This window comes from Mesorhizobium sp. M0140, assembly GCF_040322475.1.
Lineage (GTDB): Bacteria > Pseudomonadota > Alphaproteobacteria > Rhizobiales > Rhizobiaceae > Mesorhizobium.
Genome location: NZ_JAMYTM010000002.1, coordinates 225,074 through 281,312, shown reverse-complemented (window position 1 = coordinate 281,312; position 56,239 = coordinate 225,074). Strand labels below are relative to the sequence as shown.

Genomic DNA, 56,239 nt, shown 5'->3' with positions numbered 1-56,239 from the left:
TCGTCGTCGACCGGCTTGTTGGCCATGTCCGTCAGTGCCGCGTCGAGCGATGCATCATCGGTGCCGACCTCTGCCGCGGCAGCCGCCTCATTGGCGGCGGTGACCTCTGCCTCCTGGGCAGTGATTTCGGCCTGCAGATCCGTTATCTTCCCAGGCAAGGCCGCCTGATCCTCGGGCGTCATGGCGGCAATCTGCTCGGGCGTCAGCGACGTCAGCGCGGTCAACTGAGAATTCAGCGCATCCAGCTTCTCCTGGGCCGCCTCAGCGGCGGCCTCGGCGACCTTGGCTTTCGCGGACTGCGTCACGAAAGCCTGGATGGCGGCGAACTTCTTGCTCTTCGAGTTCATATAGGCGTTGATGTTGCGCTGAAGCGAGTTCAGCCGGCCGAGCTTGGCGTGGATGTTCTTCTCCTTGGGAACCGACGAGACCTTTGTGGTCTTGTCGACCGTGGTGTCATCCGTTTTGGCCTTTGCCACCTGCCCCCGAGCCGAGGAAGACTTGCCGTGCGAAGCGCCGCTCTTGCCATTGCTATTGCCGCCGTTACCGCCGGCATTTCCCCCGCCGTTGCCGTTGCCGCCGGCATTGCCACCGCCATTGCCGCCGCCGTGGCCGTTGCCGCCGGCTATCGCCGGAGATGCCAGAAGCGCCAATGCGGCAAGCGCCGCGAACAGAGTTTTTCGGTTTGTCATGGTAATCTCCTCGGGGAATCGCCGCCCTTCGCCCAACCGCTAGGCGACCGTCGTATGAGGAATTACTAATTGTACAGAGTAAACTTTAGACAAATGTTGTCTCAATACGCGATCTGACAACCCGCCGGCACCATAACCATTTGATATTAAACACAAATCAACGCTCTTGATCGGCCATGGCACTGAAGTCCCATGCCGGCCGGACCATAGTCCTATCAGCCGACCAGCGGCACCAGGAAGGTCGTAGAGCAGTGTATTGGAAAGGCGCTGAAATAAAGGAGGTTGGTGACGAAAGCACAAGTCTCAGCCGATACTTTCACCGCCGTCGATCACCAGCGCCTGGCCGGTCATGAAGGATGAGCGGTCGGAGACGAGGAACAGGATCGCTTCCGCGATCTCATCGGCGCTGGCCCAGCGTCCCATCGGAATCTTGGTGCGGACATAGGTTTCGATCGCCTGGCGTCCGCCCATCTGGGCGATGAACGGTTCGTTGAACGGCGTGTCGACCCAGCCCGGACAGAGCGCGTTGACGCGGACATTGTGCCGGGCATAGTCGAGCGACATCTGCCGCGTCATTGCCACCACCGCGTGTTTGGAGGTGGCGTAGGCGATCATCTCGCGGTCGTAGAACACACCCGAATTGGAGGCGGTGTTCAGGATGACGCCGTTGCCTCGTGCGATCATCGACGGCATGACCATCCTGGCCGCCAGGAACTGCGCCCGCACATTGACCCGCCATGACGCGTCCATGCCGCCGACCTCGACCTCGGTCAGCGTTCCCCCGACCTGGATGCCGGCGTGATTGTGCAGGATGTCGATGCGCCCGTGCCTCTCGATCGTGCCGGCAATGAGCTTTTCCAGCGCCCCATCGTCCGCGACATCGGTCGCGATCGCCTCGGCCTGCCCGCCCATTGCCCGCATCTCCGAAGCCGTTGCTTCGCCAGCGGCCTGATCCCTGTCGGCGATGACGACCACCGCGCCTTCCCTGCCCATGATCATGGCGCCGGCGCGCCCGATGCCGGAGCCGGCGCCTGTCACCACGGCGATGCGGTCTTTGAGGATCATGATGCGACTTTCAGTTCGACGGCTTGCGCTGGCGCAATTGCCATTGGGCAAGCACCACGAGCAGCACGGAGGCGACGAGCACGATCGTCGCGATGGCATTGATCTCCGGCGTCACGCCGCGCCGGATCGACGCGAAGACATAGATCGGCAGCGTCGTCTGCGCCCCGGCGACGAAGAAGGCGATGATGAAATCGTCGAAGGAAAACGTGAAGGCGAGCAGGAAGCCGGCAACGATGGCCGGCATGATCTGCGGCAGCACGATCGAGCGGAACGTCGTCAACGGCGTGGCGTAGAGATCGCTCGACGCCTCGACCAGATTGCGGTCGAGGCTGCCGAGCCGCGTGCCGACGATCATCGTCACCAGCGCCATGGAGAACAGGCCGTGCGCTGCGATGATCGAGCCGTAACCGAGCGCGAGGCGCGGCGGCTGGTCGTCGGGCCAGATCGAGGCGAGGAACGGATTGACGACCGTGAACAGCTGGACGAGCGCGACCAGCGTCGAAATGCCGATGACGACGCCCGGAACGACGATCGCGGCGCCCAGAAGCGCATCGAAGACCGCGCGTGTTCTGATGCCGACACGCGCCAGGCCGAGTGCCGCCGCAGTGCCGCACAACGCCGCCAGCAAGGCGCTGGTGGTAGCGATGAACAGGCTGTTCTTCAGCGCTTCGACCAGGAACGGGTTCGCCAGCGCCGTACCGTACCACTGAACCGAAAAGCCGGTGAACTCGCTGGCATGGCGGCCGGCATTGAAGGAGAACAGCACGACCAGGGCGATCGGCAGATAGAGGAAAGCGAAGACGGCAATGACGAAGGTGCGCATCAGATCAAATCCACCCGGCGAGCGCCCGAAACCCGGGTCGAAATGCGGTTGGCGGCAATCAGCACCACCACCGAGACCAGCACCAGCGTGATCGCGATGGCCGATCCGAACGGCCAGTTGCGCGATTGCAGGAACAGGTCGACCAGTGCGTTGCCGATGAAGAACACCTTGCCGCCGCCAAGCAGCGTCGGGATCAGATATTCGCCGAGCAGCAGGATCATGACCAGCGAGAAGCCGGTCATCACGCCCGGCAGCGACAGTTTCAGGGTCACGCCGAGGAAGGTCGAGAGCGGCGTCGCGCCGAGATCGGCGGAGGCTTCCAGCAGCCTGCGGTCGAGCCGCTCAAGGCTGACATAGATCGGCAGGATCATCAGCGGCAGGTAGCCATAGACGATGCCGAGCAGCACCGCGCCCGGCGTGTTGATCAGCCTGATATCCTCGAAACCGATATAGGACAGCAGAGCCGGGATGCCGCGCCCGCCCAGCACATACATCCAGGCATAGGTCCGCATCAGGAGGCTGGTCCAGAACGGGATGACGACCAGCGCCAGCAGGATCAGCCGCCAGCGCTGCGGTGCGCGCAAGGCGAGATAATAGGCAACGGGATAAGCGACGAGCAGACAGGCGAGCGCCCCTATCGGCGCCAGCACCATCGTGTTCCAGAAGGCGGTCGCCCGCGCTGGAAGATTGGCATATTGCGCGAAGGTAAAAGCCGCCTGATAGCCGCCTTCCGGCGCCCGCTCCCCGACGCTGAACACGGCGATGGCGATGAACGGCAGCACCAGAAACACCACCAGCCACGCAGTCGCCGGACCGAGCAGCATGGCGGTCAGAAAATTCCTGCGAAGACGGCTGCCGTGCATGGAGAGATTTGCCCCGTGCCGGCGGGTATGAACCCGCCGGTCAAATTATCCGAATCGAATTCGAGGCCGTCGCTCAGGCCGACTTGAAGCGCGCCATCAGCTCGGCGCGGCCGGGATCCGTCAGCGTTGCCGCCGCGCCGAATTCCAGCGGCGTCAACAGGTCGGCCGCCGGATAGAGGATCGGATTGTCGAGCACTTCCTTCGGCAGCAGCTTGTTGACCCGCGCATCGGTCGAGGGCGCACCATTGGCCAGGTGCTCCTTCACCGCCACCTGCGGATTCATCAGATAGTTGAGCAGGGCGTAGCCGGCCGGCTTGTTCGGCGCATCCTTCGGAATGGCGTAGAAATCGGTCCAGATCTCGCCGCCTTCCTTGCCCAGCACATAGGCGATCTCCGGAATGTCGCGATGCAGCTGCGCGCCATCGTTCGTCCAGCACATCGTCATCCAGGCGTCGCCGGCGCGCATGCCCGGCTGGTAGTCGGAGGAGACCGCGAACAGATGCGGCTTGACCTTCAGCAGCAGTTCCTCCGCCTTGGCCAGTTCGTCCTGCTTGAGCGAGTTGAACGAGTAGCCGTAATATTTCAGCGCATTGCCGATCGTGGTCAGCTGGTAGTCGTGCACCATGGTGCGGCTGTCGCCTTCGGCCATGGCGGTGTCCCAGAACTCCTTCCAGCTCGTCATCGGCTTGGTCAGCTTCTTGGTGTTGACGGCAAAGCCGGTGGTGCCCCAGTTCTTCGGCACCGCGTAGGTCACCCCTTCGATCGTGCCTTCCCCAGTGAAGCGCGGATCCTCCTGCGAGCCATCGAAATTCGGCAGCTTCGCCATCTCCAGCGGCTCGATGATGCCGAGTTTCTTGTAAGTCGAGATCGTGTAGTTGGTCGGTACGAACAGGCTCCAGCCCGAAGCGCCGGCCTGCAATTTGGCCAGCATCTCCTCGTTGGAGCCGAAGACATTGACCTCGACGGCGACGCCGGTGTCCTTCTTGAAATTCTCGAAGGTCGCCGGGTCATGATAGTTCGGCCAGGTGGCGATCGACATGCGGTCGCCAAGGCTCTCGGCGGCAAAGGCCGGTGTCGGCATGATGCCGATCTCGCGCGCCATCACCGCCGTCGCAATCCCAAGGCCGGTGAGGCCAAGAAAGTCGCGGCGGCCGATCGAGCCGCGCTTGAGGCGCATCAGCTGGTCGACGAAGTTTTCAGGGCTTATCGGCAGTCCGTCACGATATGATTTCGACATGTTTATCTACCCTCTGGTTGGCCCCGTTGTTCTTGGTCTCCGCAAACGCCAGCGGCGTTCCGGAGGCAAAGCCGATGGCGACGGGTTCACCCGGCTTGAAGAGATTGCCGTGGCCGATCAGGTGATCGGCCTTGGCCAGCAGCGTTCCGATGCCCTGGACCTCGATCGCGTATTCCGCCGTCGAGCCCAGGAAGATCCGGTTGCGGACGACGCCTTTGAATGGGCCGCCTGTCTGAGCGCCGAGACTGAGCGATTCAGGACGCAGGCTGACCGAAACGGCCTCGCCTTGCTGCAGGGCGGTTCGTTTGCGCGCTGCAATGACGGTGCCGTCTGCAAGCGCCACCTCCACCAGATCGCCCGAATGTCCGGCGACGGTACCGCTCAAGAGATTGGTCTTGCCGACGAAATCGGCGACGAACAAATCGGCCGGTTCGTCATAGATCTCGCTTGGCTGTCCGAGCTGGACGATGCGGCCGCCATTCATGACGCAGACGAAATCGCTCATCGACAGCGCTTCCTCCTGGTCGTGCGTGACCAGCACGAAGGTGATGCCGATCTCGCGCTGCAGGTTCTGCAGCTCGATCTGCATATCGGTGCGGAGCTTCTTGTCTAGCGCCGCCAGTGGCTCGTCGAGCAACAGCACGGCCGGCTTGTTGACCAGCGCACGGGCAAGCGCCACACGCTGCTGCTGGCCGCCGGACAGCTCGTGGATCTTGCGGCGGCCATAGCCGGCGAGCCGCACCATTTCGAGCGCTTCGCCCGCCCTTGAGGCGATCTCGCGTGACGATAGCCTTGGCCGCGCCTGGCGTAGCCCGTAGGCGACATTGTCCTCGACATCGAGATGCGGAAACAGCGCGTATTGCTGGAACACCATGTTGACCGGCCGCCGGTAGGGCGGCGTGCCGGCCATGTCCTGGCCGCGAATGAACACCCGGCCTTCGCTCGGCTGTTCGAAGCCGCCGATCATGCGCAGGCAGGTGGTCTTGCCGCAGCCGGACGGCCCGAGCAACGCGACAAAGGCGGAGGGCGGGACAGCGAGATCGATGCCGCTGACCGCGGTCACCGCGCCATAGCGCTTGGTGACGCCGCGAAACTCGATGTCGGGCACTGCGGTCAAGGCTGATGGCTCCAGCAACAGGGCAATATCGGGACGCTACCAGAGCCAATGGCGGCTAGTATATACCTCTGAGGTGGTATATCTGATCTATTTTCTCGTTTAAGGGGGTATGGATTGTCCCGCAGCGACGAATACAGCCAGCTCGCCACGCTCGTCGCGGCGACGCGGGAGACCAGCGGCGACCTGTTCGGCAATGCGCTGGTCGATTGGCTGCGGCTCCATGTCAGCTTCGACCACTGCGTGGTGTTCGGCTATCGCGGCGCGGCGCGCCCGCCGCTGCTGTTCGAAACCTTCTCGCCGGCCGAAAGCCACGTCTTCGTCGCGCTCTATCAGGAGGGGCCGTATCTGCTCGACCCGTTCCACCACGCTGCGGTCGAGCGCAAGGAAGGGTTCTGGCGCATGCGCGAACTGGCGCCGGACCGTTTCTATGCCAGCGAGTATTTCCGCTCCTACTACAGCCAGACCAGGCTGGCCGAGGAGGTCGGCTTCTTCGTGCCGTTGCCGGGCAAGGATGCGCTGGTGCTGTCGCTGATGCGGCTGCGCGCCTCGGGCCCGTTCGGCACCGCCGATGCCAGGTTGCTGCGCGACATGGCGCCGGCGGTGATCAGCTTCGCCAGGCTGCGCTGGCCTATCCTTCCGACCGACGAACCGGCAGAGGCGCAGCAGGACGAGACGACCGCTCCAGTCAACGAGTTCGACCGCGCCCATATCTGGCAAAGCCTGTCGCTGACGCCACGCGAAAAGCATGTCGTTGACCTGGTGCTGCAAGGGCATTCGACGGAATCGATCGCCAGGGCCATGCGCATCGTGCCGGGCACCGTGAAGGTCCATCGGCGCAACATCTATCGCAAGCTCAAGATCAAGTCGCAGGCCGGCCTGTTCGCACGTTTCGTCGAGATCATCGACGCGCGGATACGATAATTCCTACCACCCCCTCAGTCCGCCGTTTGATCAGGCTGTTGCGCCGGCTTCCCACGATCCGGTCTCGGCCATCCGCTTCAGCAACGGCGCTGGCTTGAACACATCCTTGCCCGTCCGCTGATGCCAGTACTCGAGCCGCTCGATAATCTTGCCCGGGCCTTCAAGGCCAGCCCAGAACAGCGGTCCGCCCTTGCCCATGGGAAAGCCGTAGCCATTGACCCAGACGACATCGATGTCGGACGCACGGGCCGCTATGCCTTCCTCCAGGATCTTGGCGCCCTCGTTGATCAGGGGGTAAAGCGTGCGCTCGATGATTTCTTCCGCACTGATCGCGCGCGGCGCGATGCCCCTCTCGGCGGCCTTGTCGCGGATCAGCACCTCGACCTCCGGATCCGGGGCCGGGGTACGCGAACCGTTCTCGTAGAGATAGAACCCCCGGCCGGTCTTCTGGCCGAAACGTCCTTGTTCGCACAGCGTGTCGGCGATCACGGCCGACAGGCCACGCGCCTTGCGGTTGCGCCAGCCAATGTCGAGACCGGCGAGATCGCCCATCTGGAAAGGCCCCATCGGCCAGCCGAAATCGGTGAAGACCTGGTCGATCTGGCTGGGCGTCGCGCCTTCCAGAAGAAGCGCTTCCGATTCCGAGCCGCGCGCGGCCAGCATGCGGTTGCCGACGAAGCCGTGGCAGACGCCAACCACAACGGCCACCTTGCCGATCCGCCGCGCTAGGTCGACGACGGTCGCAAGCGCATCGGGCGCGGTCTTGTCGGCGCGCACGATCTCCAAGAGCTTCATGACATTGGCCGGCGAGAAGAAATGCAGGCCGAGCACATCCTGCGGCCGCGAGGTCGAGGCGGCGATTTCGTTGATGTCGAGATAGGAGGTATTGGTGGCGAGGATCGCGCCTGGCTTGGCCACGGCTTCCAGCTTGCCGAAAACCTCCTTCTTGACCGCCATGTCCTCGAACACCGCCTCGACGATCAGGTCGCAATCGGCGAGATCGGCATAGTCGGTGGAGCCCTTGAACAGGGCGAGGCGCTCGCGCTTGGCATCTGCCGTCAGCGAGCCGCGCGTGACGGACACCGAGTAGTTCTTGTCGATGGTCGCCAGCCCGCGCTGCAGCGCCTCATGGCTGGTTTCCAGCATGGTGACCGGGTAGCCGCCATTGGCGAAGGCCATGGCGATGCCGCCGCCCATCGTACCGGCGCCGATGACGCCGACGCGGGCGATCCTGCGCTTGACGATGTCTTTTCCGGGAAGCTTTGCCGCCTCACGTTCGGCGAAGAACACATGGCGCTGCGCCCGCGACCGGTCGCTGGCGACCAGCTTGACGAACAGCGCACGCTCCGCCGCCAGCGCCGCATCGAAGGGCAGCATGACGGCATTGCGCACCGACAGCGCACAGGCGATCGGCGCCTCGAGCCCGCGCGCTTTCCTGGCAAGATCCGCAGCCTCGGCGTCGAAAGCCGCGAGGTCGGTCTCCTTGAGCCCCTCATTGCGATCGCGCACCGACGTGAAGGGACCACCCTTGCGGGCTATTTCCCTGGCAAAGTTCACGGCATGGGTGGCCAGATCGCCTTCAAAGACGGCGTCGACGAGACCGGCGGCATGCGCCTCGGTCGCACCGACCGGTAAACCGGAAACGACCATCTTCAAGGCCTTCAGCGCGCCGACCAGGCGCGGCAGCCGCACCGTGCCGCCGCCCCCCGGCAACAGGCCGAGCTTCACCTCCGGCAGGCCGAGCTTGGCGCCGGCATCGGCGACGCGGAAATGGCAGCCCAGCGCCAGCTCCAGCCCGCCGCCGAGCGCGGTGCCATGGATGGCGGCGACCGTCGGCTTGGCGATGGTCTCCAGCACAGCCACAATGGCGCGTAGCTCGGGCTGTTCCATCGGCTTGCCGAATTCGGTGATGTCGGCGCCGGCGACAAAGGTCCGGCCGGCGCATGCAATGACGATGGCGGCAACCGAAGCATCATCCCGCAGCTCAACCAGCGCCTGCATCAGCGGTTCGCGGACATGAAAGCTCAGCGCGTTGACCGGCGGGTTGTCGATAGTGACGACGGCGACGTCGCCGTCGCGGCTGACCTTCACAAAATCGGACACGCAAACCTCCGGACAATGGTGAACGGCCTGCAGCCGCGCGATTGGATTTACAGCGCTATGACGTGGATGGAAACCAGAGGGAGGCCTGGCACAATGATTAGCGGCTCGAGGTGCCCGGCTGCCATCATCGCCGAAGTAGCGATCCTTCACACCCCCCTCTGCCCTGCCGGGCATCTCCCCCGCAAGGGGGGAGATCGGACGTCACGACGGCCTTCCCAATTTTCAACGTTGAAAGGCGGACGAAACGGCGAAGCTGCCGATCTCCCTCCTTGCGGGGGAGATGGCCGGCAGGCCAGAGGGGGGTGCTGTCCCGCCAGCGTCGGCGTCCTGCTCCCGCTACCGCGGCGCCTTCTGCCCGCCCGCCGCCGTGATCACCCCGACAATGATCAGCCCCGTGAGCAGCAATCGCACCCCGGCACTCACCCCAAACGTGTTGAGCATGGTCAAAAGCAGCACCAGGAACAGCGCCGCGCCCCACACGCCAGGCACATTGGCCTTGCCGCCGGCTACCGACGTGCCGCCGATGACGACGACGGCGATCGAGGCCAGCAGATATTCATTGCCGATGTCGACATTGGCGCCGCGGAAATAACCGGCGAGCAGCGCCCCGTCGATGCCGCCGAGCGCGCCCGACAGCGTGTAGGTGAGGAAACGGATGCGGCCGACATTGACGCCGGCGAGCCAGGCGGCGCGGATATTCTGGCCGATCGCCAGCACCGAGCGGCCATAGATCATACGCTGCAGGGCGATGGCCGCACCGATGGTGAACAGCACGGTGAGGATCGCCAGCACCGGAATGCCTGAAATCTGCCAGTTGGCGAAATCGGCGAAGCCGGGCGGCGGCTTGATCTGCAGCCCGCGGCCGTAGCTGATGTCGATCGACTGGATGATGAAGCTGGCCGACAAAGTGGCGATGATCGGCGGGATGCGCAGCGCCCAGATCAGCAGATAGTTGGCGGCGCCGATCGCCGCCCCGCAGGCAAGCGCCGCCAGCAGCCCGACCGCGATCATGGAATCGTTGCCGTCCATCACTTTCATCGCGACGGCGCTGGCAAGGCCGATATTGGCCGGCAGCGACAGGTCGACATTGCCCGGACCCAGCGTGATGACGAACATCTGGCCGACGCCGACAATGACGGTGAACACCGCAAGCGACAGGGCCGCAGTGACCATGCCGCCGGCGCCATAACCGCCGGTGAAGGCGATCGTCGCCAGCCACACCAGAAGCGCGCCAATGAACGACCAGATCCAGGGTTTGGTGAGCAGCGATTTCACCGATGTCATCGCTCACCTCTCCTTGCGGCTGATCAGCACCCGCGCCGCCAGCACGATGATCAGGATGGCGCCGTTGGCGGCCACCTGCCAGTCGGGCGGGATGTGCATGAAGGTGAGCAATGGCGATGCGGCCAGCGCCAGCGTCAGCGCGCCGATCACAGCACCTATCGGCGATACCCGGCCGCCGACGAATTCGCCGCCGCCGAGGATGACGCCGGCGATCGCCAGCAGCGTGTAGCCATTGCCGATATTGGCATCGGCCGAGGTGGTGATGCCGATCAGCGCCATGCCGGAAAGCACGCCGAACAGACCCGCGAGCGCAAACAGCACGATCTTGGTCTTGAGCAGCGACCAGCCGGCGCGCCCGAGTGCCGCCGGATTGCCGCCGGACCCGCGCAGGATCACGCCGTAGGAGGTGCGCATCAGGCCAAAATGAACGATGAGGCCGATCAGCAGCGCGGCGATGATCGGGAACGGCACGAAAGGCGGCTTGAACGCCATCAGCCCGAGCAGCCAGTCCGGCGCCTTGCCGCCGGGTTTGGGCAAAACGAGAATGGCGAGGCCCTGCCAGACGAAGCTCATGCCGAGCGTCACCACGATGGAAGGCAAATTGCGCAGATGGATCAGCGCGCCGAGCAGCGCATAGACACCGATCGATCCGAGCAGGATGGCGGCACCGATGAGCGGCGCGTCCTTCAGCCAGGTCGCCGTGACGCAGCCGACGAAGCCGACGAAGGTGCCGATCGACAGGTCGAGCTCGTTGCCGGCAATGACGAACATCTGCGCGATCGTCGCCAGGGCGATCGGGATTGCCAGGTTCAGCATCAGGCTGAAGCCGAAATAGCTGATGGCGCGCGGGTTGAGCCAGGCGATGGCGAGCAGCACCAGCGCCAGCGACAGCGCCGGCAGCAGCCCGCGCAGCAGGCGCGCGCGGGCAAGCGCGCCACGTTCGGCGGATGTCCTGGCGGCGGTGTCGAGGCTGGCGGCCGTCATCTCAGGCCGCATCGCCGAAGGAGGACTGGATGATCTTCTCTTCGGTCAACTCGTCGCGGCGCAGATTGGCGACGATGCGGCCGTTCTTGAAGACATAGATGTGGTCGCAATTGTCGAGCTCTTCGGTTTCCGTGGTGTACCAGAGGAAGGTGCGGCCTCGGGCGGCCTCTTCGCGCACGAGGTCGTAGACCTCCAGCTTGGTGCCGATGTCGACGCCGCGCATCGGGTCGTCCATCAGCACGATCTGCGCGTCCGAGCCGAGCGCACGCGCAAACAGCGCCTTCTGCTGGTTGCCGCCCGACAGTGAAAAGATGTTGTTGTTCATATCCGGCGTGCGGATGCCGATCTTCTTTTGCCAGAATGCAGCAAGCTCCGCCTCGCGCTGCGGCGAGATCAACAGCCCGCTGCGCAGCCGCGCCAGCGAGCGGATGCCGATATTCTCAGCAATCGACCATTGCGGGAAAATGCCGTCCGACTGACGGTCGCCGGCGACCAGCGCCACAGGTGCCGTCACCTCGATGCCGGTTCGGGCCCGCGACGCCGCAGCGAAGATCGCCAGCAGCAGGTCAGTCTGGCCGTGGCCAGCCAGCCCGGCAAGGCCGATGATCTCCCCGGCACAGGCGACAAGGTCGGTGCCGTCCTTCTGCGCAGCGGGCCGCGCCCGAACCCGCAGCGGACTGGCGGCGGGCTTGGCAGCCGCGATTTGCGCCGCAATCTTCTGGCGCGCTTCCGCGCCGCCCATCGCCGTCACCAGCCGGTCGCGGTTGAAGGCGCTGGCGGCGTCGGCGACAACCACCTTGCCGTCGCGCATCACCACGATGCGGTCGGCGTTGCGCAGCACCTCGCCCAGCACATGCGAGATCAGGATGCAGCTTTTACCGCCGGCAACGAAGCGGCGCACGAAGGCCAGCAATTGGCCCGCCGTATGCGCGTCGAGCGACGAGGTCGGCTCGTCGAGGATGACGAGGTCGAGCCGGTCCTGAGTGGCGGTGAAGGCGCGCGCCACCTCGACCATCTGGCGCCGGCCGATCGACAGGTCGCCGACGATGTCCGCCGCCGAAATGCTGTGGCCCGGAAAGATCTCGTCGAGCTTGGCGGCGATCAACTCGGCCGCCTTGCGCCGCCAGCCAAATCCGCGCAGCGAAGCGTGGTTGATGCGCGTGTTCTCGGCGACGCTGAGATTGGGGCACAGCGACAGTTCCTGGAACACGCAGCGTATGCCGAGCTGCTGCGCGCGCGACACCGAGTAGTTGTCCTCGGTGTCGCCATGCACGCCGATCTGCCCGCTGTCGGGCACCAGCGTGCCCGCCACCATGTGCATCAGCGTCGATTTGCCGGCGCCATTATGGCCGACGAGACCAACGCACTCGCCGGGGCCGACGTGAAAATCGACGCCGCCCAGTGCGCGAACGGCGCCGAAATGCTTTTCGGCGCCGTTCAGTCTGATGATGTCAGCGTTCCCTTCAGGCATGCTCAACGATATCCGCTCGATGATCCGGAGGGCAACGCTTGTTCAAGGCTCACTTGATGTTGGCTTTGATGGCCGCGATCGCGTCTTCCTGCGTGTATTCGTGGCTGGCGACGCCGCCCTTGGGGATCTTCGGCAGCTCGGCCTCGAAATCGTCCTGTGTGAAGGCCAGGTACGGCACCAGCAGATCGTGCGGAATGTCGGTGCGGCCGTCGAGCACCTGCTGCGCCACCCAGAAGGCCAGGGACGACACGCCGGGCGCGATCGAGGCCGACCAGGTCTGGTAGCCGTCCTTGTCCTTCTGTTCCTTCCACCACTGCAGCTCGTCCTGGCGGTTGCCCATGATGATGGTCGGACGCGGCTTGCCGGCGGCGGCGAAGGCCTGGGCCGCACCGTAACCGTCACCGCCCTGGTCGACGACGCCGACGATGTCGGGCAGCGACGGCAGGATGGTCGCCACCGCCTTTTGCGCCGTCGTCTGGTCCCAGTCGCCGGTCACCGAACCGACGATCTTGAACTCGGGATGGGCGGCGACGCCTTCGAGGATGCCGGCATGGATGGCATCGTCGATCGAGGTCCCGGCAAGCCCACGGATTTCCAGAAGATTGCCGCCCTTGGGCTGGAACTTGGCCATCTGCTCGATTTCCTGCTTGCCCATGTCCTTGAAGTCGACGACGACACGGTAGGCGCAAGGTTCGGTCACGGTGCCGTCGAAGGAGACGACGACGATGCCGGCATCGCAAGCCTGTTTGATGGCGCCGTTGAGCGCATCCGGCGAGGCGGCGTTGATGACGATCGCGTCATAGCCCTGCAGGATCAGGTTCTGCACCTGTGCTGCCTGCGTCGGCACCTCCTTGTCGGCGGTGGTGAAGATGTCGGCCGCGCCGACGATCTTGTCGCCGACCGCCTTCTTGGTGACGATGCCATAGCTGTCGAGCATCGCCTGCCGCCAGGAATTGCCGGCATAATTGTTGGAAAAAGCGATCTTCTTGCCACTGGTGTCGGCCAGCGCCGTGCCCGAGGCGAGCATTGCGGCCAGAGCGCCCAGAACGAACAGTTTCTTCATGTCGTTATCCTCCCAGATGTGTTGACTGCTGCATTCCCACCGGCTTTGACCCCGGCCTCAACTCTGATTTGAGCACGGATTGTCGCGAGCTCAAAACAGTCTCAATCCCGGCACGCGCACCCTGAGCCGGTACAGCGACGTCGACGCGGTGATGTAGAGGCTTTGCAAATCGTCGTCGCCGAAGGTGAAATTCGCGCAATCTTCGGGCGTCCGGATGACGCCAAGAATGGCGCCCGACGCGTCGAAAATGTGGATGCCGCCGGGACCGGTGCAGTAAAGGTTGCCGCGGCTGTCGATCTTCATGCCGTCGGGCGCTCCCGGCCCCTCGCCCTCGGTCACTGCCCACACCGCGCCGCCATTGAGGTCGCCATTGGCTTCGACGCCGAACACCCTGATGTGCCCGCGTTCGGTGTCGTTGATGAACAGCCGCGACTCGTCGAGCGAAAAGCACAGCCCGTTTGGCTGCCCGAAATCGTCGGCCAGCAATGTCAGCCGGGCGCCGTCGCCATCGATGCGGTAGACGCCCTGGAACGGCAGGTCCTGTGGCCGTGGCACGCCATAGAATTCCCTCCGGCCATAGCCCGGATCGGTGAAGTAGATCGATCCGCCGGTGGCAACGACGATGTCGTTCGGGCTGTTGAGCTGCTTGCCCTGATGATGCGTGGCAAGCACGGTCACGCTGCCGTTGGGCTCGGAGCGGGTCACGCGGCTCGTCGCATGCTCGCAGGTGACCAGCCGCCCCTGGCGGTCCAGCGTGTTGCCATTGGCCTTGTGGCTCGGCGCGCGGAACAGCTCGATCTCGCCCTCGGCATTGCGGCGATACATCCGGCTTTCCGGAATGTCGGAGAAGACGAGCCATTTTTCGTAAGGGTGCCAGACCGGCCCTTCGAGGAAGCCGAAGCCGCTCGCCAGCGTCTCAATGGTCGCATCGCCGACGACGTCGTCGAAACCGGAATGGCGCGCACGCGCCGACACCGACATCATCGGCTCCCGGCGCGAACAGCCGTGCTACTCCGCATGGTGACGAATGGCATGAGCGCTTCCCGATACAGTCTTCTTGTTGGAGTAGAGCGTAGGCGCGGTACCGACGAGTCGATACGGGTCAAAGCGCACGGCCGCCTGTTGCTTTTGCCACTCCGCCGGGGCGATAGACGCTAAGGTAGACGGCCCGTCAGATCAGGGCCGGCGAACACGCCGCAAAAGCGCGGTCAGGGTTGCGCTCGCGCAAGCTACGGCCACAAGCACGACCACGCCGGCAGCGTTGGATTTTTGCCCTGCGCGAAATGGGTCTTGCTGCGTGGGTTGAGGGCTGTGAACCAAGGTGTTCAGATCGGACCGGCTGCCGTGCCGAACGGAATAGGCCCGCGTGAACTCGGCACCGAGAAGGAAAATTTCCGACGAGTAGTAAACCCAGAGCAGTATGACGAGCAGTCCGCCGGCGGCGCCATACGAAGACGCAATCGCGCTGGTGCCGATATACCAGCCGATAAGCGATTTCCCCAGTGTGAACAGGGCCGCGGTCCCGACAGCGCCAATTGCCACATCGCGCCATTCCAGGGTTCGATCGGGTAAAACCTTGTAGATGGCGGCAAACATCACGGAGATAAGCGCAAACGAAACGACGCCATTGATCCCGCTGAGTATGATCGTTCCGAACGGCAGATGGGCGTTGATGAAAGCGCCCAGTGCCGAAATCGCGGCGCTTGCGATGAGAGAGACCAGCAACAGGAACCCGAGCGCGGCCACCAACCCCAGACTGGCGGCCCGTGCCCGCACCAGACGCGACAGGGAATTGCCTTGCGGTTCGATCTTCCAGATTGTGTTCAACGACTGCTGCATTTCGCCGAAGACACCAGACGCGGCCACCAGCAAGGTGACCAGCCCTATGATCGCGGCCCAGGTGCCGTATAGGCTGCCGGATGCACTTTCCAAGGCAGTCTTGAGGAGATCGGCGCTTTCCGGTCCCATCAGCCCTGATATCTGCGCGGACAAGGCCAATTGTGCGGCATCGTGACCGAAGACGAGACCAGCGATCGCAACCACGATCAGCAAGATCGGCGCCAGCGAGGTGGTGGCATAGAAAGCCATCGCCGCACCATGACTAAGCGCATTATCGTTGATGAAGCCGACTATGCTTTCACGCACCAGGTGCCATGAATCTGTGATTGAGGGTCGCACTTCGGGTCCGCAGGCATCGAGTTGGCGTTCACTAGCAATGCGCCGGACCTTCGGAAGTTCCGGGGCGTGGCCGCCGCTGTTTCAGTGCTCCGCCAGCCAGGCATCGAGCCGGTCCTGTTCGCGGCGCAGTGCGTCGATGTTGATCAGGCCACGCGCCATGGCGAGATAGATCGCCCGCGTCCGCGAGTTGAACACGGAAGCATCGCCGGCGCCGTCCTCCGCCGGCACGATGCCGAGCTTGTCGTAGCAGTGCTTGATGCGGCTCTGCGCACCACGGATCGACAGGCCGCGCCGCGCCGCGATCGCCCGGTCGGTCAGGCCGAGCGCGATGTCGATAAGGCTCTCATATTCGCCGTCGGTGATGCCCTCGAACTTGTCCTGCACGCGGTGCTGGATGCCGCGGATCTCGCGGTCGATGATGCAGTGGCCTTCGCGGAAAACCCCGCGCAGGGCGGACCGCATGCCCTCCTCCGTCGCCGATTTGAGCACATAGCCGTAGACCGAGCCGGGCGGCACGATGCGCGCCACGCCGCGCACATAGGCTTCGTCGGCGAAATTCGACCAGAACAGGATGTGCGTGCCGGCGCGGCGGTTCCAGATCGCCTTGGCAACTTCGATTCCCGTCGCCTTCGGCATCTGCAAATCGAGCACGACATGCAGTGGCTCGCGTTCGGCCGCCAGGTTGATGGCGTCCTCGCCGTCACTCGCTTCGATGACCTCGACGTCGCCGGGCCACAACTGCTCCACCGTTCGCCGCGCGAAGCTACGGTGCAGCCCGTCATTCTCGGCTATCATCACAAGCATCACATGGCCTCCGATACGGCGAGCTCGCCAGGAACCGCTGCAGCCGCCGCCAGGTCTCGCGACGGCTGGCGGTCGATCTCGACGACGACACGGGTGCCGCCGTTCTTGCGGCCGGCCTGGCCGATACGCAGCCGCGCCCCGATAAGGGCTGCCCGCGTGTGCATATGGCCGATGCCGCCATACGCGGCCGGATCAACAGCGCCGCAGCCCTGGCCGTCATCCGTCACGATCACCCGCAGCACGCTCGCGGTCGACGCCAGCAGCACGTCGATGCGGTGCGGCGCGGCATGGCGCACGGCATTGTTGATCGCTTCCTGCACGATCCGGTAGAGCGCGGTCCGCACTGGCTCGGACAGGCTGTCGGCGCCACCGTCGCTGGTGTCGGCGATGCGCACGGCGATCGGCGGCTTGGCCCTGGCGACGCTGCGGTTGAGATGCGCCTCGACCGCGTCGCGCAGGCCGAACAGTTCGAGCACACTCGGCCGCATGTCGTCGACGATGTGGCGCAGTTCCGTCAGGCAGCCGGCGACCTCCTTTTCGAGATCGGCAAGCTGTGCCGCCCGCGCCACGCCCTGGCCGCGAAGCGCCGAAAGCTGGCGCGCGATGCGGGCGAGATCGGCAAGCGTCTGGTCATGCAGGTCCATGGCCATGCGCCGGCGTTCGCGCTCCATGCCTTCGGTCAATTGCGAGGCGCCGACGCGCAGCAGCTCGACGCGGTTGCGCGCCTCGCTCTCGGCCAGCATGGCGCGGCGCGCCTCCTCAGTCTGGATCAGCGCGAAGATGTAGGGCGCGATCAGGTCGGCGCATTGCTGGGCGACCGCGACATCGGCAAGCGTGTAGCAGTCGACCTCGTGCCGGCTGATGTTGAGCGCGCCGATGATGCCGCCCCGCGCCCTGAGCGGCACGACGATGCGGCTGCGCAGCCTGGCGGCGAAGATCGGGCCGTCGATAGCGGTGGCGAAATGGAACCGCTCGTCGCTCAACGCGTCGTCGGCGAGCAGATAGGGGACTTCGCCCCACAGCACCGAGCGGATCGGGCTGACTTCGGTCGGCAGCGGATGCTGGGCAAGCTCGCTCCAGCTGGTGTGGAAGCCGGCTTCGTAACAGGCGTGCCGGCGCCCGTCATGCGACAGCACCGCCAGATCCATGTGGTCGTGCGGAATGAGCGAGCCGATCTCGATGGCGGTCGCGCGGAACGCCGTGCCGGGATCGATATGGCCGGCAAGCGCCCGCGATATCGCCAGCAGCCGGTCGATCAGGACCAGGGACACTTCCGCCATTGTTTTCACGATCCTCCCGTGCCGCGAAATAGTGGACGCATGCCGCCGCCGCTGTCAACGACGGCGCCGTTGGCCATAGGGCCCCGCACTCAGCTTGACAAAAGAGCTGACGACAGCTCGGCGGTGTCGGCAGCCTTGTGGCGGTATAGGAATTTTTTCTTGACTGCGTGCCCTCAGCTATGGTACATTTTTGTCCATGGTGCTGATTTGCGCCAGTGACCCGCCGCACAGGCGGGTTTTTCGTTTGATGCTTCGTCAGCTACGCGCGGGCGAAGGCTCCGAAGAAACCCGTCAGCCCGAGTTCGTTGCCCTGCCTTTGGCCCGCCCGATCAACTTGCGGTGCAATGATTGTAAAGGGTTCGCGTCCTGGTCTAGGGAGGAGGCCAGGAGACCGAAACAGAATGCCAGTGACGCAAAACGTTGCTCCGGGCGCCCCGGGAATCCCGGCGCGCTGGACATCAAGCGCCAAGAGTGGCGTCGGAACGTCGCTTTCGCCGGCCGGCCGGATCTGGTTCACGATCAGCCACGGCATCCTCAACGAAGTCTACTATCCGCGCGTCGACAGCGCCTGCACCCGCGACCTCGGCTTGATCGTCACCGGCCCCGGCGGCTATTTTTCGGAAGAGAAACGCGATGCCGTGCATACGATCGAACCGTTCGAGGACGGCGTGCCCGCCTACCGGCTGGTCAACACGGCGAATGACGGCGCCTGGCGGATCGAAAAGCGCATCCTCGCCGACCCGGAGCGCCCGGCGCTGCTGCAGGAAATCACCTTCACGGCGCTGAAAGGGATGCCCGGTGACTACCGCGTCTACGCGCTTCTGGCGCCGCATCTGGTCAATGCCGGCATGGGCAACACCGCCTGGGTCGGCGAGCACGAAGGAAAGCCCGTGCTGTTCGCCTCGGGGCGCGGCTCTTGCCTGGCGCTGGCCTCGTCGCTGCCCTGGAAGACCGGTTCGGCCGGCTATGTCGGCTTTTCCGACGGCTGGCAGCAACTCCACAACATCGGAGAACTCGATCCGGCTTGCCAGCGGGCCGAGGACGGCAATGTCGCGCTGACGGGCGAGATCGGCTTTTCCGCCACAGAGACCAAGGCCTTGCTGGCGCTTGGGTTTGGCGCGACATCAGACGAGGCCGCGGAACATGCTTTCGCCAGCCTGAAGCAGGGTTTTGAACCCGCGGCGAAATCCTACCTCCAGAACTGGCGCCAATGGCAGACTGGCCTGCTGCCGCTAGATCGACACACGGCATCATCGGGTATCAACAGCTATCGCACCAGCACCGCGGTACTGGCGATGCACCGGTCGATCGCGACACCGGGCGCCGCGGTCGCCAGCCTGTCGATCCCGTGGGGCTTCAACAAGGGTGACGACGACCTCGGCGGCTACCATCTGGTCTGGCCACGCGATCTGGTCGAGACGGCGGGCGGCTTTCTTGCTGCCGGCGATGCTGCCTCGGCCCTGCAAATCCTCGATTACCTCAGCTCCATCCAGCAGCCGGACGGCCATTGGCCGCAGAACGCCTGGCTCGACGGATCGGCCTATTGGCCCGGCATCCAGATGGACGAATGCGCCTTTCCGCTGCTGCTGGCCGATGCTTTGCGCCGCGCCGGCCATTTGCCGCGCGCCAGGCTCATGACCTTCCTGCCAATGATCGAGCGCGCCGCCGGCTATGTCGTGCGCAACGGACCCGTCACCGGCGAGGACCGCTGGGAAGAGGATGCCGGCTACAGCCCGTTCACGCTCGCCGTCGAAATCGCCGCACTGCTTGCCGCGGCAGACCTGCTCGACGCCTGCGGCAAGACAGACGCCGCGACCTATCTGCGCGAGACATCAGACGTCTGGAACGACCAGGTCGAGCGCTGGACCTACGTCACCGGCACGGCGATCTGCAGTCAAGTCGGCGTCGAAGGCTACTATGTCCGCATAGCACCACCCGACAGTGCCGAGGCCGGTTCGCCGAAGGACGGCTATGTCCCGATCAAGAACCGGCCGCCCGGCGACACGGATCGGCCCGCCAAGGAGATCGTCAGCCCGGATGCACTGGCACTTGTCCGTTTCGGTCTGCGGCGGCCGACGATCCGCGCATGACAGACACGGTTAAGGTCATCGACGCGCAATTGCGCTGCGATCTGCCGCAAGGGCCGCTCTGGTACCGCTACAACGGCGATGGCTATGGCGAGCACGAAGACGGCGCACCCTTCGATGGCACCGGCCAGGGTCGCCCCTGGCCGCTGCTGGCCGGCGAACGCGCCCACTATGAGCTGGCGGCTGGACACGAGGAAAAGGCAGCCAGCCTGCTGGCAGCGCTGGAAGGCTCGGCCGGACCGGGCGGCCTGTTGCCGGAGCAGGTCTGGGACGGCGCCGATCTGCCGGAACGCGAACTGCTGCATGGCCGCCCCTCGGGCAGCGCCATGCCGCTGGTCTGGGCGCATTCGGAGCATATCAAGCTGCTGCGCTCGCTGCGCGACGGCGCGGTCTTCGACATGCCGCCGCAAGGCGTCAAGCGCTATATCGAGGACAAGACCGTATCCCCGTTCAGAACCTGGCGGTTCAACAACAAGATCCGCACGGTCCCAGCCGGCAAGACGTTGCGCGTCGAAGTGTTGGACCCGGCTACAGTCCACTGGAGCACCGACAACTGGGCGACCGCCCATGACAGCCAGACGGTAGAGAACGCCTTCGGCATCCATCTTGCCGATCTGCCCGCGGCAAGCCTCCCCGAGGGAAGCACGCTGACCTTCACTTTTCTCTGGCCCGGGACCGGCGATTGGGAGAATGTCGACTTCTCCGTCATATCGGGCGACCAAGATGGCCAGTAGATCATAGCCAGTAGACCTTCCCCCGATAAACCCCGCAAATCTCCAAGCAAACAGGGACGAAACCATGCAGATCGGAATGATGGGACTGGGCCGGATGGGCGCCAACATGGTCCGCCGCCTGATGCGCGACGGCCACGAATGCGTCGTCTACGACATCAACCCGGCCAGCGTCGCGGCTCTGGTGACCGACGGCGCGCTGGGGGCGGCTTCAATGGAAGAATTCGTCGGCAAGCTCGCCAAGCCGCGCTGCGTGTGGCTGATGCTGCCGGCAGCCATCACCGGCAGGATCATCGACCAGGTGGCGGCCCTGATGGAGCCCGGCGACATCGTTATCGACGGCGGCAATTCCTACTATCACGACGCCGTCGACCAGGCCGCGAAACTGGCCGGCAAGGGTATCCATCTTGTCGATGTCGGCACCAGCGGCGGGGTCTGGGGCCTGGAGCGCGGCTATTGCCTGATGATCGGCGGTCCCGATGTGGCGGTGCAATACCTCGATTCGGTCTTCGCCACGCTGGCGCCGGGCGCCGATGCCGGCTCCAATCCGCCTGCGGATGCCGGCACCGCGCCCTTCGGCTATCTGCATTGCGGACCGAGCGGCGCCGGCCACTTCGTCAAGATGGTGCACAACGGCATCGAATATGGCGTCATGGCCGCCTATGCCGAAGGCATGAACATCCTGAAGTCGGCCAATGCCGGCAAGCGGCAACGGACGGCGGACGCCGAGACCAGTCCGCTGGAAAACCCGCAATACTACCAGTTCGACATCGACCTTCCCCAGGTGGCCGAGGTCTGGCGGCATGGCAGCGTTATCGGCTCCTGGCTGCTCGACCTGACGGCCGGCGCCTTGAAAAGCGATCCGGGCCTGGTGAATTTCGGCGGCCGCGTCTCGGATTCCGGCGAAGGCCGCTGGACCCTGAAGGCGGCTATCGACACCGGCGTGCCGGCTCCGGTGCTGTCCTCGGCGCTGTTCGACCGCTTCTCCTCGCAGGGCGAATCCGAATTCGCCGACAAGCTGCTCTCCGCCATGCGCTATGCCTTTGGCGGCCATGTCGAGAAGCCGAAGGCCGGCAAGTGACGACACGGGGAAAGACACGCGCATGAGCCAGGAACGATCCGACACGCTGGTGCTCTTCGGGGCAACCGGCGACCTCGCCCACAAGAAGATATTTCCAGCCCTTTACCAGATGGTCGCCAAGGGCACGCTCACCGAACCGGTGATCGGCGTCGCCTTCGATGCCTGGGACCTCAAGCAGTTGCAGGCGCGCGCCCGTGACGGCATCGTCAATGCGCTCGGCAAGATCGACGAGAAAGCGTTCGCCAAATTCGCCTCGCTGCTGCGCTACGTCAGCGGTGACTACCGCGATGGAGCGACGTTCGAGAAACTGAAGAGCGCGCTCGGCACCGCACAGCGGCCGCTGCACTACATGGCGGTGCCGCCGACCATGTTCGAGACCGTCGTCCAGGGGCTGGAGCAATCAGGCACGGCGCATGGCGCGCGGCTGATGGTGGAAAAGCCCTTCGGTCACGATCTGCAATCGGCGCGCTGGCTGAACCGGGTCCTGCATCTGGTGTTCGACGAACAGTCGATCTTCCGCATCGACCATTACCTGGGCAAGGAAGCGATCCAGAACCTGCTCTATTTCCGCTTCGCCAATTCGCTGCTCGAGCCGATCTGGAACCGCAACTACGTCGAGAGCGTGCAGATCACCATGGCCGAGGATTTCGGCGTCGAGGGACGTGGCCGTTTCTATGACGATGTAGGCTGCATCAGGGACGTCATCGAGAACCATCTGCTCAACATCCTGTTGCTGCTTGCCATGGAGCCGCCTGTCGGCCGCTCCGCCGACGACCTGATCGATGAGAAGGTGCAAGTGCTGCGCGCGATCAGGACGCTGACCAAAGACGATGTCGTGCGTGGCCAGTTCACCGGCTATCTCGCCGAACCGGGCGTGGCGCCGAACTCGCCGGTCGAGACCTTCGCGGCGGTGCGTTTCTTCGTCGACACCTGGCGCTGGCAGGACGTGCCGTTCTTCATCCGCGCCGGCAAGAACATGCCGGTGCATGTCACCGAAGTGGTGGTGCGGCTGAAGCGGCCGCCGCTCGATGTCTTCGACCCGATCAAGCCCGCCGACCAGAACTACGTCCGCTTCCGCATCGACCCACAGGTGGTGATCGCCATCGGCGCACAGCGCAAGGCGCCGGGCGACGACATGATCGGCGAGCAGGTCGAACTGACGGCGCTCGACGATTCGAAGGGCGACATGCCGCCCTATGAGCGCTTGATCGGCGACGCCATGAACGGCAACGGGCAGTTGTTCACCCGCCAGGACGCCAGCGAACTGGCCTGGCGCATCGTCGGCCCGGTGCTTGGCGACACCACGCCGCCGCACCTCTACGAGCCGCTCACATGGGGACCCGCGGACGTCATGGCCGGGTTCGGGCCGCCCAATGGCTGGATCGATCCGGTGAAGTGAGAGGACCACACGATGGCCAAGGCGGTGAAGCAACCAGCATCGGGCACCGGAAAGCCGGACACTGAAAAAATCGTGCTCACGATCGACATCGGCGGCTCGCACGTCAAGATCCTCACCAGCGCCGGCGGCGAGGAGCGCCGCGCCGACTCCGGACCGGACCTGACGCCGCAGCAGATGATCGACGTGGTCAACAAGCTCGCCCAAGGCCTGTCCTACGACGTCGTCTCGATGGGCTATCCCGGCCCGGTCAATCACAACAGGCCGCTCGCCGACCCCGCCAATCTCGGCAAGGGCTGGGCTGGATTCGACTTTGCGGGCGCGTTCGGCAAACCGGTGAAAGTGGTCAATGATGCGCTGATGCAAGCCATCGGCAGCTACGAGGGCGGGCGCATGCTGTTCCTCGGGCTCGGCACCGGTCTCGGTGCGGCGATGATTGCCGACAACGTCGCCCAACCGATGGAACTCGCGCATTTGCCCTACAAGAAGGGCAGGAGTTTCGAGGATTATGTCGGCGAACGCGGCCTGGAAAAGCGCGGCAAGAAGAAATGGCGCAAATACGTCTTCGACGTCGTCGACCGGCTCCGTGCCGCCATGCAGCCGGACTATGTCGTGATTGGCGGCGGCAACGTCGACAAGCTCGATGAATTGCCCGCCGACTCCAGGCGCGGCGACAACACACGCGCCTTCGAAGGCGGGTTTCGTTTGTGGCGCGACAAAGCGCTGATAGTCTGATACTGTTATTGTTTAATATAGTTGTTCAAAATAACGTGTGACCTGACATCAAGTCGTTGCAATACGCAGATTTGCCGACTAGGAATTCCGCGCTACACCAACGCCATTCGTCCGTGGACGCACGAAGGACGCCATAGCATTTTGATTTCGCGCATGATCCTTTCCGGAAGTCGAATCCGATTTTCAGGTCATTCGCTGTAGACGGAGAAATAGAGTGACCGACGATAGCAACAGTGCCCGTAAAGACATCGATCTGCTCGAGCTGACCGCTCACATCGTGTCCGCTTACGTCGAGAAGAACCGCTTGCCCGCCTCCGGCCTGGCCGACCTCATCGCCAGCGTCAGCGCCTCGATAAACGCGCTCGGCAAGCCTGCGGTCCCGGTGGCTGCCCCCCTGGTCCCGGCGGTCAACCCCAAGAAGTCGGTGACACCCGATTTCATCATCTGCCTCGAAGACGGCAAGAAGTTCAAATCGCTGAAGCGTCACCTGGGCGTGCATTTCGGCCTGACACCGGACGCCTATCGCGCCAAATGGGGCTTGCCGTCGGACTATCCGATGGTCGCTCCCAACTACGCGGCCTCGCGTTCGCTGCTGGCGAAATCCATCGGCCTCGGCCGCAAGGCTGCCCCCGTGAAGGCACCCGCCAAGGGCAGGAAGGCCAAGGCCTCGGCCTGAACATTCAGTCCTGAGCCAACAGTTAGGACGACTGGAACAGAAGCCTGCCGGCGAATTCGCCTTGGCAGGCTTCCTATTTTTATGGCTTGGATGGGCCGGACAAGGTCTTTGGGGGAAGCCATGAACTACACCAGGATGGTGATCGAGAAAGAAGCGCCGGAAGAATACGGCTACGACCGTATCCGCTACAATCTTTCGGAAAGTTCGATCGCCGATCAGAAGCTCTCCGACATCGGCCTTTCGCTGCCTGATCTCACGCTTTTCTATGGCGAGCATCGCGGCGACAAGCAGTTGCGTGCCCTGATCTCGGCGCAGGATGCCGGCATTTCACCGGATGATGTCCTGGTCACTGCCGGTGCCGCGGGCGCGCTGTTCATAATCTCGACCTCGCTCTTGTCGGCCAACGACCATCTCGTCGTCATCAGGCCCAACTACGCCACCAACATCGAAACCCCAAGGGCGATCGGCTGCGCCATCAGCTTTGTCGACCTGGCCTTCGAGGAAGGCTTCGCCATCGATGTCGAACGCGTCAAGGCGGCGCTGCGGCCGGACACGAAGCTGATCAGCGTCACCTGCCCGCACAACCCGACCGGCACGATGATGAGCCGAACCGAGCTCGATGCGCTGGTGGCGCTTGCCGAAAGCAGCAACTGCCGTCTGCTGGTCGACGAGACCTATCGCGACCTTTCCTACGGCCGGCGGCTGCCGACGGCTGCCTCACTGAGCCCGAAGGCGATCAGCGTCTCGTCATTGTCCAAGGCCTTCGGCATTCCCGGCATCCGCATCGGCTGGCTGATCACCCGGGACGCTGAGCTTCAAGAGAAATTCCTCGCCGCCAAGGAGCAGATCGGCATCTGCGGCAGCGTTATCGACGAAGGCATTGCCCGCGGCATGCTCGAGCGCCGCGACGCCTTCCTGGCGACGTTGCTGCCCGAAATGGCGGGGCGCCGCGACATCGTCCAGGCCTGGATCGATCGCGAACCGCTGGTCGACTGGATCAGGCCCGAAGGTGGCGTCGTCGGCTTCCCGCGCCTCAATGTCGAACCCGGCTTCGACCTCGACCGGTTCTATGCGGACCTGCTGGAAAACCACGGCACCTATGTCGGACCCGGCCACTGGTTCGAGATGGAAAAACGCTTCTTCCGCGTCGGCTTCGGCTGGCCGACGGAAGCCGAATTGCGTGGCGGCCTCGACGCCATTTCCGTCGCGCTGCGGCAGTAAGTTTCCCGTGCCAGCGACCGGTTGATGCTACTGCGTCACAGCGACCGTTCATAGTGGCCAGCGTCTGCGCCGCCCCTCACCTGCCTGCCGGCATCCTCTCCCCGTATAGTGACGGGGGGAGGGGTGCTGTCATCGGCGATTTCGCCAATCTCCAGCGTTGCGGGAGAAATGCCGGCGTCGCCGCCCGCCCCTCTCTCCCCGTCACTATAGGATGTCCGGCAGGACAGTGAGGGGCAGCGCCAACGTCAACGATTGCTCCGTTCGGCCAGAAACTCAAGACGCAGTAGCGCTAATGCATCTCGCTCAAAAGTCGCGACGCGCTTTAGGCTGAAAATTCCTTGATCCAGCACTGATTTTGACGCATATCCGCTGCAAACTGAGCTAAAAGTTCCGCCAGCCGGACCAGCGCCCATCGTGGAAGTGCCCCGCCATCGCATCGGCCCGAAAATCGGTTTCGATTTTCGGAAAGCACGATGCGAAAACTAACAAGTGTTGGAGCGTACTTTGTGCGTCCAATTGGACGCACGTCGCTCCAATGCCATTGCAACGGGGCCTCTTAAATCATGACAGCAGAACAGATATCGCCGGACCAGCGCTATGCCGCGTTCCGCCACCGCTCCTTCCTGAGCTATTGGGCGGCGCGTTTCCTCACCACATTCGCCACCATGATCGTGTCCGTCGCGGTCGGCTGGCAGATGTACGATTTGACCCGCGACCCGCTCGATCTCGGCCTGGTCGGCATCGTCCAGTTCCTGCCGTCGCTGCTTCTGGTGCTGGTCACCGGCGTCGTCGCTGATCGCTTCGGCCGCCGCCTGATCATGGCGCTGGCGGTCGTGGTGGAGGCGATGTGCGCGCTGGCGCTGCTGTTCCTGACGCTGCGCGGCATCAGCGGGCCGCTGCCGATCTTCTGCGTGCTTGCCATGTTCGGCGTCGCCCGCGCCTTTTTCGGTCCGGCCTCCGCCTCGCTGTTCGCCAATCTGGTGCCGCCTCAGGATTTCGCCAACGCCATCGCCTGGAATTCATCGGCCTGGCAGACGGCGACCATCGTCGGCCCGGTCGCCGGCGGCCTGCTCTACGGCGTGTCGCCGGAAGCGGCCTACGGAACCGCCGCCGTCCTGATGCTCGTGTCCGGGCTGCTGATCTTCACCATCCCGAAGCCGTCGCAGCGCACCGAGTCGGAAAAGCCGACGATGCAGCACCTGCTCGGCGGGTTCAGCTACATCTGGAGCGAGAAGATCGTGCTCGGCGCCATCTCGCTCGATCTGTTCGCCGTGCTCCTGTCCGGCGCCTCGGCGCTGCTGCCGGTCTATGCACGCGACATCCTCCAGCTCGGCCCCTGGGGCCTCGGCCTGCTGCGCTCGGCGCCCAGCATCGGCGCCATTTGCGTCGCCATCTGGCTGGCCGGGCATCCGCTTCGCAACCACGCGGGCATGATCATGCTGGTCGCCGCCGCCTCGTTCGGCGCCTTCACCGTGCTGTTCGGCCTTTCCACCATCACCTGGCTGTCGATCGTGGCGCTGGTCTTCCTTGGCGCCACCGATATGTTCAGCGTCTACATCAGGGAAACGCTAATTCAGCTGTGGACGCCCGACGAGGTGCGCGGCCGCGTCAACGCCGTCAACCAGGTCTTTGTCGGCGCCTCCAACGAGGTCGGCGAATTCCGCGCCGGCACGATGGCCGCGCTGATCGGCACGGTGCCGGCCGTGGTGATCGGCGGCATCGGCGCCATCGCCGTAGCGGGCCTGTGGATGGTGCTGTTCCCGCAACTGCGCAAGGTGCGCCATCTCGACGGACGCAACTGATCTTCCTCCAGTTGACAAGCCAAAATGCCCCGCCCCCATGCTACAGGAGCTCTCATGATCACTTGCTACCTGAAATACATCGACCCCTACAAGCTTGCCGAGTTCGAAGATTATGGCCGTCGCTGGATAGCTCTGGTCAACCGCCTCGGCGGAAACCATCACGGCTATTTCCTTCCGAGCGAGGGGGCGAGCAATATCGCTTTTGCCATGTTCAGCTTTCCGAGCCTCGCCGACTACGAGGACTATCGCAAGCGTATGGCTGCCGACCCGGAATGCCAGGAAGTGTTTGAAATGGAAAAACGCAATCGCAGCATTCTCAGCTACGAGCGCAGCTTCCTGCGGCCTGTGCTCGAACCTTAAAGCGCGTCGCGTCGAAACAGATTCACGCGCCGCGCTTTAGGTCTTGTTTTATGCATGTCGTTTTCCCAAAACCGGAGTCACTTTTGGGCAACATGCATTAGCTACCTGCTCGGCTTGCCGAAAATCATCCGCAAAAACTCGTCCAGCCAACGCTTGAGATGCATGTCCCAGATCAGCCGGCCGCCGAGATGATCGCGGCCGGGCTGCGCACCGGGCAATTCGAAGCGATGCGCGCCGCGCACCACCCAGCGCTGCATCATCACCCTCGTCAGTTCGCCATGGAACTGGATGCCCCAGGCATTGTCGCCGTAGCGAAAGGCCTGGTTGGGATAGGTCTCGGCCGTCGCCAGCAGCGTCGCGTCCCTGGGCAGCGAAAAACCCTCGCGGTGAAACTGATAGACCATCTCCGGCCAGTGCATCAGTTGCTTGCCGGCTTCGGTCGCTTTCAGGGGATACCAGCCAACCTCGACCAGCCCTTCACCGTGTCCTTCGACCTTGCCGCCGAGATAGTTGACCAGCATCTGTGCGCCGAGACAGATGCCGAGACATGGCCGGTTCTCCCTCAGCGGTATTTCCAGCCAGTTGGTCTCGCGGCGAACGAACTCGTCCTCGTCATTGGCGCTCATCGGGCCGCCGAACACCACCGTGCCGGCGTGGTCGTCCAGTGTTTCGGGCAAGGCGTCGCCAAGCGGCGGCCGGCGGATATCGAGGTCGAACCCTTCTTCCAGCAACATGTGGCCGACACGCCCCGGGCTCGAACTCTCCTGATGCAGCACGATCAGTATCTTTGGCTTCGAACTCGTTTGGCGCGGCATGGGAAGGCGAAGATCCTATTCGTCGCTCGATGTTCCGGTGGCGCCGGGCGCGTGCGCCGCTGCCTTGCGGCGCGCCTCGACGCGATCATGGCGTTCGACGCCGATCAGCTCGGCGACGCGCCAGACGGTGTTGTCCTCGAGCTCGTGCAACTCGCCGTCGGCATAGACGATTTCCCACATCAGGCCGATGAAGGCCTTGCGCGCATCGGCATCGAGATGCCGCTTCAGGACACTGGTGAAGGCATAGAGATCGATCGCCTCATTGTCGGCCCGCTCGCCGGCGGCGGCAAGCGCCTCAAGTTCCGTGCCGCTGATCGAATAGCTCTCCGCCAGCACCGCCTTGAATCGTTCCCACTCGACATCCTGGCGCACGCCATCGGCATTCATCACATGGTAGAGCAGCGCCGAGGCTGCGATGCGCGGATCGTCCGTGCTGGCACGAGTGCCGGCGCCGGCCGGCAAATCCCTGAGAAACGACAGAACGCGTTCAAACATAGATCCATACCCTAACGGCCTGACGGCTGCCCAATTTAAAACAATCGAAACCGGCGCGGCGATTTTTCCGCTTCCTCGTCCGGATCGACGCCGGGATCGTCCGGCAACCGCGCAAGCTCCTCGGCCGGATCGACGCCCTCGGCATCGCCCGGCACCGCGGCGAAGGCCGCTGCCGTGATCGGCCTGACATGATCTTCTTCGCGACTTTCAGCTTGCTTGCCCGCCGACGTCTCGCCACCGGCGTCATCGATCACCTCGATCGGCCTTTTTTCGCTCGTCGGCTTTGCCAATGCTTCGATGACCGGCGCCGCACCGGCTGGCACGTCATCATGGCTGTCGATCAACTGGCCGAGACGCTCCATCGGCGCACGCCACTCGAAGGCGTCGAGCCGGCCGGTGATCGGCGACACCGGCGCCCAGCGTTCCGCTACCACGCCGTCTGCGACCCAGGCCGGATCGCGCGGCGCCCGCACCGCCCGGGACAGCAGCTGCCGCACCTTGCCCTGATCGCCGGTCTCGGCCTCCTCGATGTCTGCGAGCAGCAGATAGGCGCCCTCGCGGCGGTCCATCCGGATCGCCGCCTCGGCCTCGCGGCGGGCGGTCGAGAAATCCTGCGCGTCGAGCGCGGCGCGCGCCACCGTCATCGACGATTCGGCGTGGTTCTTCTTCATTTCCTGCAGCTTCTTCGCCCGGTTGAGGCGGTCGAGCACGGCATCGCCCGGCCTTGCATGGGTATAGAGCTCGGCGACCTCCGGATGCGGCTCGGCCTTCCAGGCCGCCTCGAGTATCTTCGAGCCCTTGCGCACATCGTTCTGCTTGAACAATGCGGCCGCGGCGGCAACGGCGGCGGGCGCGAAGTCCGGCCGCAGCTTGTTGGCCTCGATCGCCGCCGTCCTGGCGGCGGCGGGATCGCTGTCGGCAAGCGCCTGCGCCTTGGCGGTCAACAGCACGGCGCGGCGGCGGTTGGCGGCATCGCGTTCGATCTGCCGTATCGATTTCTGCGCGTCGACCAGTTTCAGGGCGCCGTCCCAGTCGCCGCGCGCGGTCAGCTCTTCCAGCGTCGATTCCGCCGCCCAGGCCAGCTGCGGCGCCATCACCGCGGCACGGCCGGCATAATGCCTGGCGGCGTTGCGGTCGCCGAGCCGTTCGGCTTCCAGATAAAGCCCGCGCAAACCCAGCAGCCGCATCTCGGGATCGTCGAGCATGCTCTCGAACTTCTGCCGTGCGCCTTCATGATCGCCTTCGAGCAGCGACGCCTGCGCTTCCAGCAGGTGGATCAGCGGCTCCTGGTCGGAACGGATCAGCTTGGCGGCTTCCTTGGTCTTCTTGCGGGCCAGCGCGCCATCACCGGCGCCGGCGGCAATCATTCCGGTCGACAGCGCCTGATAGCCACGGTCGCGGCGGCGGACACGGAAATAGCGCGAGATGGTGTAGGGGCTGTTCCACAGCGACTTGAGCAGCCACCACAGGATCATCACCGCGGCGACCACGGCAACGACGGCCACCGCCGCCACCATCAGGCTGACCTGGTATTGATAGCCGTTGAAAGTGACGATCATGTCGCCCGGCCGGTCGGCCAGCCAGGCAAAGCCCAGCCCGAGCGCGAAAACGACGATGAGGAAGGCGAGCAGGCGGATCATTGTGTTGCCCTCATGCCTTCATCGCGCCCGAGATCAGCGCATCAACCTGGGTTTCGACCTCGATGCGTGCCTTCAGCTTGCCGGCAAAGTCCGCGCCAGCGGCCTTGGCGGCCTCGGGCAGCGTTTCATACTCGCTGAGCGCCTTGGCGTAGTCGCCCTTGTTGACCGCCGCCTCCAGGCGCGCGACGGTTTCCGGTGCGCCGGCGCCTTCGACGGCGCCGATCGGCCTGACCTTGACCAGCGATTCGGCGCTCGACATCAGATTCTGCAGGAAGCCGGCATTCTCATCGACGGGCGTCGCGGCTGTGACCATGGCATTGGCGGCAGCATCAACCTGCGATGCGATCTCGGCGCGGGTCGGAACGCCCTTTTCAGCATAGGGGCGCAGTGCCGCAAGCTGGGGCGCATCGGGCGAAATCGCAGCGAGGGTTTCGAGTTCGGCCGAAAACGGCCCGCCACGCTCAAGCGCCGCCTTCAAGGCCGACGCCGCGATGGCAAGCGCGATCTTCGGCTGTCCCGCCGCCGCCTCGACCTTGCCGGACAGCTGCGACACAGACTGCTCCAGCGCTGTCAGCCGGCCCTCCTGCGCCGTCGTAGCCTCGCCGGCCGACTTCACCAGCGCGTCGAGGCCTGCCAGTTTCTCGTTGAGCGGACCGAGATCGACCGGTGCCGAGCTGCCGGCCTTGCCGAGCGCGGCGACCGCCGTCTCGATCTGCGCGACCTTGTCGCCCAGTGCGGCGACCCCGGCCGCGTCGCCTGCTCCACCTTTCTCGACAGCCGATTTCAGCGCCGCCACATCGGCCTTGACCTGTTCAAGGCCCGAGGACAGGCCGACCATCTTCGCCGCTCCATCGCCGTTGCCGCCGGCGTCCTTCAAACCGGCGATTTCGGTCTTCAGCGAGGCGATGTCGCTGTTGACGCCATCGAGCGAGACGCCGGCGCCCGAACCCGGCGCGCCGAGCAGGCCGGCAAATTGCAGCCCGCCGGCGCCGACCAGCGCGATGACGCCGCCGATGATGCCGGCGGCGACGCCGTTGAGGCCGCCGCGCTTTTCAAGGGGTGGCGCCATTTTCTCGTCCCGTGTCTCGGGTTTCGCCTTGTTGCCGTCGGTCTGCGTGCGCTTCGCCGATGCGTCCTCGAAACTGTAGTCGTAGGCTTTGGTCTTGCCGGCCGGCGCATCGGACGATCCGGGCTCGTCGGACGATCCGGGATAGGGGATCTCGGCCTCGCTAGCGGGCTTTGTCGCCGCTGCCGACGGCTGCTCCGGTTCGGCCCGGGCGTCGGTATGCTCCCAGGGCTCGAGATCGGTCTGGTCGGCGTGAACCGGCTCTTCGGGAACTTCGGGCTGCGAAGCGTTCGCTGCTTCCTCGGCCTTCGCCTCGTCTGTCCGGGCCTCCTGCCTGGCGGCATCCTCGTCGGCGATGCGTGAGACGGCGCCCGGCTCGAGATCGATGGTCACCGGCTCGCGGCGGCTTTTCGAGTGTCGCATCTTCGGCGTCTTGACCATGCCTGGGCTCCGCACAATTCGCTTCGTCTCAACGCCTGGCGGCGCATGATGGTTCAGAAAGGGTCTAGCACATCACCAAGCGGTGAAAAGGGGCGGTGTGATGACGCGGCTCAGCGCGGCGCCTGCAAAAGCGCCAGCAGCACATCCTCGTCGGGCTGCGCGGCAATGCGGATTCTTTCGCTGGCGACACCGTCGAAGGCTGCCGCGATGCGAGTGGAAAGCGCAAAAACCCATGTTTTTTCGAAGAGACCGCGCAGAGCGGGCCGTCTTGCCAAGGTCTGCATCGCCGCCGCCGCCTTGGCTGAATAGAGCAACACCGCGTCGGCAGGTTGCCCCGACAGGCGTTCGAGGATGACTTCGTCCGAATACCCCATTGTCAGCGTGTCATAAGTCTCGACGGCGTGGACCCGAACGCCCGCCGTCCCGAGCCTCTGTTCGAACGCCGGAAAACGCACGCGTCCGCAGAGGTAGACAATCGTCTTTCCAGAAAAATCGGCGGCGAGACTGTCGGCCAGCGCCTCCGCATCGCCCGGGCCTTCACTGACCGACAAAAACCCCGCTCGACGCGCCGCTTGCGCCGTCCTTTTGCCGACCGCATGGCAAGGCAAGGCGGCGAGCGTCGCGATGATTTCTTCCGGCGCATGACGCATGGCATTGGCGCTGGTGACGGCCACCGCGACGGCATTGTCCGGGATCAGTCCGGCGGCGACGGGCAACGCCTTTGTTTCGGTCAGGGGCAAAAGAACCGGCTGAAAACCTGCCTCCTCAAGCCGATGCGCCGTGCGCGAAGCACCTGGTTCCGGCCTGGTCACCAGGACGCGAAGCATTTCAGAGCCAGCCGTCGAAGAACTTTTCGCCGGCCTTGGCGCGCACGCTCCGGGCCGCTTCACCGCCGATGCGGGCGGCGTCTTGCGCCGGCCCCTGCAGCTCGACCGTGTGCGACTGCGTGCCGTCGGGCGAGATGATCAGCCCGGCAAAAGACAGTTTTCCGGCCTCGATCGCCGCATAGCCGGCGATCGGTGTGCGGCAGGAGCCATCGAGCGCCGCCAGGAAGGCACGCTCGCAGGCCAGCGCCTGGCCGGTCGGTACATCATGGACGGCTGCCAGCATTTTTTCGACATCGCGGTCGCCGATACGGGTTTCGATACCGATCGCACCTTGGCCCGGCGCCGGCGGGAAGACATCGAGCGGTATCAGATCGGTGACGACATGCTCGAGCCCAAGCCGCTTCAGCCCGGCATAGGCCAGGATCGTGCCGGCGGCGACGCCTTCTTCGAGCTTGCGCAGCCGCGTCTGCACATTGCCGCGGAACATCACCACGTCGAGATCCGGCCGCATCCGGCGGATCAGCGCTTGCCGCCGCAGCGACGACGAGCCGACTTTCGCCCCGCGCGGCAGTTCGGCGATCGTCTTCGCCGCCTTGCCGACAAAGGCGTCGCGTGCATCCTCGCGCGGCAGGAAGGCCGAGAGTTCGAGACCGTCGGGCAGTTGCGTCGGCATGTCCTTCGACGAATGCACGGCGATGTCGATCCGGCCCGCCAGCAGCGCCTCCTCGATCTCCTTGGTGAACAGGCCCTTGCCGCCGGCTTCCGACAGCGGCCGGTCCTGGATGCGGTCGCCGCTGGTCGAGATGACGACCACCTCGAACGCCTCCGCCGGCATGCCATGCGCGGCCATCAGCCGCGCCTGCGCTTGATGCGCCTGTGCCAGCGCCAGCGGGCTGCCGCGTGTTCCGATTCTCAAGATTGTTTGCATGGCGCGCAGTCCGTGATAACCCCCGGCAAGCGAGGCTTTTCCGGGGTTCTCCTAACGGGGAAAGCCCCATGATACAATCTTTAGGGACAGCGACGAATTGATCCGCGTGCTGGGCATAGAGACGAGTTGTGACGAGACCGCCGCCAGCGTGGTGGCCATCGACAGCGACGCCGCGCCAAAAATCCTGTCCAACATCGTGCTCAGCCAGATCGAGGAGCATGCCGCTTTCGGCGGCGTCGTGCCGGAAATCGCCGCGCGCGCCCATGTCGAGGCGCTGGACGGCATCATCGAAGCGGCGCTTGCCGATTCGGGCACAGCACTCGCCGATATCGACGCGATTGCCGCCACCGCCGGCCCCGGCCTTGTCGGCGGGCTGATCGTCGGGCTGATGACGGCCAAGGCGATTGCCGCTGCGGCGAACAAGCCGCTGATCGCCATCAACCACCTCGAAGGCCATGCCCTGACCGCAAGGCTGACCGACGGGCTCGACTTTCCCTATCTCTTGCTGCTGGTCTCCGGCGGCCATACGCAAATCGTCGCCGTGCGCGGCGTCGGCGATTACCAGCGCTGGGCAACGACCATCGACGACGCGCTCGGCGAAGCCTTCGACAAGACGGCCAAGATGCTTGGCCTGCCCTATCCCGGCGGGCCGAATGTCGAGAAAGCGGCACAGGCCGGCAGTGCCTCGCGCTTTGCCTTTCCGCGCCCGATGAAGGGCTCGGCCCAGCCCGACTTCTCCTTCTCCGGCCTCAAGACCGCCGTGCGCCAGGCGGCGAGCGCCATTGCGCCGCTGAGCGACCAGGACGTCGCCGACATCTGCGCCTCGTTCCAGGCAGCGGTGGCCGATGCGCTGGCGGACCGCGTTTCCCGCGCGCTGACGCGCTTTCGCGAGACATTTCCCGGCACGAAAAACCCGGCCCTCGTCGTTGCCGGTGGTGTCGCCGCCAACCGCACGATCAAGATCATGCTGGAGCGGCTCTGTGCCGAGACCGGCTTCACCTTCATTGCACCACCGCTGAAGCTCTGCACCGACAATGCGGCGATGATCGCCTGGGCCGGCATCGAGCGGCTGCGCGCCGGCATGGAGCAGGAGAACGGCTTCGATTTCGTGCCGCGCTCGCGCTGGCCGCTGGACAGCATCTCGGCGCCGATGGTCGGCTCCGGCCGGCGCGGAGCCAAGGCATGAACGAGCGGGCAATGAGCGGCAACGACACCGCGCCAACCGGCTGGCGCGTTGCCGTGCTCGGCGGCGGGGCCTGGGGCACTGCCTTGGCCTTGGCCATGCTGCGCGCCGGCCATTTCGTCCGCCTTTACGCGCGCGACCCGGAGACGGTGGCCGCGATCGACCGCGGCGAAAATCCACGCTATCTGCCTGGCATCACGCTCCAGCCCGGCATCGTGGCGACGAGCAACATCCAGGCCGCGCTCGACGGTGTCGACTGCGTGCTGGCGGTGACGCCGGCCCAGTCGCTGCGGACTACGCTGGCGGCAGCGAAGGACCATATGCCGGCCGGTGTCCCGCTGGTTCTATGTGCCAAGGGCATCGAAAGCGAGACCGGCGCCTTGCTGTCGGCGATCGTCGAAGAAATCCTGCCGCTAAATCCCGTTGCCGCTCTGTCGGGTCCGAGCTTCGCCACCGACGTCGCCCGCGGCCTGCCGACGGCCGTTGTGGTCGCTGCCCGCGACGAAGCATTGGCCACCGATCTCGCCGCCCGCTTTTCCGCCGAAAACCTGCGCTGCTATTCGAACGACGACCTGATCGGCGTCGAGATCGGCGGCGCCTTGAAGAACGTCTTCGCCATTGCCGCAGGTGCCGTCACTGGGGCGGGTCTCGGTGCCAGCGCCCAGGCTGCCATGGTGACGCGCGGCTTTGTCGAGCTGCGCCGCATCGGCGCTGCTTTCGGCGCCAGGCCCGAAACGCTGATGGGGCTTTCCGGCCTTGGCGACCTGCTGCTGACCTGCTCGTCCACCCAGTCGCGCAATTTCGCCTATGGCCTGGCGCTCGGCCAAGGCAAGCCGCTTGCCGGATTGCCGCTCGCCGAAGGCGTGCCGACGGCGGCGATCGCTGCCCGCATCGCCACCGAGCGCAACATCGACGCGCCGATCATTGCCGCCGTCGCCGCCATACTGGAGGGTGCCATCACCGTCCGGCAGGCTGTGACGGCCTTGATGACCCGGCCGCTGAAGACCGAAACCAACGATTGATCCCCACGACTTTGAACGATCAGGAGAAAAAGATGCTGTTTGCTGTGATTTGCAAGGACAAGCCCGGAAGCCTGCAGGTGCGCCTCGACACGCGGCCCGAGCATATCTCCTTTCTCGAAGGGTTGAACGGCGACAAGAAGCTGGCATTCGCCGGTCCGTTCCTTGATGCCGAGGGCAAGCCCAATGGCAGCCTCGTGGTCGTCGAAGCGTCCGACCTGGCTGGCGCCCAGGCTCTTTCGGCCGCTGATCCCTACGCCAAGGCCGGGCTGTTCGAAAGCGTTGAAATCCGCCCGTGGAACTGGACGTTCAACAAGCCGGCGGGTAGTTAATCCCGGTCGCCCGTGCGACTTCAAGGAGGAGAAAGACATGAACTACTGGCTGTTCAAATCCGAGCCATTCAAGTTCTCCTTCGAGATGCTGAAGGCCAAGGGCAAGGCCGGCACGCAATGGGACGGCGTGCGCAACTACGCCGCGCGCAACAACATGAAGGCGATGCAGATCGGCGATCTCGGCTTCTTCTACCATTCCAACGAGGGGCTGAACGTCGTCGGCATCGCTGAAGTCTGCGCGCTTGCCCATCCCGACACCACGTCGGACGATCCGCGCTGGGAATGCGTCGACATCCGCGCCGTAAGGGATGTGCCGAACCCGCCGACGTTGGAACAGGTCAAGGCCAATCCGAAGCTTGCCGACATGGCGCTGGTGCGGCTGGGCCGGCTTTCCGTGCAGCCGGTGACGCCGGCCGAGTGGAAGGAAGTCTGCCGCATGGGCGGCTTGACGCCGGCTCCGTGACGGCGCTGACGCCCAACAGCGCGAGGCAATTCATTCTCGACAACACGGCGCTGATGGCGCCGCCGCACGTCCCGGAGATCCTGCTTCATCTTGCCGACGAAGCGCACGATTTGTGGCAGCGGACCGAGGATGAGCTGGTCGAGATCGGCCTGCCGCCGCCTTTCTGGGCCTTTGCCTGGGCCGGCGGCCAGGGCCTTGCCCGTTATGTCCTGGACAATCCCGGCACGGTGCGGGGCAGGCGTGTGCTCGACTTCGCTTCCGGCTCCGGTCTTGTCGCCATCGCCGCCGCCAAGGCAGGAGCCGCCAAGGTGATCGCAGCCGACATCGATCCGTTCTGTGCCACCGCGATCCGGCTCAACAGCGAGATCAACGGTGTCGGGACCGAATTCCTCGGCACGAATTGCATCGGCACCGATGCAGGTTGGGACGTGGTCCTGGCCGGTGATGTTTTCTACGACAAATCTTTCGCGGACCGGCTGATGCCATGGTTCGCAACGCTGAAGGCGCGCGGCGCCGAAATCCTCGTCGGCGATCCCGGCCGCTCGTATATGCCGAAGGCAGGGCTGGAGCCGCTTTCTGTGTATGAAGTGGCCGTCACGCGGGCGCTGGAGGATGCGCTGGTCAAGCGCACGACCGTCTGGCGGTTCGCTTGACGCGATCGCCGAACAGGCGTTCCATCACATACAAATCAGAGGGGGAGCTCATGGATTTTTCAGCAGTGAACTGGCTGGCGGTGGTCGCTGCCGCGATCGCCGCGTGGCTGTTCGGCGCCGTCTGGTACATGGGCCTGAGCAAGGCGTGGCTGAAGGCCGCCAAGCTCGATCCGGCGACGATGAAGAAATCGCCGCTGCCCTTCGTCATCAGCTTCATCGCCGAACTGGTCATGGCCACCATATTGGCCCTGGTCGTCGGCGCGATGACCGGCGGCGAGCCGACATGGATCGCCGGACTTGTCTTCGGCTTCGTGCTCTGGCTGGGTTTCGTCGCCACGACGCTCTCGGTCAACCATCGCTACGAGAATTTCGGCTGGGACCTGACCCTCATCGACGGCGGCCACTGGCTCGGCGTGCTGCTGATCATCGGCGCCGTGATCGGCTGGTTCGGCGCGGCGGCAACCTGATCAAGAAGGGAGTAGGGCAGTAAGGCAGTAGGGGAATAGGGGCAAACGGCACCACTGCTATCCCTACTGCCCTTTGTCCGTGGTCCGCGTCTTGGCGACTTCCTCGAGCATCCATTCGCGAAAGGCGACGATGCGCGGATCGGCGGCGGTATTTTCGGGATAGACCAGGAAGTAGGCGAACTCGGGCGCCACCCGCAGGCCGAGTTCGAAAGGCTGCACCAGCCTGCCCTGGGAAAGGTCGTTCGCCACCATGGCGAAATCGGCGAGCGCAACGGCATTGCCGTCGAGCGCTGCCTGGACGGCATCCGTGGAGTTGCCGAAGACGACGGTCCGGCTGTCGTCGAAATCAGTGATGCCGGCCGCCGCCATCCACATCCGCCAGTTCGGCCACGTCACACCTTGCCGCGACCATTCGATATGCGCAAGCGTGTGATTGAAGAGGTCGCGCGGCTCACGCAGCGGCGGACCGGACGTCAAAAGGCTCGGGCTGCACACCGGAATGAGGATGTTGTCGAACAGCCGGTGGGTGCGAAGACCCGGATATTTCCCGGCGCCAAAACGGATGCCGACATCGATGTCATCGAGTTCGAAATCCCGCACTTCATAGGCAATGTCGAATCGCAATTCGATATCTGGGTGATGCTTGCGAAAATCGTCGACGCGTCGCATCAGCCATTTTGACGCGAACTGCGCGTCGAGCGTTACCTTCAAAAGGGCGGTGCCGCGCGCCAGCTTCTGCGCCCGCGAAACGGCCCGGCCAAGCAGGTCGAGCGCGTCGGCCGAGGCGTCGAACAGCACCGTCCCCGCCTCGGTGAGCCGGATGGTGCGGCTGGTGCGTGTGAACAGCACCAGCCCGAGTTGATCCTCGATTTCCTTGATCTGATGGCTGACGGCGGCCGGTGTCAGGCCGAGCTCGTCGGCGGCGCGGGTGAAATTGAGGTGCCGGGCCGCTGCTTCCAGCGTCCTCAAGGCACGAGTCCCGGGCAGAAGACGAGCCATCCTATCCTCAAATAAAACTTGATGATCCAGAGAAAACTACTCGTTTCTCGCAGGGATTTCAATCTGGCATGATCCCATCATCGACACATCATCAAGCCGGATTTGATATCCGGAGACAACGGATCATAACCATGTCCATCATCGTTTTGAATTCATCGACACCCCGCCCGGCCTGGCTGGCCGAAACCCTCGACTGGCTGCGCCACGCCCGGGTCGCGATACGCCTCGCCCGCCGCGACATTGCCTACCAGGACGTCGAGGATCTCTCCGATCGCCAACTGCGCGATATCGGCGGCGAGCGCCGTGACGTCGCTCGCGCAATGGACAGAGAACTTGGCCGGCTGGGCCTGCTCGACATCGGTTGGCAGAAACCTGGTCGTAGGGGAATAGGGGAATAGGGGAATAGGGGAATAGGAAAAATTAAGGCTGCGCCGGGACTGTCCCTACTCCCCTACTCCCCTACTCCCCTACTCCCCTACTCCCCTACTATCTTACCACCCTCACCACCGTCCGATCCGACAGCAGTGGCAGCAGTCGCGCCATCGTACGAGCCGTGACAGCCACACAGCCTTGCGTCGGCGTGAAGCCGGGGCGCGCCAGATGGAAGAAGATGGCGCTGCCGCGCCCGCGCCGGCGCGGCGACAGGTTCCAGTCGAGCACAAGACAGGCGTCGTAGAGCCGGTCGTCGCGCCGCATGCGTTCGTGGCTGGCGCCATAGGGTATCTTGACGGGCCTGTTGTAGTTGCGGTCGTCAGGCACTTCGCACCAGCCCAGATCGGGCCCGATCGGCGTCATCGCCAGACGGGTCCTGCGGCCGCTGGAGAACTGATCTCCCCGGAAATACCCCGACAGTATCCGCATCGCGGCCAGCGGCGTGGCGCCATCGCCTTCGCGCTTGCCGGCCGAGATGCCACCGCGCCCCAACGCACAGGCAAACACCGTTTTCCCGGCCTGCAGCAGGCCCTGGCTTGAATGCCCAGGCCTGGCCCGCACGGTCAGCACACGCAGCCCTTTTCGCAAAATTGCGCCGGCTGCATTGCGATCGTGTTTTTTCTTGTATGATCGTGCCACGGAACAAATCACTGTGAACGGCTGTTGCGCCGGTCAGCTTCCGCATAAACAGGCAGCGGTCAACTGAATTTTCTTTTCAAAACAACGGATTGATCCATGACTTCACGCACCATACTGATCGTCGACGATGATGATGACCTGCGCGGCACACTGGTCGAGCAATTGTCCCTTTATGAGGAATTCGACGTGCTGCAGGAATCGACTGCGGCAAAAGGTGTCGCCGCAGCGCGCGGCGGCCTCATTGATCTGCTCATCATGGACGTCGGGCTGCCCGACATGGATGGCCGCGAAGCGGTGAAGATCCTGCGCAAGGGCGGTTACAAGGCGCCCATCATCATGCTGACCGGTCACGACACCGATTCGGATACGATTCTTGGTCTCGAGGCCGGCGCCAACGACTATGTGACGAAGCCGTTCCGCTTTGCCGTGCTGCTGGCGCGCATTCGGGCGCAGCTGCGCCAGCATGAGCAGAGCGAGGACGCCACCTTCTCGGTCGGGCCCTATACTTTCAAGCCCAGCCAGAAACTGCTGCTTGACCCGCGCGGCGGCAAGGTGCGGCTGACGGAGAAGGAAGCCTCGATTATCAAATATCTTTATCGCGCCGACCAGAAGGTGGTGACGCGCGACGTGCTGCTCGAGGAGGTGTGGGGCTACAATTCCGGTGTCACCACGCACACGCTGGAAACCCATGTCTACCGGCTGCGCCAGAAGATCGAGCGCGATCCTTCCAATGCGGAAATTCTTGTGACAGAAAGCGGCGGCTACAAGCTGGTTCCTTAAACATTTCATTATCCAATGAGCGGTCGGGCGGGGCCGCTTTCGGGTACGATCCAGTTGGAGGGTGGTTTGGATCGAACTCGCAGAGGAGGAGTCGGACTGTCGGTTCGGGGACATAGCTAGATGGCGCTGGATGACGACATCCGCGTCCTGTCCGCCGTGAGGCTCTTCGAGGGCTTCACGCAGGAACAATTGCGCCTGCTCGCCTTTGGCGCCGAGAACACCAGGCTGATTGCCAACCACAAGCTTTATCGCGAGGACGATGAGGCCGATTCCGCCTATATCGTCGTCAGTGGGCGCATCGTGCTCTACCGGGAGCAGGGTGGTGAACGCATCCCAATTGGCACGGCAGGCCCCGGCACAATCCTGAGCGAACTGGCGTTGATCGCCGACACCAACCGGTTGACCAGCGCCTCGGCCGAGATCGATTCCGAAGTGATGCGGCTCAGCCGCAAGATGTTCCGCCGCATCCTGGAGGAATATCCCGAGATCGCGGTCAAGCTCCACCAGCGCATCTCGGAGGAATTTCAGGCGATGATCCGCCGCATCGAGGAACTGGCGCCGCGCTTCTCTGGCTGAAGGCTGCCCGCCTGCGAAGCTGTTGTGTCGCGGCCAAAGGCGGAAGCGCGGCAGCGCTTTTCAACGACATTGGCCGCGATGACCTGATCGTGGCGCACTGCGGCCGGAGCGGGAATCGCCAAGGTTCGTTCATCCCATCCAGGGGCAAGGGTCCGTTGACAGGCATGAGGTGAAATCCTAAAGCACCTCGAAGGCGGCCGGCACAGCAGGCGCCATCACCACCAGGCTCCTGGGGGGAGCGAGCCATGCCATCAGGGCGGTACGAGACGATTATCTTGTATTCCCGCAATGACGCGTTCGGCGACGGATTAATCCGGATTCCGGCTTTGCGCGCCGCCAGAACGGCATTCCCCGATAGTTTCATCGTCTACGGAACCACCCGGTCGTCGTCCCTTGAACATAGCCTCAATCGCCATGCCGGCCATTTGGTCGATGCGATCAATGTGCGGACGCCCCTGGCGCGCCTGATCGCCGGTCACCGCAACGGCAAGGGGCGATTGGCCGTGGTCGATTTCCGCATCTCGGCGCGTTGGCTGCTTCAAGCCTCGGCATCACTGCTCGGCCGCGGCATCGCCTATGAGGCAAACTTTCCGGCTTTCGCCCTTTCCTGGCGCCTGGGCCAAAGGCCTGAAGCACGACCCGGGCACAATGCCTGGCGCTACCACCGCCTCATCGAACGCCTTGCCGGCAAGCGGCTGCCTTTCGATCATCGGCTGGAGCCTGGCCCGGCCGCGCGAACGGCGGCCAGGGGCCTTGCGGACGGCAAGCATGCTCCGTTGATCATTATCGCGGCGCACGGCAGCGCCAGCAAGCGCATGTCGGCGGATCAGGTTGCCGCGATCGCCGACAGCCTGATCGCCGACGGGGCGGACCTTCTCTATGTGAAAACTCCCGGCGATGGTCCCGATATGGCTGAACTGGCTCAGCGCGTACCGAAGCTGCGGCTTGTCGATTCCGCCGCGATCGAGGGTGTCGATATCGGTGACATCTTGCTGGCGCTCGGCGAGTTTGCCGATCTTTACATCGGCGCCGAAGGCGGTACCGCACATCTCATGGCAACCGTGATGACGCCGATGGTTATCCTCAGTGGCGGCGCCAACATGGCCCGTTGGAGGCCGCTTTCGAACTGCGTGGACGTGATCGAATCCCGTCTTGCAAGCCCGACCGGCCTGGTCGCCGATGTGCCTGCGTCGACAATCGTCGAAGCGGCGCAACGGATGCTGGCGACGCGCCGCCGCGACCATCCCCATCTGCCGGATCTCGCAGGCCTGTCAGTCCAGCAATTTCGCGATAACGACATGCATGAAGACTTGAAGCGCGCGGTTTGAACTTGAATTCATTTGGCGCGCTTCGAAGCGCGTTGAGATTCAGGTCGGCCATTTGCAGGCCAGCCTCACCTGAACATCGACGCCATGGTATAATGGGTTCGGTGGGGCGAAGCGCTGCAATCATGGTGACCACCGGCACAATGCAGGCGAAGTTCTCGGCGGCAAATCTGGCGGCTGTCGTACTTTGGTTCCAGTGGAGTTCCTCTCAGTCCTCAATGAGAATAGCAATGCCAGAGAACAACGCGCTGAACACAAAGCATGGCGGCGAATGGATAATAGCCTGGCGCTTGGTCGTACTGGCGGCGACGGCGATTAATGTTGCGATGCTCTTAGCCGCGCTGTTCATCGCGCAAATTCGTGGCCTGGACGCTTGGATCTTTTATCGAGATCCATCTGCAGCCGCCGAAGTCGGCTTCTATACGGGGTGGATTTCGTCCCTGGGTGCTTCGCTATGGATCGGCACCGGCGCTGCCACCCTGTTTGCTGGCCTGCTCACGCATCGATGGGATTGCACGTTTCTCGGCGGTCTTACCCTGTTCTTGGGCCTCGATGACCTGTTGTTGATCCATGAGGACGTGCTGCCCATTGTAGGGATACCGGAGATCGTTCCGATGATTGTCTACGCCGCCGCCGGGTTGTTCTGGTTCTTTCGGCTGCGACGAAAGACATTCGACGGCACGATCGTCTTTGTGGCCGCAGGCTTCCTGCTCGCGATGTCAGCATCGATTGACCAGCTCGGAGAGCTGTTTCCTACCCCTGGTTCTGCGGCCGCCATCGCCGAAGACGTCGTCAAAGAGCTTGGCATCTTCCTTTGGGCGGCAGGTGCCGTTGGGTACGCGGCGATGGTGACACGATTGGGCCGTCCGTGGGTGGATCCAGCCGACTCCACCTCTACCGACTGACTGCCGCAGGCCCCGCATCTTCAAGCAGGCTAGTCCAGATCGAACCGCGCGATCACAGGCACATGGTCCGACGGGCGCTCCCAGCCGCGCGCCGGACGCAGGATTTCGTAGCCGGAAAAGCTGGGCACCAGGTTCGGCGACGACCAGACGTGGTCGAGACGGCGGCCGCGGTTGGACAGCTCCCAATCCTGCGCGCGATAGCTCCACCAGGTGTAGAGCTTCTGCTCATGCGGCACGTTGAGCCGCATCAGGTCGACCCAGTCGCCGGCGCGCCGCATCGCCTCGAAATTTTCTGTCTCGACCGGCGTGTGGCTGACCACGTTGAGCAATTGCTTGTGCGACCAGACGTCATGCTCGAGCGGGGCGATGTTGAGGTCGCCGACCAGCACCGAGCCGGACACCTCGTCATGTTCTGCCCGGATGGCATTCATCTCGGCAACGAAGTCGAGCTTGTGCTTGAACTTCCTGTTGATGACGGGATCCGGTTCGTCGCCGCCCGCCGGAACGTAGAAATTGTGGAGCAGGATCGCCTTGCCGCCGGCCCGCACCGTGACCGAGAGGTGCCGGCTGTCCTCGATTTCGCAAAAGCGTCGCTTTTCGACCACCTCGATCGGCCGCCGCGCCACCGTCGCGACGCCGTGGTAGCCCTTCTGGCCATGGAAGGCGATGTGCTCGTAGCCGAGCTTGCGGAAAGCCTTTTCGGGAAACAGTTCGTCGGGAACCTTGGTTTCCTGCAGGCACAGCACGTCGGGCGCATGCTCGACGAGCAGGCGCTCGACGATCGGCATGCGCAGGCGAACGGAGTTGATGTTCCAGGTGGCGATGGAGAAGGGCATTGGCAATCCAGGACAGCGTGCAGCCGGCCAGAACCGATGGGGTCCCGGCGGGGAAGACGCCTTTTGACGGAGTCAGCCCGGGAAATTGCCAGCCGCGGGCCGCAAAGACAAGCCGGGCCACGCCCGACGAGGCGCGGCCCGGTGCTTTCCACAGCTATTGAGCGTTTGAAGCCAGAGCAATTCCAGGAACAAGGAGTTGGAGCGGGTCGTCGTTCCCGTGAAACGGTGAACTGCTCTAGCGCGCCTTGTTGGTGTTGAGCTCGCGGTTCGCCGTGTAGTCGATGGCGAAAGTATCCGGCGCGAAGCTGACACCTTCCTTGGTGTTGAAGATCATCACCGTCGTATCCTTGCCCTGCGCGTCGGTGATCGTCCACTGCCGCAAATCGAAGGTTTTCGGATCGAACATCATGGTGATCCTCGAATTGCCGAACACCGATTTGTCGGCGAGCTGGATGGTGGTGAGGTCATCCTCCTGCTTGACGCTTTTGACGCGATCGCCGGAGAGGTCGATCCTGGTGTCGAGCAGCAGCTTCAGGGGCGTCTTCGACAGCGGATAGAGATCGGACGTGTTGAGCCTCTTGTTCAGGATGACCACCGATTTGCCGTCTGAAATCACCCGGAAATTCGAAGAGCCGTCATAGTTGAAGCGGATCTTGCCCGGCCGTTCAAGGAAGAACTTGCCGCCGGTCTGCTCGCCCTTGGGGCCGAACTGCACGAATTCGCCGCTCATCGATTTGACCGAGGAAAAGTGGTCGGCGATCTTCTGTGCCGCGGCCGGCACGGCCGCCTGCGCCGAGGCCAGCACCTGGAAGCCGGGTACCGCGTTGAAGGCTGCCGCCCCCGCAAACGCCAGGCCGAGGCCCAGCAACTGACGCCGGGAGGGAGCAAATGTGCTGAGCGCTGAAAGATCGTTTTTCATGTCGGTCACTCTCATCTGATTCCTGAGTTGTTCTGTGCTTGGACCCCCAGTTAGGCTGAAATTTGGCGGGTCAGGCGTCCCTTGGTCGCTTCAACGCCTTGAAAGGTTCAAGGTTGCCGGACCGGGATGTCACAAGGGTCAGGCTTTCTGGTCAGAACTTGTCCTCTTCGGTCGGCACCAGGATCTCGCGCTTGCCGGCATGGTTGGCCGGGCCGACGATACCTTCCTTCTCCATCTTCTCGATGATCGAGGCGGCGCGGTTGTAGCCGATGCCCAGCCGGCGCTGGATATAGCTGGTCGAGGCCTTGCCATCGCGCAGCACCACGGAGACCGCCTGATCGTAGGGATCGTCGGAATCCTCGAAATTGCTGTTGCCGCCACCGGACCCACCCTTGCCCGACGGCTCGTCGTCGTCCTCGCCGTCATCCTCGGTGATGGCGTCGAGGTATTCCGGCACGCCCTGCAGCTTCAGGTGCGCGACGATCTTCTCGACCTCTTCATCGGCGACGAACGGGCCGTGCACGCGCTGGATACGACCGCCGCCGGCCATGTAGAGCATGTCGCCCATGCCGAGCAGCTGCTCGGCGCCCTGCTCGCCCAGAATGGTGCGGCTGTCGATCTTGGACGTCACCTGGAAGGAGATGCGGGTCGGGAAATTGGCCTTGATGGTGCCTGTGATGACGTCCACCGACGGCCGCTGCGTCGCCATGATGACATGGATGCCGGCGGCGCGCGCCATCTGCGCCAAGCGCTGCACGGCGCCTTCGATGTCCTTGCCGGCGACCATCATCAGGTCGGCCATCTCGTCGATGATGACGACGATATAGGGCATCGGCTCGAGATCGAGGTTCTCGGTCTCGTAGATCGCCTCGCCGGTCTGGCGGTCGAAGCCGGTCTGCACGGTGCGTGAGATCTTCTCGCCCTTCTTGTCCGCCTGGCTGACGCGGGCGTTGAAGCCGTCGATGTTGCGCACGCCGACCTTGGACATCTTGCGGTAGCGGTCCTCCATCTCTCGCACGGTCCATTTCAGCGCCACCACCGCCTTCTTCGGATCGGTGACGACGGGCGTGAGCAGATGCGGGATGCCGTCATAGACAGAGAGTTCCAGCATTTTCGGATCGATCATGATCAGCCGGCAATCCTGCGGCGTCAGCCGGTAGAGCAGCGACAGGATCATGGTGTTGATGGCGACCGACTTGCCCGAGCCGGTGGTGCCGGCGACAAGCACGTGCGGCATCTTGGCGATGTCGACGATGACCGCCTCGCCATTGATGGTCTTGCCCAGCGCCAGCGCCAGCTTGGCCTTCGTCGTCTCGAAATCGCGGCTGGCCAGAATCTCTCTGAGATAGACGGTTTCGCGCTTGGCGTTCGGCAGTTCGATGCCGATGGCGTTGCGGCCTGGCACCACGGCGACGCGGCAGGCAATGGCGCTCATCGAGCGGGCGATGTCGTCGGACAGGCCGATGACGCGTGACGATTTGATGCCGGGCGCCGGTTCGAGCTCATAGAGGGTGACCACCGGGCCCGGACGGACGGCGATGATCTCGCCCTTGACGCCGAAATCCTCCAGCACGCCTTCGAGCAGGCGGGCGTTCTGTTCCAGCGCGTCCTTGGACAGGCTGGCGTCGCGCACCACGTTCTTCGGTTCGGAGAGGAAGTGCAGCGACGGCATTTCGAACTTTTCCGAGCCGATCAGCGATGTCTGCGCCTCGCGCTGCACACGGGCGCCGGGCACGGGGCGCGCCGCCGGCGCCTCGACGCGGGTGGCTGCGTCGGAGCGGAACGGCTGTACCTTGGCGGTCGACGCGCCGCGGCGTTGCACGACAGGTTCATCGTCGAAATCGGCATCCTCGCCCGCATTGTCGAAGCGGTCCTCGAAGATATCGGCATCGTCGGGATCGAGCGAGACGCTGCGGTCATTGACCATGGCGGCGAAGAATTCGGGCTCGACGCGGGCGCGGCCATCCTGGCTCATCCGCTGCTCGGCAAACTCGGCCGATTCGACCCGTTCTGCGGCGCGCCGCCAAGCGGTGGAGCGCTGCTCCATCTCCGGCTCGTACTCGTCCCGCTCCTGCCTGCGGCGCACGGCGCGGCGGTGCATCCACGCGCGCAGCGACAGCCACCAATGAGTAATTGCCCCGAGTGCCAGGATGCCCTCGTCGCCCTCGTCCTCGTCATTGTCGAACAGAAGGTCGTCCTCGCGCGGATCGGCGGCGGGCTCGTCCTCCATCACGGCGAAGCCGTTCTTGCGTCCGATCAGCGCCGAGCCATGGGCGAAGAGCCACAGTGCGGGCGCGGCCAGCAGGATGGCGATGATGCTGGCGATCAGCCCGGTCGGATAGCCGCCGATGACGACGCCGGGGATCTTCAGCACCATGTCGCCGAACACACCGCCGAGGCCGGTGGGCAGCGGCCAGGTCTTGGGCGGCACAACGCAGCCGACCATCGCCGCGGCCAGCAGCGCGAAGCCGAACCAGGTCAGCCCGCGCTTGGGCAGCCTGTCGACACCGCGCGCGGAAAACAGCAGGAAGCCCCAGATGACCGTCGGAACCAGGGCCGCGACGGCGGCGAGGCCGAAGAACTGCATGGCCAGGTCGGAGAACACGGCACCCGCATAGCCCATGGCGTTGGTGACGGTGTTGTTCGTCGCGTGGGAAAAACTCGGATCGGCGACATTCCAGGTGGCAAGGCTGGCAACGCCAAAGGCGGCTAGCGCGAACAGGCCGACGCCGACCAGCCGCCCGACCTGACGCCGCGCGAACGCCTGGATGCCGTGCCCTGTACCGGCCAGCGCGAGCGGTGCTGAAGCCCCTGAACGCATGCTCTTCCCCGTCTGTCGTGGACTCGCCGGGTGCGTGGGCGCATTCCGGCAGATTCGGGTCTCAGACTATCGGTGGGAAGGTTAAGGGCGCATTAACTATAAGAGGTTGAGATGATCAAACCTCGTTACCGCCGGTTGAGCCGCTCGAGGCAATGATGGACGACGGGCCGATGGAGCTTCCATCGAACGACCAATGGCGGGCTGGCAGCCCGCCATTGGTCGTCTGGAACAAAGATCGGGTCTCGGCCCGATCGCGGCAAATCAGTTGGCGCCGCCGAGCGCCTGCACATTGGCGCAGAATTCCGCATGCGGCTTGCTCATCGCCGCATCCTGGCATTCCTTCTTCATCGCTTCCTGCTTTTCCATCGGCATGGCCATGAAGGCTGTCTTGAAATCCGCCATCGGCTTCATAGTTTTCATGCCGGAGTCCGTGAAGAACGGCGCCATGTTGTCGGGCTCATCCAGAGCACCGGCAAAAGCCACGCCGCCGATCATGGAAAGAGCAAGCGCTCCGAGGCAGATGTTCTTGAGGTTCATGAGATGGTTTCCTTCCCTGTTGTTGGCACGAGCGTCAGAACGACGATCGCCTCCACTGTTCGGAACCAGAGCGGTCGTTGTTTCCTCAAAAAACCTGATCACCCGAACGTGATTGCGTGAAGCCGGGCATTGCCGGAACGGCTTGCCAAAAAAAGAGGCCCGGACATGATCCGGGCCTCAATGCGTGAACTCCTTTCGGGAGCGTCACGACGGGATGGGAGAATGCGGGGCGGCCGAGGCCGCCTCGCACAGGGCTTACGAGTGATAGGCCGCTTCGCCATGCGAGGTGAGGTCGAGGCCTTCGCGCTCTGCGTCGGCTGTCGGACGCAGGCCGATGATCAGGTCGACGATCTTGTAGAGGATGGCGCTGCCGATACCCGACCACAGCAAGGTCACCAGGACACCCTTGGCCTGCGCCAGGAGTTGTGTGGCCGTGCCGGCATAGCCGGCAGCAAAGTTGGCCGTCGAATAGTCGACAATGCCGGCGCCACCGAGGGCAGGATTGACCAGGATGCCTGTGCCGAGCGCGCCGATGATGCCGCCGATGCAGTGGACGCCGAAGACATCAAGGCTGTCGTCGTAGTCGAACGCGTTCTTCACCACCGAGACGAAGAAGTAGCAGACGAAGGTGGCGACGATGCCGAGCACGATGGCGCCCATCGGGCCGGCAAAGCCGGCAGCAGGCGTGACGGCGACGAGGCCGGTCACCGCACCCGAAACAGCACCAAGCATGGAGGCTTTGCCGCGCAGCAGCGATTCAAGCACGATCCAGGTCACCGCCGCCGCCGCCGTGGCGACGAAGGTATTGATCATGGCCAGCACCGCATAGGCGTTCGCTTCAAGGTTCGAACCGGCGTTGAAGCCAAACCAGCCGACCCACAGCAGCGAAGCACCGACCATGGTCAGCGTCATCGAGTGCGGCGCCATGAGATCCTTCTTGTAGCCGCTGCGCTTGCCGATCATGAGCGCGCCGACGAGGCCGGCAATGCCCGCATTGATGTGAACGACCGTGCCGCCGGCGAAGTCGATGGCGCCGAAGCTGAAGATGAGGCCGGTCGGATCGCTATAAGCGCTCGGGCCGCCCCAGAACCAGACCATATGAGCGATCGGGAAGTAGATGAAAGTGACCCACAGGATCACGAAAAGGATCAAAGCGGAGAATTTGACGCGTTCGGCGAAGGCGCCGACGATCAGGGCCGGCGTGATGCAGGCGAAGGTCATCTGGAAGACGACGAACACCAGTTCAGGAATGGCGACACCCTTGGTAAAGGTTTCCGACAGGGTCGTCACATCGACGCCGGAGAGAAACATCTTGGAAAGGCCGCCGACGAAGGCGTTGCCCGGGGTGAAGGCGAGGCTGTAGCCGTAGAAAACCCAGATGATCATGACCACGCTGGTGATGGTGAAGACCTGCATCAGCACCGACAGCATGTTCTTGCTGCGAACCAGGCCGCCGTAGAAAAGCGCAAGGCCGGGAACCGTCATCAACAGCACCAGAACGGTGGAAATCATCATCCACGTGGTGTCGCCCTTGTCGACGGTGAAAGCTGGCGCTGCTGCAGCCGCGGCGGGAGCCGCTTCCTGCGCGAATGCGGCGACCGTGCCCAATGCTCCGAGTGCGAACGAGCCCAGCAGCGCGGAGCGCGCCACTGACTTCAAGGTGGAAGGAATATTCATTGAACTCTCCATTGGAATACGTGATCGCCGCTCAGAGCGCGTCGGTGTCTGTTTCGCCGGTGCGGATGCGCACCGCCTGATCGATGCCGAAAACGAAGATCTTGCCGTCGCCGATCTGGCCGGTCTTGGCGGCGGCGGTGATGGCTTCGACGGCCTTGTCGACCATGTCGGCGCTGACCGCGACTTCGATCTTGATCTTCGGCAGGAAGCTGACCGCGTATTCCGCCCCGCGATAGATCTCCGTATGCCCTTTCTGACGCCCGTAGCCTTTGACTTCGGTGACGGTCAGGCCCTGGATGCCGACGGCGGTAAGCGCTTCGCGTACCTCGTCGAGCTTGAACGGCTTGATGATTGCCATCACGATTTTCATAAGGTTTCACCCTTTGCTGTTGCGGTCCCCCGCGTTTGCACACCTTCACCGATCCCAAAGAGCCGGAGAGTGCCCACAAGGATTCAAGCTCCGTGCCAAGTGCCGAAGCAGGGTGTTAACCCATTGTAAGCAAACAGTTTCGGGAGCGCACCGACGCAACCTGCCCACAGCTGCGGCGGTGCATCTGCTTAAAAGTTAGGCAATTTTTGGAAAATGCCTACTCTGCAGGCGGTCGCTTAAGCCGGATCAGCCCTTCCTGCGCAACCGAGGCGATCAGCGTGCCGTCGCGGGCAAATAGCGACCCGCGTGTAAAGCCGCGCGACCCCTGTGTCGACGGGCTGTCCTGCGTATAGAGCATCCAGTCGTCGAGCGCATGGCTGCGATGAAACCACATGGCGTGGTCGAGGCTCGCCGCCTGGATATCGCGATCGAAAATGGCGCGGCCATGCGCGAAGGTCGATGTGTCGAGCAGCGTCATGTCGGAGAGATAGGCGAGCACCGCCGCCTGGATGGCGCGGTCCGCCGGCACCGGACCGGTGGTGCGGATCCAGATATTCTGCTTCGGCTCCAGCTTTTCGCGGCTGGTGTAATGCTTCAGCATCACCGGTTTCATCTCGATCGGCCGGTCGCGCTCCCAGTAGCGTTTGATGCCATCGGGCACCGCCTCGCCGAATTTGCCCAGCAACTCGCGTTGCGACAGCAATGTGTCCGGCCCCGGAACGTCCTGCGGCATCGGCACCTGGTGCTCGAGACCGACCTCGTCCTGCTGGAACGAGGCTTCGAGCGAAAAGATCGCCTGGCCGTGCTGGACCGCCACCACGCGCCGCGTGGTGAAGGAGCCGCCGTCGCGAATACGGTCGACCTCGTAGACGATCGGCACCTTGGTGTCGCCGGGCCGCATGAAATAGCCGTGCAGCGAATGCACGTACCGATCGGGATCCACTGTCCGCTGCGCCGCCACGAGCGCCTGGGCGATGGTCTGGCCGCCGAACACGCGCTGCCAGTCGAGCAGCGGGCTGCGACCACGATACAGATTGTGTTCCAGCTTCTCGAGGTCGAGAATGCCGAGAAGCTCGTCCATAGCTGCCGTCATATTTCGCGCCCTCACCGCAGAAGTGTTATGGCGGTTTCCGACAGGACGGACAGGCAGTCAAGGGTGCAGGACCCGGCGGCGCGCAGGAGCGAAGATGATGGAACGCAAGGCGGACACGAAAACCGGGGCAAACGCGAAAACAAGATCTGGGCTCGATGTCCTGGTCGCCGGCGCCGGCTATGTCGGCCTGGCCGCCGCCGTATCGCTGAAGCAGGCGCGACCGGGTCTCGCCATCGCTCTCGTCGATGCCGCACCTGCTGGCGCCTGGCAAAGGGATGGCCGCGCCTCGGCCATTGCCGCCGCCGCCTGCCGCATGCTCGACCAGCTCGGCGTGTGGGCCGAGATCGTGCCCCAGGCGCAGGCGATCACCGAGATGATCATCACCGATTCGCGCACCGCCGATCCGGTGCGTCCGGCCTTCCTGACCTTCGACGGCGAAGTGGCGCCGGGCGAGCCTTTTGCGCATATGGTCGCCAACAGGGTGCTGAACGGCGCCTTGCGGGCCCGTGCCGAAAAACTCGGCATCGACATCATCGAAGGCGTCGCCGTGCAGGGGTTCGAGACCAACGGCGCCGGTATCACCGTGCATCTCGCCGACGGCGCGACGCTGAAGGCCCGGCTGCTGGTCGCCGCCGACGGCGTCAACTCGAAGCTGCGCGACATGGCCGGCATCAAGACGGTGAAGTGGGAATATGGCCAGTCCGGCATCGTCTGCACGGTGGCGCATGAACGCCCGCACAATGGTCGCGCCGAAGAGCATTTCCTGCCGGCTGGCCCCTTCGCCACATTGCCGCTCAAGCCCGGCGAGGACGGCACCAACCGCTCGTCGATCGTCTGGGTCGAACGTACGCCCGACGCCGAGAAGCTGGTGGCCGGTGACGATCTCCTCTTCGAACACGAACTCGAACAGCGCTTTGGCCTGAAGCTTGGCGAAATCCGCGTCGCCGACAAGCCGCGCGCCTGGCCGCTCGGCTTGACCATTGCGCGTGCCTTCGTCGCACCCCGCATCGCGCTCGCCGGCGATGCCGCCCACGGCATCCACCCGATCGCCGGCCAAGGCCTCAATCTCGGCTTCAAGGATGTCGCAGCCCTTGCCGAGGTGATCGTCGAGGCCGACCGGCTCGGCCAGGATATCGGAGCGCTCGACGTGCTCGAGCGCTACCAGCAGTGGCGCCGCTTCGACACGGTGCAGATGGGTGTCACCACCGACGCGCTGAACCGGCTGTTTTCCAACGATATCGGCCCGCTGCGCACCGTCCGCGACATCGGCCTCGGCCTCGTCGAACGCATGCCGCGCCTGAAGGAATTCTTCATCCGCCAGGCGTCGGGACTGTCCGCCGGCACGCCAAGACTGTTGAAGGGCGAGGCGATTTGACCCGCGGCCAGCATCCCCAACGTCGTCATCCTTGGGCGTAGCGACGCGAAGCGGAGCGAAGACCCAAGGATCCATGCCGCGACCTTGGCTGAAGAATGCAGCGGAGCAGAATTCTGCACCGTGGTGACGCGTTTGAGTCGCGGCATGGATCCCGGGGTCTGCGCCGCGTCGCTTCGCTCCTTGCTCCGCCCCAGGATGACGAAAGCGATGGGCGTTTCCGCCAATCGCCAAGGTATGCGATCAATTGACCTCAAAACCCAGCTTTTGCCGCAGCCGCAATATCCTCTGGTCGGATATTTCGAGGCGTTTCTCGCCGCCCTGGGCGGCGCGGTTGACCATCTGCAGCAGATCGTTTCGCTCGGCGACATCCAGACGCTCGCGCAGGAACGGCGCCAGCTTGTCGATGACGATTGTGGTGTCGTCGATCTGTGACGCCGCCCATTTGGCGTAGACCACCGCTTCGTCCGTTTTCTTCTTGTCGGCGATCTCGGAAATCACGGCGCGGATGACGGCCTCGCGCTGCGGCAGGATGGGCCCATCCTCGGAAACGATCGATGTGATCAGCGTAGCTGCCGCTACGACCGGATCATCGATCGCCGTCAGCGGCGACAGCGCCGCCTGCTTGCGCAGCTTCTTGCGGCGCACGGAGCCCTGAACCCGGCCGATGACATCGGCAACGTCACGCGCGGCCTCGTTCATGGCCTTCATCCGGTACCACCAGAACGCTGCCGCGCCCATCACGCCAAGGATAGCAATCAGGAAAGGCATGTCGAAATCCCCAAGAACCCCGGCGACGATAGGAGAACTCTCGCCTTGCTTCAACACGCAAAAGTTGCGCACGAAATGAACCAGGACGATAGTTCAGTCGAATGTCTTGGTTTCCGCGTGGCTGTAGCACATGGCGGGGGCTATGACCCCGGCACATCGTAGATCGCCCGCACCTCGATGGTGCCTATTTCGGCCAGCGGGATCTCGCCAGCGATCTCCAGCGCCTGGTCGAGATTGTCCGCCTCGATCATGACGAAGCCGAGCAACTGCTCCTTGGTTTCGGCGAACGGGCCGTCGGTGATCAGCCGCTTGCCCTGGCGTCGCCGCAGCGTCTTCGACGTCTTCACCGATTGGAGCGCCTGTGCGACGATCAGCATCCCACGCCGATCCAATGACCGGTCGTGAGCCATGGAATCGGCATCGAGCTTGGCCAGACGCTCCGGCGTCATGGCATGGAGGTCTTTTTCCTCGCCATAGACCAGACAGACATATCTCATTTCCAGCTCCCTTGCTGTGACGAACCATAGGCGATCACGATATCGGTTGAGTCCTTGCCGGCAGCAACATGATCGAGAAGGCTGATCGCAATGCCGATAATGGCAACTGCCGCAAGCAGCCGGCCGAAGCCGGAGGGCGGCACATGCAGCGGGTCGCGTTCCCCTAGATCAGCCCTTCGGCCGGTGCTTGTCCAATGAGCAGAAAACAGATTGTTCATCCGAACCTCCATCCGCCACGAGAATCCGTGGTCGCCCGCAGGACGGTCGGGGCCGATGCAAGTCGACATTTTTCCACGCACATTCTTTCAAAAAAGATTCGGCGCGGTCCGCCGGCGCTGCATGCGCGCACAAACAGCGCGGTGGCCTTCCCTCGCGCCCGCGCTATAGTTGGGAGGAACGCCGCCTGGCCGGCGCCACCGCTGTAACAAGGAGGAATTCATGGACCGCACCGCAAACGCCATCTGGAAAGGCGATCTGAAAGGGGGCACAGGCACGCTCGACACCCAGAGCGGGACCCTGAAAGGCACGCCCTATTCGTTCAAGGCACGCTTCGAGGACGAAAGCGGCAAATCCGGCACCAACCCGGAAGAACTGATCGCCGCCGCGCACGCCGGCTGCTTTGCCATGCAGTTTTCGCATTTCCTGGCCGAGAACGGCACCCCCGCCGCCGAACTCGACACCAAGGCCGTGGTGACGCTGGTTCCCGGCACGGGGATCACCGGGAGCGCACTCACCGTGGTCGGCAAGGTGCCCGGCATCGATGCGGCGAAATTCACGGAGCTGGCCGAGAAGGCCAAGGCCGGATGCCCGGTCTCGAAGGCGCTCGGCGCCATAAACGTATCGCTTGATGCCAGGCTCGGCTGAAAACGCTGCATCCAGTGTGAAGACCCGGCGCGAACGCCCAGGCGCGCGCCGGGACCTATGCTCCCAGCGCGTCCAGCCGGGCGCGAAGTGCGGCGACTTCCTGCTCCAGTGCGTTTAGCCGGGCCTCCAGGTCGGAAGCAGGCAGGGCCGATGCACTCCGCTGCGCTGAAAGTGCTGCAACGTCCACCGGGCCGCTGAGGAGATGCACGTAGCGGTCCTCGCGCTGGCCCGGTCCTCGCGGGATTTCCTGGATGAGTGGCGGTTGGCGGCCGATCAGCATGTCGAGTTCGGCGCGCAGATCTTCGATCGACGAAAACCGTGCCATGCGCTCGGTGCGTGCCGACAATTCATGGGCCGTCTGCGGCCCGCGCAGCAACAGCAGGCCGATCAAAGCGGTCTGCGGCGTGGTCAGCGAGAAGCGCTGCGCCATCTGATGCTCGTAGCGCTCGACACGCGAACCGAACATCTGCCTCACCAGCCCCTTTTGTTCGAGCAGCTTCAGCCCCCGATGCACCTCGGTCTGCTC

The 56,239-nt window shown here is 64.0% G+C and carries 55 protein-coding genes and 1 pseudogene (2 of these 56 cut by a window edge); 22 read left to right on the top strand and 34 right to left on the bottom strand.

The features are described 5' to 3' along the window. The 6 genes from NKJ37_RS03345 to NKJ37_RS03320 form a co-directional block, all read right to left on the bottom strand. On the bottom strand, positions 1-689 hold the 5' portion of the coding sequence (locus NKJ37_RS03345) for a hypothetical protein (RefSeq protein ID WP_023811201.1). 82 nt of this gene lie to the left of the window's left edge; the window shows 689 of its 771 coding nt (coding positions 1-689); it begins with the start codon at positions 687-689; the stop codon falls past the left edge of the window. 303 nt (positions 690-992) lie between these two features. Continuing rightward, the gene (locus NKJ37_RS03340; protein WP_023811202.1) at positions 993-1,754 is read right to left on the bottom strand and encodes an SDR family NAD(P)-dependent oxidoreductase; all 762 of its coding nucleotides are present in this window, start codon (positions 1,752-1,754) and stop codon (positions 993-995) included. A gap of 10 nt (positions 1,755-1,764) precedes the next feature. Continuing rightward, positions 1,765-2,577 carry an ABC transporter permease gene (locus tag NKJ37_RS03335; RefSeq protein ID WP_023811203.1) on the bottom strand — a complete coding sequence of 271 codons (813 nt, stop codon included), beginning with the start codon at positions 2,575-2,577 and terminating at the stop codon, positions 1,765-1,767. Continuing rightward, positions 2,577-3,440 (bottom strand): ABC transporter permease, encoded by an 864-nt coding sequence (locus NKJ37_RS03330; protein ID WP_352772682.1) that lies wholly within the window; start codon positions 3,438-3,440, stop codon positions 2,577-2,579. The genes NKJ37_RS03335 and NKJ37_RS03330 overlap by 1 nt, the downstream gene beginning before the upstream one ends. 73 nt (positions 3,441-3,513) lie before the next feature. Continuing rightward, on the bottom strand, positions 3,514-4,677 hold the full coding sequence (locus NKJ37_RS03325; protein WP_023811205.1) for an ABC transporter substrate-binding protein: 1,164 nt from the start codon (positions 4,675-4,677) through the stop codon (positions 3,514-3,516). Next, the gene (locus tag NKJ37_RS03320; protein ID WP_352772679.1) at positions 4,658-5,794 is read right to left on the bottom strand and encodes an ABC transporter ATP-binding protein; all 1,137 of its coding nucleotides are present in this window, start codon (positions 5,792-5,794) and stop codon (positions 4,658-4,660) included. The genes NKJ37_RS03325 and NKJ37_RS03320 overlap by 20 nt, the downstream gene beginning before the upstream one ends. 114 nt (positions 5,795-5,908) lie before the next feature. On the opposite strand from NKJ37_RS03320, the gene NKJ37_RS03315 reads away from it, so the two are divergent. Beyond that, positions 5,909-6,715, top strand: coding sequence for a helix-turn-helix transcriptional regulator (locus tag NKJ37_RS03315; protein ID WP_352772677.1), 807 nt, complete (start codon positions 5,909-5,911; stop codon positions 6,713-6,715). Between the two features lie 30 nt (positions 6,716-6,745). Here NKJ37_RS03315 and NKJ37_RS03310 read toward each other — a convergent pair whose 3' ends face one another. The 9 genes from NKJ37_RS03310 to NKJ37_RS03270 form a co-directional block, all read right to left on the bottom strand. Then, on the bottom strand, positions 6,746-8,818 hold the full coding sequence (locus tag NKJ37_RS03310) for a 3-hydroxyacyl-CoA dehydrogenase NAD-binding domain-containing protein (RefSeq protein WP_352772675.1): 2,073 nt from the start codon (positions 8,816-8,818) through the stop codon (positions 6,746-6,748). Between the two features lie 336 nt (positions 8,819-9,154). Next, positions 9,155-10,102 (bottom strand): ABC transporter permease, encoded by a 948-nt coding sequence (locus NKJ37_RS03305; protein ID WP_352772672.1) that lies wholly within the window; start codon positions 10,100-10,102, stop codon positions 9,155-9,157. A gap of 3 nt (positions 10,103-10,105) precedes the next feature. Then, entirely contained in the window at positions 10,106-11,086 is a 981-nt protein-coding gene (locus NKJ37_RS03300) for an ABC transporter permease (RefSeq protein ID WP_023811209.1), read from the bottom strand. 1 nt (position 11,087) lies between these two features. After that, entirely contained in the window at positions 11,088-12,557 is a 1,470-nt protein-coding gene (locus tag NKJ37_RS03295; protein WP_352772669.1) for a sugar ABC transporter ATP-binding protein, read from the bottom strand. A gap of 49 nt (positions 12,558-12,606) precedes the next feature. After that, the gene (locus tag NKJ37_RS03290) at positions 12,607-13,620 is read right to left on the bottom strand and encodes an ABC transporter substrate-binding protein (RefSeq protein ID WP_352772666.1); all 1,014 of its coding nucleotides are present in this window, start codon (positions 13,618-13,620) and stop codon (positions 12,607-12,609) included. A 90-nt stretch (positions 13,621-13,710) separates the two neighbouring features. Next, on the bottom strand, positions 13,711-14,601 hold the full coding sequence (locus NKJ37_RS03285; protein WP_352772663.1) for an SMP-30/gluconolactonase/LRE family protein: 891 nt from the start codon (positions 14,599-14,601) through the stop codon (positions 13,711-13,713). A gap of 195 nt (positions 14,602-14,796) precedes the next feature. Next, positions 14,797-15,765, bottom strand: coding sequence for a YihY/virulence factor BrkB family protein (locus NKJ37_RS03280; RefSeq protein ID WP_352772661.1), 969 nt, complete (start codon positions 15,763-15,765; stop codon positions 14,797-14,799). Between the two features lie 114 nt (positions 15,766-15,879). Continuing rightward, the gene (locus NKJ37_RS03275) at positions 15,880-16,602 is read right to left on the bottom strand and encodes a response regulator transcription factor (protein ID WP_127318792.1); all 723 of its coding nucleotides are present in this window, start codon (positions 16,600-16,602) and stop codon (positions 15,880-15,882) included. Continuing rightward, positions 16,602-17,882, bottom strand: coding sequence for a sensor histidine kinase (locus NKJ37_RS03270; protein ID WP_352612966.1), 1,281 nt, complete (start codon positions 17,880-17,882; stop codon positions 16,602-16,604). The genes NKJ37_RS03275 and NKJ37_RS03270 overlap by 1 nt, the downstream gene beginning before the upstream one ends. A 401-nt stretch (positions 17,883-18,283) precedes the next feature. Here NKJ37_RS03270 and NKJ37_RS03265 point away from each other — a divergent pair. The 8 genes and pseudogenes from NKJ37_RS03265 (at position 18,284) to NKJ37_RS03230 (ending at position 27,971) form a co-directional block, all read left to right on the top strand. Beyond that, a pseudogene (locus NKJ37_RS03265) lies at positions 18,284-20,703 on the top strand (glucan 1,4-alpha-glucosidase). A gap of 64 nt (positions 20,704-20,767) precedes the next feature. After that, complete coding sequence (gene gnd, locus NKJ37_RS03260; RefSeq protein WP_352612968.1) at positions 20,768-21,781, top strand: phosphogluconate dehydrogenase (NAD(+)-dependent, decarboxylating); 1,014 nt, start codon at positions 20,768-20,770, stop codon at positions 21,779-21,781. A gap of 22 nt (positions 21,782-21,803) precedes the next feature. Then, positions 21,804-23,180: a glucose-6-phosphate dehydrogenase gene (gene zwf, locus NKJ37_RS03255; protein WP_127318786.1), complete on the top strand. Its 1,377-nt coding sequence runs from the start codon at positions 21,804-21,806 to the stop codon at positions 23,178-23,180. Positions 23,181-23,192: 12 nt separating this feature from the next. Further along, the gene (locus NKJ37_RS03250; protein ID WP_352772657.1) at positions 23,193-23,912 is read left to right on the top strand and encodes an ROK family protein; all 720 of its coding nucleotides are present in this window, start codon (positions 23,193-23,195) and stop codon (positions 23,910-23,912) included. 214 nt (positions 23,913-24,126) lie between these two features. Continuing rightward, the gene (locus NKJ37_RS03245; RefSeq protein WP_127270031.1) at positions 24,127-24,588 is read left to right on the top strand and encodes a Ros/MucR family transcriptional regulator; all 462 of its coding nucleotides are present in this window, start codon (positions 24,127-24,129) and stop codon (positions 24,586-24,588) included. A gap of 120 nt (positions 24,589-24,708) precedes the next feature. Beyond that, complete coding sequence (locus NKJ37_RS03240; RefSeq protein ID WP_352772654.1) at positions 24,709-25,809, top strand: aminotransferase class I/II-fold pyridoxal phosphate-dependent enzyme; 1,101 nt, start codon at positions 24,709-24,711, stop codon at positions 25,807-25,809. A 563-nt stretch (positions 25,810-26,372) separates the two neighbouring features. Further along, positions 26,373-27,611 (top strand): MFS transporter, encoded by a 1,239-nt coding sequence (locus NKJ37_RS03235; RefSeq protein ID WP_128308838.1) that lies wholly within the window; start codon positions 26,373-26,375, stop codon positions 27,609-27,611. Positions 27,612-27,665: 54 nt separating this feature from the next. Further along, positions 27,666-27,971, top strand: coding sequence for an NIPSNAP family protein (locus NKJ37_RS03230; protein WP_352772651.1), 306 nt, complete (start codon positions 27,666-27,668; stop codon positions 27,969-27,971). A gap of 101 nt (positions 27,972-28,072) precedes the next feature. On the opposite strand, the gene NKJ37_RS03225 is transcribed toward NKJ37_RS03230, so the two are convergent. The 6 genes from NKJ37_RS03225 to hemC all read right to left on the bottom strand — a co-directional run bounded on the left by NKJ37_RS03225 (position 28,073) and on the right by hemC (position 34,183). Beyond that, entirely contained in the window at positions 28,073-28,786 is a 714-nt protein-coding gene (locus NKJ37_RS03225; protein WP_127330237.1) for a glutamine amidotransferase, read from the bottom strand. A 15-nt stretch (positions 28,787-28,801) separates the two neighbouring features. Continuing rightward, a complete protein-coding gene (locus NKJ37_RS03220) occupies positions 28,802-29,281 on the bottom strand; it encodes a tellurite resistance TerB family protein (protein ID WP_127268697.1) in 480 nt (159 codons plus the stop codon). Positions 29,282-29,316: 35 nt separating this feature from the next. Then, positions 29,317-30,921: a heme biosynthesis protein HemY gene (locus NKJ37_RS03215; protein WP_352772649.1), complete on the bottom strand. Its 1,605-nt coding sequence runs from the start codon at positions 30,919-30,921 to the stop codon at positions 29,317-29,319. 10 nt (positions 30,922-30,931) lie between these two features. Further along, positions 30,932-32,428 (bottom strand): COG4223 family protein, encoded by a 1,497-nt coding sequence (locus NKJ37_RS03210; protein WP_352772647.1) that lies wholly within the window; start codon positions 32,426-32,428, stop codon positions 30,932-30,934. A gap of 110 nt (positions 32,429-32,538) precedes the next feature. Next, entirely contained in the window at positions 32,539-33,255 is a 717-nt protein-coding gene (locus tag NKJ37_RS03205; RefSeq protein WP_352772645.1) for a uroporphyrinogen-III synthase, read from the bottom strand. Position 33,256: 1 nt separating this feature from the next. Further along, positions 33,257-34,183, bottom strand: a complete 927-nt coding sequence (gene hemC, locus NKJ37_RS03200; RefSeq protein ID WP_352772643.1) for a hydroxymethylbilane synthase — start codon at positions 34,181-34,183, stop codon at positions 33,257-33,259. A 100-nt stretch (positions 34,184-34,283) separates the two neighbouring features. Here hemC and tsaD point away from each other — a divergent pair, with 100 nt between their 5' ends. Genes tsaD through NKJ37_RS03170 form a run of 6 tightly spaced genes read left to right on the top strand, consistent with a single transcriptional unit; the run spans position 34,284 to position 38,300 of the window. Beyond that, entirely contained in the window at positions 34,284-35,369 is a 1,086-nt protein-coding gene (gene tsaD / locus NKJ37_RS03195; RefSeq protein ID WP_352772759.1) for a tRNA (adenosine(37)-N6)-threonylcarbamoyltransferase complex transferase subunit TsaD, read from the top strand. Further along, on the top strand, positions 35,366-36,388 hold the full coding sequence (locus NKJ37_RS03190; protein WP_352772641.1) for an NAD(P)H-dependent glycerol-3-phosphate dehydrogenase: 1,023 nt from the start codon (positions 35,366-35,368) through the stop codon (positions 36,386-36,388). Before tsaD ends, NKJ37_RS03190 begins: the two co-directional genes overlap by 4 nt. 32 nt (positions 36,389-36,420) lie before the next feature. Beyond that, positions 36,421-36,717, top strand: a complete 297-nt coding sequence (locus NKJ37_RS03185; RefSeq protein ID WP_292337391.1) for a YciI-like protein — start codon at positions 36,421-36,423, stop codon at positions 36,715-36,717. A 37-nt stretch (positions 36,718-36,754) separates the two neighbouring features. Next, a complete protein-coding gene (locus NKJ37_RS03180) occupies positions 36,755-37,180 on the top strand; it encodes an EVE domain-containing protein (protein ID WP_023811233.1) in 426 nt (141 codons plus the stop codon). Beyond that, positions 37,177-37,833: a class I SAM-dependent methyltransferase gene (locus NKJ37_RS03175; RefSeq protein ID WP_352772757.1), complete on the top strand. Its 657-nt coding sequence runs from the start codon at positions 37,177-37,179 to the stop codon at positions 37,831-37,833. The genes NKJ37_RS03180 and NKJ37_RS03175 overlap by 4 nt, the downstream gene beginning before the upstream one ends. Positions 37,834-37,883: 50 nt before the next feature. Then, positions 37,884-38,300 carry a DUF1761 domain-containing protein gene (locus NKJ37_RS03170; protein ID WP_352772637.1) on the top strand — a complete coding sequence of 139 codons (417 nt, stop codon included), beginning with the start codon at positions 37,884-37,886 and terminating at the stop codon, positions 38,298-38,300. A 63-nt stretch (positions 38,301-38,363) separates the two neighbouring features. Here the strand turns inward: NKJ37_RS03170 and gcvA are convergent, their stop codons facing one another. Beyond that, positions 38,364-39,299: a transcriptional regulator GcvA gene (gene gcvA, locus NKJ37_RS03165; RefSeq protein WP_127319562.1), complete on the bottom strand. Its 936-nt coding sequence runs from the start codon at positions 39,297-39,299 to the stop codon at positions 38,364-38,366. Positions 39,300-39,430: 131 nt separating this feature from the next. Between gcvA and NKJ37_RS03160 the strand changes: the two genes are divergently transcribed. After that, a complete protein-coding gene (locus NKJ37_RS03160) occupies positions 39,431-39,697 on the top strand; it encodes a hypothetical protein (RefSeq protein WP_023811237.1) in 267 nt (88 codons plus the stop codon). A gap of 88 nt (positions 39,698-39,785) precedes the next feature. Here NKJ37_RS03160 and NKJ37_RS03155 read toward each other — a convergent pair whose 3' ends face one another. Continuing rightward, positions 39,786-40,322, bottom strand: coding sequence for a L,D-transpeptidase family protein (locus NKJ37_RS03155; protein ID WP_206638052.1), 537 nt, complete (start codon positions 40,320-40,322; stop codon positions 39,786-39,788). Positions 40,323-40,466: 144 nt separating this feature from the next. Here NKJ37_RS03155 and NKJ37_RS03150 point away from each other — a divergent pair, with 144 nt between their 5' ends. From NKJ37_RS03150 to NKJ37_RS03135, 4 genes are all read left to right on the top strand, one after another. Then, on the top strand, positions 40,467-41,150 hold the full coding sequence (locus tag NKJ37_RS03150) for a response regulator transcription factor (protein ID WP_013528898.1): 684 nt from the start codon (positions 40,467-40,469) through the stop codon (positions 41,148-41,150). 120 nt (positions 41,151-41,270) lie between these two features. Further along, the gene (locus tag NKJ37_RS03145) at positions 41,271-41,726 is read left to right on the top strand and encodes a cyclic nucleotide-binding domain-containing protein (protein WP_023811239.1); all 456 of its coding nucleotides are present in this window, start codon (positions 41,271-41,273) and stop codon (positions 41,724-41,726) included. Between the two features lie 275 nt (positions 41,727-42,001). Then, positions 42,002-43,054 (top strand): glycosyltransferase family 9 protein, encoded by a 1,053-nt coding sequence (locus NKJ37_RS03140; RefSeq protein ID WP_352772634.1) that lies wholly within the window; start codon positions 42,002-42,004, stop codon positions 43,052-43,054. Positions 43,055-43,176: 122 nt separating this feature from the next. Continuing rightward, positions 43,177-43,956 (top strand): DUF8692 domain-containing protein, encoded by a 780-nt coding sequence (locus NKJ37_RS03135; RefSeq protein WP_164892947.1) that lies wholly within the window; start codon positions 43,177-43,179, stop codon positions 43,954-43,956. 29 nt (positions 43,957-43,985) lie between these two features. On the opposite strand, the gene NKJ37_RS03130 is transcribed toward NKJ37_RS03135, so the two are convergent. The 7 genes from NKJ37_RS03130 to tesB form a co-directional block, all read right to left on the bottom strand. Next, entirely contained in the window at positions 43,986-44,792 is an 807-nt protein-coding gene (locus tag NKJ37_RS03130; RefSeq protein WP_128304241.1) for an exodeoxyribonuclease III, read from the bottom strand. 235 nt (positions 44,793-45,027) lie between these two features. Then, the gene (locus NKJ37_RS03125; RefSeq protein ID WP_128304317.1) at positions 45,028-45,711 is read right to left on the bottom strand and encodes an outer-membrane lipoprotein carrier protein LolA; all 684 of its coding nucleotides are present in this window, start codon (positions 45,709-45,711) and stop codon (positions 45,028-45,030) included. Between the two features lie 151 nt (positions 45,712-45,862). Beyond that, a complete protein-coding gene (locus NKJ37_RS03120; protein WP_352772631.1) occupies positions 45,863-48,532 on the bottom strand; it encodes a DNA translocase FtsK in 2,670 nt (889 codons plus the stop codon). A gap of 261 nt (positions 48,533-48,793) precedes the next feature. After that, positions 48,794-49,069, bottom strand: a complete 276-nt coding sequence (locus NKJ37_RS03115; RefSeq protein WP_013528891.1) for a hypothetical protein — start codon at positions 49,067-49,069, stop codon at positions 48,794-48,796. A 255-nt stretch (positions 49,070-49,324) separates the two neighbouring features. After that, complete coding sequence (locus tag NKJ37_RS03110) at positions 49,325-50,746, bottom strand: ammonium transporter (protein ID WP_352630943.1); 1,422 nt, start codon at positions 50,744-50,746, stop codon at positions 49,325-49,327. Between the two features lie 31 nt (positions 50,747-50,777). Further along, the gene (locus tag NKJ37_RS03105; protein ID WP_013528889.1) at positions 50,778-51,116 is read right to left on the bottom strand and encodes a P-II family nitrogen regulator; all 339 of its coding nucleotides are present in this window, start codon (positions 51,114-51,116) and stop codon (positions 50,778-50,780) included. Positions 51,117-51,333: 217 nt separating this feature from the next. Next, positions 51,334-52,209 carry an acyl-CoA thioesterase II gene (gene tesB / locus NKJ37_RS03100; protein ID WP_352442082.1) on the bottom strand — a complete coding sequence of 292 codons (876 nt, stop codon included), beginning with the start codon at positions 52,207-52,209 and terminating at the stop codon, positions 51,334-51,336. A gap of 97 nt (positions 52,210-52,306) precedes the next feature. Between tesB and NKJ37_RS03095 the strand changes: the two genes are divergently transcribed. Then, positions 52,307-53,584, top strand: a complete 1,278-nt coding sequence (locus NKJ37_RS03095; RefSeq protein ID WP_352772755.1) for a ubiquinone biosynthesis hydroxylase — start codon at positions 52,307-52,309, stop codon at positions 53,582-53,584. A gap of 240 nt (positions 53,585-53,824) precedes the next feature. On the opposite strand, the gene NKJ37_RS03090 is transcribed toward NKJ37_RS03095, so the two are convergent. From NKJ37_RS03090 to NKJ37_RS03080, 3 genes are all read right to left on the bottom strand, one after another. Next, complete coding sequence (locus NKJ37_RS03090) at positions 53,825-54,352, bottom strand: hypothetical protein (RefSeq protein WP_352442081.1); 528 nt, start codon at positions 54,350-54,352, stop codon at positions 53,825-53,827. A gap of 140 nt (positions 54,353-54,492) precedes the next feature. Continuing rightward, entirely contained in the window at positions 54,493-54,849 is a 357-nt protein-coding gene (locus NKJ37_RS03085) for a YciI family protein (protein WP_352772628.1), read from the bottom strand. Continuing rightward, on the bottom strand, positions 54,846-55,067 hold the full coding sequence (locus NKJ37_RS03080; RefSeq protein WP_352677521.1) for a hypothetical protein: 222 nt from the start codon (positions 55,065-55,067) through the stop codon (positions 54,846-54,848). Before NKJ37_RS03080 ends, NKJ37_RS03085 begins: the two co-directional genes overlap by 4 nt. Positions 55,068-55,287: 220 nt before the next feature. Here NKJ37_RS03080 and NKJ37_RS03075 point away from each other — a divergent pair, with 220 nt between their 5' ends. Beyond that, positions 55,288-55,713, top strand: coding sequence for an OsmC family protein (locus tag NKJ37_RS03075; RefSeq protein ID WP_352442079.1), 426 nt, complete (start codon positions 55,288-55,290; stop codon positions 55,711-55,713). A 55-nt stretch (positions 55,714-55,768) separates the two neighbouring features. Here the strand turns inward: NKJ37_RS03075 and NKJ37_RS03070 are convergent, their stop codons facing one another. Continuing rightward, a protein-coding gene (locus NKJ37_RS03070; protein ID WP_352772625.1) for a YceH family protein crosses the window boundary here: on the bottom strand, positions 55,769-56,239 show its 3' portion. It continues 159 nt past the right edge of the window; only the last 471 of its 630 coding nucleotides appear in the window; its start codon lies off the right edge, out of view; the stop codon is at positions 55,769-55,771.

Excerpts from the sequence above, each read along its gene's own strand:
- NKJ37_RS03340 (WP_023811202.1), bottom strand. The coding sequence starts at position 1,754 with ATGATCCTCAAAGACCGCATCGCCGTGGTGACAGGCGCCGGCTCCGGC.
- NKJ37_RS03335 (WP_023811203.1), bottom strand. The coding sequence starts at position 2,577 with ATGCGCACCTTCGTCATTGCCGTCTTCGCTTTCCTCTATCTGCCGATC.
- NKJ37_RS03330 (WP_352772682.1), bottom strand. The coding sequence starts at position 3,440 with ATGCACGGCAGCCGTCTTCGCAGGAATTTTCTGACCGCCATGCTGCTC.
- NKJ37_RS03325 (WP_023811205.1), bottom strand. The coding sequence starts at position 4,677 with ATGTCGAAATCATATCGTGACGGACTGCCGATAAGCCCTGAAAACTTC.
- NKJ37_RS03305 (WP_352772672.1), bottom strand. The coding sequence starts at position 10,102 with ATGACATCGGTGAAATCGCTGCTCACCAAACCCTGGATCTGGTCGTTC.
- NKJ37_RS03300 (WP_023811209.1), bottom strand. The coding sequence starts at position 11,086 with ATGACGGCCGCCAGCCTCGACACCGCCGCCAGGACATCCGCCGAACGT.
- NKJ37_RS03295 (WP_352772669.1), bottom strand. The coding sequence starts at position 12,557 with ATGCCTGAAGGGAACGCTGACATCATCAGACTGAACGGCGCCGAAAAG.
- NKJ37_RS03290 (WP_352772666.1), bottom strand. The coding sequence starts at position 13,620 with ATGAAGAAACTGTTCGTTCTGGGCGCTCTGGCCGCAATGCTCGCCTCG.
- NKJ37_RS03285 (WP_352772663.1), bottom strand. The coding sequence starts at position 14,601 with ATGTCGGTGTCGGCGCGTGCGCGCCATTCCGGTTTCGACGACGTCGTC.
- NKJ37_RS03275 (WP_127318792.1), bottom strand. The coding sequence starts at position 16,602 with ATGCTTGTGATGATAGCCGAGAATGACGGGCTGCACCGTAGCTTCGCG.
- NKJ37_RS03270 (WP_352612966.1), bottom strand. The coding sequence starts at position 17,882 with ATGGCGGAAGTGTCCCTGGTCCTGATCGACCGGCTGCTGGCGATATCG.
- gnd (WP_352612968.1), top strand. The coding sequence starts at position 20,768 with ATGCAGATCGGAATGATGGGACTGGGCCGGATGGGCGCCAACATGGTC.
- zwf (WP_127318786.1), top strand. The coding sequence starts at position 21,804 with ATGAGCCAGGAACGATCCGACACGCTGGTGCTCTTCGGGGCAACCGGC.
- NKJ37_RS03250 (WP_352772657.1), top strand. The coding sequence starts at position 23,193 with ATGGCCAAGGCGGTGAAGCAACCAGCATCGGGCACCGGAAAGCCGGAC.
- NKJ37_RS03240 (WP_352772654.1), top strand. The coding sequence starts at position 24,709 with ATGAACTACACCAGGATGGTGATCGAGAAAGAAGCGCCGGAAGAATAC.
- NKJ37_RS03235 (WP_128308838.1), top strand. The coding sequence starts at position 26,373 with ATGACAGCAGAACAGATATCGCCGGACCAGCGCTATGCCGCGTTCCGC.
- NKJ37_RS03230 (WP_352772651.1), top strand. The coding sequence starts at position 27,666 with ATGATCACTTGCTACCTGAAATACATCGACCCCTACAAGCTTGCCGAG.
- NKJ37_RS03225 (WP_127330237.1), bottom strand. The coding sequence starts at position 28,786 with ATGCCGCGCCAAACGAGTTCGAAGCCAAAGATACTGATCGTGCTGCAT.
- NKJ37_RS03220 (WP_127268697.1), bottom strand. The coding sequence starts at position 29,281 with ATGTTTGAACGCGTTCTGTCGTTTCTCAGGGATTTGCCGGCCGGCGCC.
- NKJ37_RS03215 (WP_352772649.1), bottom strand. The coding sequence starts at position 30,921 with ATGATCCGCCTGCTCGCCTTCCTCATCGTCGTTTTCGCGCTCGGGCTG.
- NKJ37_RS03210 (WP_352772647.1), bottom strand. The coding sequence starts at position 32,428 with ATGGTCAAGACGCCGAAGATGCGACACTCGAAAAGCCGCCGCGAGCCG.
- NKJ37_RS03205 (WP_352772645.1), bottom strand. The coding sequence starts at position 33,255 with ATGCTTCGCGTCCTGGTGACCAGGCCGGAACCAGGTGCTTCGCGCACG.
- hemC (WP_352772643.1), bottom strand. The coding sequence starts at position 34,183 with ATGCAAACAATCTTGAGAATCGGAACACGCGGCAGCCCGCTGGCGCTG.
- NKJ37_RS03190 (WP_352772641.1), top strand. The coding sequence starts at position 35,366 with ATGAACGAGCGGGCAATGAGCGGCAACGACACCGCGCCAACCGGCTGG.
- NKJ37_RS03185 (WP_292337391.1), top strand. The coding sequence starts at position 36,421 with ATGCTGTTTGCTGTGATTTGCAAGGACAAGCCCGGAAGCCTGCAGGTG.
- NKJ37_RS03180 (WP_023811233.1), top strand. The coding sequence starts at position 36,755 with ATGAACTACTGGCTGTTCAAATCCGAGCCATTCAAGTTCTCCTTCGAG.
- NKJ37_RS03170 (WP_352772637.1), top strand. The coding sequence starts at position 37,884 with ATGGATTTTTCAGCAGTGAACTGGCTGGCGGTGGTCGCTGCCGCGATC.
- gcvA (WP_127319562.1), bottom strand. The coding sequence starts at position 39,299 with ATGGCTCGTCTTCTGCCCGGGACTCGTGCCTTGAGGACGCTGGAAGCA.
- NKJ37_RS03160 (WP_023811237.1), top strand. The coding sequence starts at position 39,431 with ATGTCCATCATCGTTTTGAATTCATCGACACCCCGCCCGGCCTGGCTG.
- NKJ37_RS03150 (WP_013528898.1), top strand. The coding sequence starts at position 40,467 with ATGACTTCACGCACCATACTGATCGTCGACGATGATGATGACCTGCGC.
- NKJ37_RS03145 (WP_023811239.1), top strand. The coding sequence starts at position 41,271 with ATGGCGCTGGATGACGACATCCGCGTCCTGTCCGCCGTGAGGCTCTTC.
- NKJ37_RS03135 (WP_164892947.1), top strand. The coding sequence starts at position 43,177 with ATGGTGACCACCGGCACAATGCAGGCGAAGTTCTCGGCGGCAAATCTG.
- NKJ37_RS03130 (WP_128304241.1), bottom strand. The coding sequence starts at position 44,792 with ATGCCCTTCTCCATCGCCACCTGGAACATCAACTCCGTTCGCCTGCGC.
- NKJ37_RS03125 (WP_128304317.1), bottom strand. The coding sequence starts at position 45,711 with ATGAAAAACGATCTTTCAGCGCTCAGCACATTTGCTCCCTCCCGGCGT.
- NKJ37_RS03120 (WP_352772631.1), bottom strand. The coding sequence starts at position 48,532 with ATGCGTTCAGGGGCTTCAGCACCGCTCGCGCTGGCCGGTACAGGGCAC.
- NKJ37_RS03115 (WP_013528891.1), bottom strand. The coding sequence starts at position 49,069 with ATGAACCTCAAGAACATCTGCCTCGGAGCGCTTGCTCTTTCCATGATC.
- NKJ37_RS03110 (WP_352630943.1), bottom strand. The coding sequence starts at position 50,746 with ATGAATATTCCTTCCACCTTGAAGTCAGTGGCGCGCTCCGCGCTGCTG.
- NKJ37_RS03105 (WP_013528889.1), bottom strand. The coding sequence starts at position 51,116 with ATGAAAATCGTGATGGCAATCATCAAGCCGTTCAAGCTCGACGAGGTA.
- tesB (WP_352442082.1), bottom strand. The coding sequence starts at position 52,209 with ATGACGGCAGCTATGGACGAGCTTCTCGGCATTCTCGACCTCGAGAAG.
- NKJ37_RS03095 (WP_352772755.1), top strand. The coding sequence starts at position 52,307 with ATGGAACGCAAGGCGGACACGAAAACCGGGGCAAACGCGAAAACAAGA.
- NKJ37_RS03090 (WP_352442081.1), bottom strand. The coding sequence starts at position 54,352 with ATGCCTTTCCTGATTGCTATCCTTGGCGTGATGGGCGCGGCAGCGTTC.
- NKJ37_RS03085 (WP_352772628.1), bottom strand. The coding sequence starts at position 54,849 with ATGAGATATGTCTGTCTGGTCTATGGCGAGGAAAAAGACCTCCATGCC.
- NKJ37_RS03080 (WP_352677521.1), bottom strand. The coding sequence starts at position 55,067 with ATGAACAATCTGTTTTCTGCTCATTGGACAAGCACCGGCCGAAGGGCT.
- NKJ37_RS03075 (WP_352442079.1), top strand. The coding sequence starts at position 55,288 with ATGGACCGCACCGCAAACGCCATCTGGAAAGGCGATCTGAAAGGGGGC.